The sequence below is a fragment of the Catellatospora bangladeshensis genome, from assembly GCF_016862575.1.
GTDB classification, from domain to species: Bacteria; Actinomycetota; Actinomycetes; order Mycobacteriales; family Micromonosporaceae; genus Catellatospora; species Catellatospora bangladeshensis.
In genome coordinates, this window is the sequence record NZ_BONF01000037.1 from 1 (window position 1) to 54,383 (window position 54,383).

The window sequence follows — 54,383 nt, forward strand, 5'->3', positions numbered from 1 at the left end:
CCTCGATCAGTCAGGCACGCAGGATCTCGCCCGAACGGTTGAATAGTTTGGATACACAACTTAGTCTCATGTGATCAGTGTCAGACACTGCGCAGTGCCTCGGCGACCGGGCAGTCAGTCGCGCCGCGCAGCCCCTCATCAGCGAGGACTCTCATGACAAGTCTGCAGCACAGGCTGCGCTCTGCCCGGTGGAAGGCCGCGCTCGTCCTCGGCAGCGTGGCCACGGTCGTGGCCGGCGGCGCGCTCGTCGCGGCCACCAACGCCTACGCCGCGGCGGGCTGCCGGGTGAACTACTCCGCGCCCAGCCAGTGGCCCGGCGGCTTCACCGCCAACGTGGAGATCACCAACCTGGGCGACCCGGTCAACGGCTGGAACCTGGTCTGGACGTACGCCAACGGCCAGAAGGTCACGAGCATCTGGAACGCGAGCTACACCCAGCCCGCCGCCACGGTGACCGCCACGAACCTGTCCTACAACGCCGCGATCCCCACCAACGGCACCGTGTCGTTCGGCTTCAACGGGTCCTGGTCGGGCACCAACACGGCGCCCACCTCGTTCACGCTCAACGGGGTGGCCTGCACCGGCTCGGTCGGCCCGAGCGCGTCGGCCAGCGCCAGCGCCTCGCCGAGCGCCTCGGCCAGCCCTCGCCCGTCGAGCAGCCCGTCCACCAGCCCCTCGCCGAGCACCCCGCCGCCCGGCAACGCGATGGCCGCGGTCGCCGCGATGCAGCCCGGCTGGAACCTCGGCAACTCGCTGGACGCCACCGGCGCCGACGAGACCTCCTGGGGCAACCCGAGGATCACCCAGTCGCTGATCACGAACATCAAGGCGCAGGGCTTCAAGAGCATCCGCATCCCGGTCACCTGGGGCCAGCACCAGGGCGGCGCGCCGAGCTACACCATCGAGGCGGCGTACCTGGCCCGGGTCAAGGAGGTCGTCGACTGGGCGCTGGCCGCCGACCTGTACGTCATGCTCAACATCCACCACGACTCGTGGCAGTGGATCGCCAACATGCCCGGTGACCGCACCAACGTGCTCAACCGGTACAACGCGATCTGGACGCAGCTGGCGAGCACGTTCCGCAACTCCTCGCCCAAGCTGACCCTGGAGAGCGTCAACGAGCCGCAGTTCACCGGCTCCTCCGGCGACGCGCAGAACGCGCAGCTGCTCAACGAGCTGAACACCTCGTTCCACCGGATCGTGCGCGCGTCGGGCGGCAACAACAGCACCCGCCTGCTGGTGCTGCCGACCCTGCACACCTCGGCCGACCAGGCTCGCATCGACGAGCTGACGGCCACGTTCACCGCGCTCAACGACCCGAACCTGATCGCCACCGTGCACTTCTACGGCTTCTGGCCGTTCAGCGTGAACATCGCCGGGTACACCAGGTTCGACGCCACGACGCAGCAGGACCTGACCGACCAGTTCGACCGGGTCTACAACGCCTTCGTCACGCGCAACATCCCGGTGATCATCGGGGAGTACGGCCTGCTCGGCTTCGACCGGCACGTCGGCACCATCGAGCAGGGCGAGAAGCTGAAGTTCTTCGAGTACCTGGGCTACTACGCCCGGACGAAGCGGCTGACCACCATGCTCTGGGACAACGGGCAGCACTTCGGCCGCACCTCGTTCGCGTGGAGCGACCAGGAGCTGTTCAACCAGATCAAGTCGAGCTGGACGGTGCGCTCCGGCACGGCCTCCTCTGACCAGATCTTCAGCGCCAAGGCGAGCTCGATCACGGCCAAGGCGGTGACGCTCAACCTGAACGGCGCCACGGTCACCGCCGTCCGCCAGGGCAGCACGAACCTCACCCAGGGCAGCGACTACACCATCTCCGGCAGCACGCTGACGTTCACCGCCGCGGCGATCACCAGGCTGTCGGGCAGCCGGGCGTACGGCGTCAACGCGTCGGTCAACGTGGTGTTCTCGCAGGGCGTGCCGTGGCGGATCAACTTCCTCACCTACGACACGCCGCAGGTGTCGAACGCGACCGGCACCACGAGCAGCTTCGCCATCCCGACCCAGTTCCGCGGGGACGTGCTGGCCACCATGGAGGCCAAGTACGCCGACGGCAGCAACGCCGGGCCGCAGAACTGGACCTCGTTCAAGGAGTTCGACTACACGTTCGCGCCGAACTACGCCGCGAACAGCATCACGCTCAAGCCCGAGCTGTTCAACGACATCAACGCCGGGGCCAAGGTGACGCTCACCCTGCACTTCTGGAGCGGCACCACGGTGACGTACTACGTCACCAAGTCCGGCAGCACGGTGATCGGTTCGGTCAGCTGATCCGCCCCCGCGGCGGGCGGGTGCACACCGGGATAAACCGGTTGCGCCCGCCCGCCGCGCCTTGTTGTACTGCGGATGAGTCCTGTCCCCGGAGCAAGGAGAGTCCGATGCGAGCTGTCATGTCCGCCCGCAGGCTCCCATTCGCTCTCGCAGAGGACATGACGCTTCTTGAGGACACTCAACCTCGGCATCCTGGCGCACGTCGACGCCGGTAAGACCAGCCTGACCGAGCGGCTGCTGCACGCCGCCGGGGTCATCGACGAGATCGGCCGCGTCGACGACGGCAACACGCAGACCGACACGCTCGAACTCGAACGCCGCCGCGGCATCACCATCAAGTCGGCCGTGGTGTCGTTCGTGGTGGACGGCACCCGGATCAACCTGATCGACACCCCCGGCCACCCGGACTTCATCGCCGAGGTGGAGCGGGTGCTCGGCGTGCTCGACGGCGCGGTGCTGGTCGTCTCGGCCGTCGAGGGCGTGCAGGCGCAGACCCGGGTGCTGATGCGGGTGCTGCGTCGGCTGCGCATCCCGACGCTGCTGTTCGTCAACAAGATCGACCGCTCCGGGGCCCGCTACGGCGAGCTGCTCGACGGCATCGCCGCACGGCTCACCCCCGCGATCGCCGCGATGGGCGCGGTCGACGGGCTCGGCGGCGCGGCGGCGTCGTTCACGCCGTTCCCGCCGGAGCATCCCGGCTTCGCCGGCCGGCTCGTCGAGCTGCTGGCCGAGCACGACGACGCGCTGCTGGCGGCGTACGTCGACGGCGGCGCGCCCGTACCGTGGCGGCGGCTGCGCCGCTGCCTCACCCAGCAGTCCCGGCGGGCGCTGGTGCATCCGGTGTACTTCGGCTCGGCCGTGACCGGCGCGGGTGTGCCGGAGCTGATGAGCGCGGTCACGCGGCTGCTGCCCACGGCGGCGGGCGATCCGGCCGCACTGCCGTCCGGGTCGGTGTTCAAGGTCGAGCGCGGCCCCGCCGGGGAGAAGGTCGCCTACGTGCGGATGTTCGACGGCACGGTCCGCGTGCGCGACCGGCTGCCGTTCGGCGAGGGCCGCTCGGGCAAGGTGACCGCGATCAGTGTGTTCGACCACGGCGGCGCCGAGCCGCGCACGGCCGTCGGCGCGGGTGAGATCGCCCAGGTCACCGGCCTGGCCGAGGTGCGCATCGGCGACACCGTCGGCGCTCCCCCGCGACGGCCGGCCGCGGCACACCACTTCGCGCCGCCGACGCTGGAGACCGTGGTCGTGCCGGGCCGCGCCGCCGACCGGGGCGCGCTACACGCGGCGCTGACCCAGCTCGCCGAGCAGGATCCGCTGATCGGGCTGCGGCAGACGGGCGATCCCGGAAGCCCCGAGATCTCGGTGTCGCTCTACGGCGAGGTGCAGAAGGAGGTCATCCAGACGACCCTGGCCGAGGAGTACGGCATCGGCGTGTCGTTCCAGGAGACGACCACCATCTACATCGAGCGCCCGGTGGGCACCGGCGTGGCGGCCGAGGACATGGGCGGGGAGAACCCGTTCCGGGCCGGGGTCGGGCTGCGTCTTGCACCGGCGGAGCCGGGCACGGGCGTGCGCTTCCGGCTCGGCATCGAACTGGGCTCGCTGCCGATGGCGTTCATCAAGGCGGTCGAGGAGAGCGTGCACCGCACGCTGCGGCAGGGGCTGCGCGGCTGGCAGGTCACCGACTGCGTGGTGACGCTGACCCGCTCGTCGTACACCCCGCCGCCGCCGTACGGGTGGAGCAAGTGGTCCAGCTCGGCGGGCGACTTCCGCAACCTCACCCCGCTGGTGCTGATGACGGCGCTGCGCGAGGCCGGCACGAGCGTGCACGAGCCGGTCCACCGGGTGACCGTGGAGCTGCCCGCCGACGCGGTGGGCGCGGTCGCGCCGGTGCTGGCACAGCTCGGCGGGGTGCCGCAGGCGACCACGGTGCGCGGCGGCACCGCGGAGCTGGAGGTGCACCTGCCCGCGACGCGGGTGCACGAGCTGCAGCGGCTGCTGCCCTCGCTCACCCGCGGCGAGGGCAGCGTGGACGGCAGGTTCGACCATTACCGGCAGGTGCGCGGGCAGGCGCCGGTGCGGCCACGCGCCGACGCGAACCCGCTGGACCGCAAGGAGTACCTGTTACACGTGGTGCGTCGCGTGTAGTCCGCTGCGGCGGCGCCGGGACCGGGCACGGTGACCGGTCCCGGCATCCCGCCGTTCCACGGTCAGGTGATGATCCGCGACACCGCGGACGTACGCATGGAGCGTGAGGCACGCAGGTTGCGGGTCACGTTGACCCGCTTGAGCCACCGGTCGGTGCCGTCGTAGCGGGGCACGAACGGCCGCCGCCCGTGCACCACCCGGTAGTTGTCGAGGAAGACGATGGAACCGGGGCCGGCGGGCAGGTCCACCAGCGACGCGTCGATCCGGTCGGTCAGGTGCGCCAGGGCCCGGCGGGCCGGTTCGTCATCGGCCAGCACGTACATGTACGCCGGATCCACCTGCAGGTAAGGTCCGTCCGGCCCGCCGTAGAGCACCGGCACCGGGACCGGATCGCTGATCATGCCCGCCACGGACTCGCTCGCCGCCGCCTCGGCAACGTGGGCGTCGTCGGGCAGGAAGCAGAACACCGGCCGGGCCAGCTCCCGCCGAACCCAGTCCGGCAGCGTGTCCGGCGGCACATGGCCGATCGTCGTGGCGGCCTGGCCCGGGTTGCGCAGCGTCAGCAGGCCGAGGTAGTCGCACTTGTAAGGATGGAACGACTCCTCCGTGTGCCACTCCAGCTCGGCCTCGCTGCCCGCGCCGATCTGGTCGTACTCGCGACCCGGCTGGGGACAGATGTCGTGGACCAGTGCCCCGTTCTGCTGGGACGCCCAGCCGAACACGTCGCCGAGCCAGCCCGCGGCCAGCATCAGCTGCGCCGAGCCCAGCGCCGAGCGGTCGGCCGCGGTGCCGTCGCTCCAGCCCAGGGGGGTGGGCCCGAGCCGTGCCGCGTCGATGTCGACTCCCCGCACGACCACGCCCAGCACCCGCTCCTCCAGCAGGGACGACAGCGCCGCGCGCAGCGAGCGGGGCAGATCCCCGCTGAGGATCTTCGCGAACTCCGGATCGAGGGATCCGGGACGGTAGCCAATCAGTTCACGCGCCAGCGACGCGAGCGCGGCCGCCTCTTCGGCGTCGAGCGTCACTGCGCCGAACTGGGATTCAATTGACACCGGGCACTCCATTGCTGAGGGATCGCAGAAGATCGAACATGGGACGGGGGGACAGGCCCATGGCCGGATCGGCCAGGCGCCCGAAGAGGAACTCGGCACAGGCGACGAAGAGCATCAGCGGGAGCAGCCGAGACTCGCCGCCGGCCGGCGGGCGTACGCTGCGATAGCCGGCGAGCAGCGCCCGCACCAGCCGCGCGTCCCACCCGCCCGACCCGGTGCAGCAGCTGATCAGCGCCGTGGCGAGGTCCAGCAGCAGCGGCCCCCGCCGGGCCTCCTCGAAGTCGATCAGGACCGCGCGGTCGGGCTCGGCGAAGACGACGTTGCCCGGGAACACGTCGCCGTGCAGGAAACCCCACTCGACGCCGTCGCACCCGAGACTCGCGCCGAGGTCCAGGACGCCGCGCAGGTAACTCTGCTCCGCCGGGGTGAACGCGGCGTCCAGCGCACCGGCCAGGAGGGGCAGCCGCCGCCACGGCGGGGTCCACTCCGGAACCGGGCTGGCGTCGACGTGCGCCTGCAGCAGATGCAGCTCGCCAAGCGACCGGCCGACCGCGCGCACGCGCCGCTCGCTCGACAGCGTCTGCAGGGAGCCGCCGCCGAGGAAGCGCGACACGACCACGGCCTGTCCCCGGTGGAACGTCACCGGCTCGGCCGCACCCGGCGGGCGCAGGTAGGTTGACACCGGCGCGCCCAGACCCGCCAGCTCGTCGAGGATGCCCGACAGCGCGGCGAAGAAGGTGCGGTCGAAGTGGCGTTCCAGCGCGGTGAGCACGAACGGGCCGCGCTCGGAGGTCACCCGGAAGGTGGAGTTGACCGAGCCCTCGGCGACGGGCGCGACGTCGCGAACGCCGCCGATGCCGTACGCCCGCAGGATTGCCGCCGCTTCGGTGGTGGAGAGGTCGAACCGGGCGCCCACGCTCACGCCTCCTTCGGCAGGACGTACCCGCGTGGCGCGGGCAGCCGGGCGAGCAGGACCCCGGCAGCGGCACAGGCCAGAAACGCGAGCCAGGTGAGGGCCCAGGCGCCGTGCTGGTCGGCGTAGCCGGTGAGCAGGCCCCCCAGCCAGCTGCCGGCGAACGCGCAGCCCCCCATGATCAAGCCGCTCGCGCCGAAGTAGGTGCCGTGCAGTCCGGAGGGGGCGCTGCCGTACACCCGTGCCCGGAACGCCGGTTCGATCAGCACCGACGCGGCGGACAGCAGCACCGACGCGGCCACCACCGTGGCCGTGTCGTGCGCGAGCAGCACCAGCACCGCCCCGCAGCCCAGGGCCAGGTAGCCGGCGAGCACCGCCCGGCCGGTGGCGACGATCCGCCGCGTCGCGAACCGGCCCTCCAGCAGCTGCGACATCCCGAACGTGACCAGGGCGTTGGCGGCGAACAGGTAAGGGATGACGCCGTCGGCGCCGAAGCCGATCAGGTCCAGCGAGATCACCACATAGTTCTGCTGGCTGAGCAGGAAATACGGCAGCAGTGCCAGGCACGCCGACCACAGCGCGGCATCCCGCCACGGCTCCCCGGCCCGGGCCAGCACCCCGGCCGGGGCGGGCGGCTGCTCCGGCGCCAGGCCGCGCAGGCCCCACAGGAACACCGCGCCGATGCCGAGGTAGACCGCGGCGCTGCCCAGGCACAGCCACGCGAACCCCACGCCGAGCAGCACCGCGCCGATCAGAGGCCCGAGTGCGGAGCCGATGGTGTCCCAGGTCGCGCCCCAGCGGTAGGCGGACTCGCGCCTGGCGTGCCCGTTGCGCGCCGATCCGAACACGACGTTGAGGCCGGGCCCGAACAGCGCGCCGCCCAGACCCACCAGGGACAGGCCCACGACGAGCATCGTGAGATCGCCCGCGTACGCCAGCACGAGCAGCCCCGCCGAGCGCACCACGACGGCGGCCAGGGTCGTGCCGCGGAAGCCGAACCGGTCGGCGAGACCCCCGCCGAGCAGGCCGCCGACTCGCTGGGAGACCACCCGCACGCCGAGCACCGCCCCGAGCCCGGCCGCCGTCACCATGCCGCCGGCCTCCAGGTAGCGCGGCAGCTGCGGGATCACCATGCCGAAGGCGAGCTGCGACGACGCGCTGACCGCGTAGGCGGTGTACAGCAGGTTCCGTTCCCGGCTCACCGGCGGTACTCGACCTTCACGAGCGCGGCGAGCCGCGTGACGGCCGCGGTGGCCTCGTCCAGATCGGCGCCGAGGCAGATGAGGTAGCCGTGCCGGGTGCTCGACGAGACGGTGCGCGGCGGCGTGTCGCCGGTCCCGTACGGGAAGTGGCACATCAGCACCGCCGGGTCGGCCCGCACCGTGTCCAGCCCGTGCACGGCCGCGATCTCGGCCTGGGCCAGCGTGAAGTAGCGGGACACGACGGCGCCGCCGGGCCGGCCGGCCGCCACGCCGGCCGACGGCAGGCCGGCGACCGCCGCGAGGCCGGCGACCGCGAGGTCGAGCCCGGTGGCGGCCTTCGTGATCTCGACGATGCGGTCGCCGCCCGGCCTGGTATGCGACTCGACGATGAAGACCCGCCCGTCGCAGACCTTGATCTCGGTATGGGTGACCCCGTTCACCACCCCGACCGCGTCCAGGAAGGCGGCCAGCTCGTCCCGGGCCCGCCCGAGCACGTCCGCCGGAAGCCGCGACGGCTGGCAGTGCCCCATCTCGACGAAGCGGCCGTCGGCGGAGACCGTCTTGTCGGTGACAGCGACCAGGTGGTGAACGCCGTCGCGGGAGACCGCCTCGATGCTGTGCTCGCTGCCCCCGACGTACTTCTCCAGCAGTGCGGTCGGCGCCGCCGTGGCAAGGTCCTCGGCGCGGCGGTGGATGCGGATGTCCCGGCTGCCCGAGCCGTCGCGCGGCTTCGAGATCACCGGATAGCCGACCTCCCCGGCCCAGCGGAGCCGGTCCCCGGGCGTGGACGGCCCCGCCAGGAACGGCACGGTGGAGGCCAGCCCCGCCGCCTGCGTGACCGCTCGCATCCGCGCCTTGTCCCGGGTGTTGGCCACGGCGTCGGCGGCCAGCCCCGGCACCCCGAGCCGGGCGGCGAGGAGGGCCGCCACCTCCAGCGAGTCCTCCTGCATGGAGAGCACCATCTCCACCGGGTCGGCTCTGTGCACGGCCGCGGCCATGGCCAGGACCTCTGCCTCGTCAGACAGGTCCGTGAGCACCGTACGCGCGGCCCGGCCGAGGTGTTCGGGCCGCACCCGGCGGATGTCGTCCAGGTGCGTGACGCGGAAGCCGAGTTCCGCGGCGGCCCGCAGCGCCGCACTGGAGGAGCCGACGAGCAGCAGATGGCGCGCCACGTCAGTCGACCTCCAGCAGGATGCCGCCGAGGGCCTCCTCCGCGCGGACCCTGGCCTGCTCCACCGTCGGGGCGTACGCGACGACGCGGCCGAGCCGGTCCTGGTTGGTCTGCGGCGGCCGCACGGGCGCGCCGAGCCTGTCCTTGAGGTGCACCTCGACGTCGTCGGGCAGGTCGCCCACGGTGACCTCACGCAGTACCCCGGCCGCGCCGGCCGCGATGGAGCGGGTGTAGCCCGCCCGGCCCACGACGAACTCCCCGGGCAGGCCGCGGCCCAGGTACAGCTCGAGCAGCGTCCTCCGGATGTCGATGTCCATGCATCGCGCGATGACGTCGGGGATCGAGTTGCCGATGATGCGCGGGTTGATCTCGATGATGCGCGGGCCGTCCGCCGCCAGCACCATCTCGATGTGGGCCGGGCCGTTGTCGTAGCCGATGGCGCGCAGCGCGGCGAGGCCGGCCGCCGTGAGCGCCGGCGCCGGGCCGCCCGTCACCGGGAACCCCGCACCCAGCTCCACGAAGACCGGAGGCGCGCTGAGCAGCCGGTCGGTGACGCCGAGGACCCGGTACACCCCGCGGTCGGCGAGTACCTCGAGGCTGTAGAGCGGGCCGGCGACGAACTCCTCGACGAGCATCACGCCCAGCTTGCGCACCTCGCGGGAGTACATGCCAGTCCGGAAGTGCTCGGCGTGGGCGCGCCGCACGTCGTCGGCGCAGCTCGCCAGCGTCACCGAGATGCTGTCGCTGGCGTCGACCGCCTTGACCACACACGGGAAGCCGATCTCGGCGGCCGCGGTGACGGCCTCCTCGACCGTCGGGACCACCCGGAACGCCGGTTGCGGCACCCCCGCCGCGGCCAGCGCGCCCCGGGTCAGGTGTTTGAGGTTGGCGGCCTCCACCGCGCCGGGCGCCGTGCCGAACAGGCCCGCGCGGGCGGCGATGTGAGCCGCCTGGACGATCTCCGCGTCGCTGGTCGCGATCACGGCATGCACCCCGGCGTCGGCGCAGTAGCGGGCGAGGTTGTCGTACAGCAGGTGCAGGTTGTTGTGGGTGTCGATGCGGATGATGTTCTTGCAGCGGGCCAGGAAGCTGGTCTCCGGCGTCTCGTCCCGGTCGAGGAAGTACTCCGGCAGGTGCGAGGCGAAGGTGACCTCGCAGCCCGCGTCAACGGCGTACTCGATCAGGCTTCGCCCGAAGCCCGACCGGTTGCTCTCCACGAAGAGCAGATGCGCGTTCTCGAGTGCGGTCGTCATGGTTGCTCCCGGTTCAGGCGTGCAGGCGCTTCAGCGACTGCTTGACGTCGTCGACGATGTCCTGGGCCGACTCCAGCCCGATCGCGAACCTGATCAGGCGCGGGTGATCGGGGAACTCCTCCATGTTGGCCGGGCGGGCCAGCGACTCGGTGCCGCCGAAGGAGCTCGCGATGACGCAGACCTCCAGTCCGTCGAGGAAGTCGACGACCGTCTGGTCGTTGGAGCCCCGCCCGGGCGCGAGGCTGGCGTAGAGGATGCCCGCGCCGCCGCCGAGGTAGCGTCCGGCCAGCTCATGGTCTGGGTGTTCGGGCAGGCCCGGGTGGCAGACCCATTCGATGCCGTCGAGTTCTCGCAGCTCCTGCGCGATGCGCAGGGTGCTCGCGTTCACGTGGGCCATCCGCACGGCGAGGGTCTTGAGCCCTCGTAGCAGCAGGTACGACGCGAAGGGGTCCACCGACGCGCCGGAGTAGCCCTTCTCCTGCGCCAGCCGGTCGACGAGTTCCTGCCTGCCGACGATGACACCGGCGACGATGTCGTTGTGGCCGCCCAGGTACTTGCTCGCGCTGTGCACCACCAGGTCCGCACCGTGCGCCAGCGGGTTCTGGTTGATCGGCGTGGCGAGCGTGCTGTCGATCGACAGCAGCGCGCCGTGGGCGCGGCACTGGTCGGCGATCCGCGCGATGTCGAACACGCGCAGCAGGTAGTTCGACGGGGTCTCGACGTGGACCAGCGTGGTGCGCTCGGTGAGCAGGTCGGTGAGATCCGCGCCGGCCATGAGCACGGACACTGAGACACCGATCCGCTCGAAGGAGCGCTTGAGCACGGAGTAGCTGCGGTAGTACGAGTTCTCGGAGATCACGACATGGTCACCCGGCCGCAGGAAGGTGCTGTAGACGAGGCTCACGGCGGCCATGCCGCTGCCCACCAGCACACCGCCGTCCGCGCCCTCCAGCTCGCAGAGGATGCGCAGCGCTTCGGCCTCGGTGGGGTTGGTGTAGCGGGAGTACTTGAACTTCTTCGTCTCCGGGCCGCCGTTGAGCGTGGCGACGTACGGAGCCGCGTCCTCGTACTTGAAGTTCGAGCTCTGGAAGATCGGGAAGGCCATCGCGCCGTGGTCGGCGTACGGGCGGCCGACGTGGCCGTTGGCGGCGATGGTGTGCTTGGACCGGCTCACGCCTGCGCCTCCTGCTGAGCGAACTCGAAGAACAGCATGTCCCGACGGCCCTGAGCGCAGCCCTCGGCGGGCTCCAGCGGGCTGACCGAGTGCAGTGCGGTGCGGTCGTCGAGCAGGATGTAGTCGCCGGGCCGGGTCAGGCAGTGCGTGGTGACCGGGGCCTGAGCCAGGTCGTGGATGGTGCTCACTCCGCCCGCGACGTCGGCCCGGTCCATGAGGATCATCGCGACGTGGTCGACGCCGTCCCGGTGCGCCCCCTCCGGGGTGGGCCGGCCCGACTCGGTCCAGGTGGCGGTGATCCGGTGCTGGTGCACGTTCACGGTCCACGCGGTCGCGCCGGTCCGGTCGGCGAAATGGGCCAGCGCCCGCTGCACGATCGGGCTCTTGAACAGCCTCTGGTCGACGGGCTCGAAGGTGCGCGGGACTCCCCCGTTCAGCTTGTTGATCTCCATGGACTGCAGGAACGGCCGCTGCTCCAGCACCTCTACGGCGCCGGCACGGTAGCTGACGGTGGCGAACCGCCGGCGCCGGTACGTACCGCGGTCCCCCATGAACGAGTCCAGCGGGAGGTCGTCCCACAGCTCGGCCAGCTCCGTCCACTCATCGGCGGTCCAGTCGAGGTGGTCGCTCAGATTCCCGATCTCGTATCGCGGTTGTGTCATGGCCCGAAAACCTAGAAGCCGTTCAAGATCTTGTCAACTTTAGGCAACAACATTTGCCAAATAACGACCAGCTACGAATGTGTCCTGGACGGTTCGCGTTGATTTAGCCTGTTATTCGATGGAAGAAGTCGGCAATGCTTGCCTCGGCTCTTGCCAACTAGTGCCAGCCCACCTAGATTCCTCCGCTGTCAACCAACGACGGGGGAACAATGCTGAAACTCATCCTCACGGCGGTCACCACGGCGGTGTTCGCTCTCAGCCCGGCGAGCGCGCATGGCACCGCCCATGCCGACACCGGCACGGGTACCGGCGACACCTGCCCGACCACACCATGCGAGCCGGTGGCGACGCCGCTCGACAACGTGGACTGGCCGAACTGATCCGCCGCCGGGGCGGCCACCAGCCGCCCCGGCCGGACCCCTGAAGATCGACTTGCCAGAAGTTGGCAAGGCTCGGCAGCATTACCGCATGGCACTTCGCACCGAGTCGAGCGCATGACCACCAGCGAGCGCGCCCCCGGCGAGGGCGACCTGGCGGACCTGCTCCAGCAGCCCCGCTTCGGCCGGCAATTACGCGCCTTCCGCCTGGAGCGGGGTCTGTCCCAGGCCGAGGTGGCCGATGCCCAGATCTCGACGGCATACCTGTCGCGCTTGGAGTCCGGTGCCCGCCAGCCGACCGTCAAGGTCTTCGAATACCTGCTGGAACGGCTCGGCCTGACCGCCGCCGCGTTCCGGCCCGCCGGCCGGGACCAGCTCTCCACGCTGCTGGCGACCGTCGCCTCCAGCGACACCGGCACCGTCGACGCCGCCGAACTCGCGCGCTCGCTGCAACAGGCCCGCAGCGCCGACCCCGCGACCCGCTGGCAGGCGCTCTGGCTCCTGTCCCGAGCCCAGGACCAAGCCGCCCAGCGCGAAGACGAGCTGGTCACCCTGCGCGAACTCGTCGCGCTCAGCGAGGGCCTCGACGCACCGGAGCTGCGGGTGCGCTCGCTCAACCAGCTCGCCCGCTGCCTGCGCGCCACCGGCGACCTCGTATCGGCTCAGGAGGCCGCGGCGGCGTCCTTCGCCGCGGCGCAGCAGCTGCCCGTCGCCGAGCAGGCGCGCCCGCTCATGACGCTCGTGTCGACCGAGGCGGAGATGGGCCGCACCCCCGACGCCCTTGCCCACGCCGCCGAACTGGAGGAACTCGTCGCCGGCGCGCGGGGCACGCTGGCGGTCGAGGCACTGTGGGCCGCGGCGGCGGTGCGCATCCGGGCGGGCGGGTCCGCCGAGGCGGTGCGGCTGATGGAACAGGCGCTGCGGCAGCTGGACAGCCAGGACCACCTGCTGCTGTGGCTGCGCCTGCGGCTCGCCGCCGCGTCGCTCTACCTCCAGACGAACCCGAGCGACCCCGCGCGGGCCGAACACTGGCTGGCGGAGGCGGAGCCGGCCCTCCGGCTCGTCGGCCAGGTGCTGCAGCGCGCCGAGTTCGGCATGCTGCGGGCCATCGCGGCCTTTCAGCGTGACGACCTCGCCGGCGCCGAGCAGGCCTGCGCCGACCTCGAAGGCATCGAGCACCACCTGACCTTCCGCGATCTGCTGCGGGTGCGGATCCTGCGCAACCGGATCCTGCTGCGCCATGGCAGGACCGCCGAGGCCGTCGACGGGCTGCGCGAGCTGGCCACCGCGGCGCAGCATGCCGCGATCGCCGACCTCACCGCCGAGATCTGGCAGACCATCGCCGAAGCGCTGATGTCCAGGCCGTCACCGCCGTAGGGCGGGGCGGCGAAGGCCGGGTCCGGCGGCGCGACCGCCACCGGACCCGGACCGTCCTCACTCCAGCTGGAAGGTCGCGTCGCCGTACGCCGAGCTGGTCACCGCCTGTACGTAGAGCAGGCCGCCACTGTGGCGCACGTACCGGCCGGCGAAGTTCACCGACTCCAGCGAGATGCCGGACCCGGCCAGCCCGGCGCGCTGGTAGAACGTCGCGTCGTTGCGGAACAGGGTGCTGCCGTCGCTGCGCTCGACCCACAGCTCGAAGTTCTTGTGGCGCAGGTAGTAGCCGGGGAAGTTGGCCGACTCCAGGGACACCGTGCCGCTGCCGGTCAGGCCGGGCACGATGCGGAACTGCGAGTCGGCGAGGTTGGTCACGTTCGGCTCCAGCTTCGCCCGGTACTCCCAGTGCCGGATGTAGCTGGTGGTCTGGTTGTGCGAGCGCAGCCGCACCGGGGTGGCGCCGTCGGCGACCGGGATGCCGAAGTTGGGCGTGCCGTCGGCGTTCCAGTACAGCTTCTGCAGGCGGGTGCGCCGGTTGGGGTCGTTGAGCGGGTCGCCGCTGATGTTCTGATAGTTGCGGTCGTGGTAGACCAGGATGTCGCTCTGCCCGTCCTCCGACGTGGTGAACGAGTTGTGCCCGGGGCCGTACTGGCTGGTGTTGGCGTTGCTGACGAAGACGGGGTTGGCCGTCTTGGTCCACGACGACGCCGACAGCAGGTTGGCCGTGTCGGAGGCGGTCAGCAGGCCGAGGCAGTAGTTCGCGTCGGTGGCGCTGGCCGAGTACGACATGAAGATCCGGCCGTTGCGCTTGATGACCGCCGGGCCCTCGTTGACCTTGTAGCCGCGGGTCTCCCAGGCCAGCGTCGGGACGCTGAGCCGGACCGGGGTGCCGCTGATCGTCCACGGGTTCGACATGGCGGCGAGGTAGAGGTTGGAGTTGGTGGCGATGCCGGGCTCGGACTGCGCCCAGGCCAGGTAGCGCACGCCGCGGTGCTCGAAGGTGGTGGCGTCCAGGGCGAAGGTGTCGTTGGGCGTGACGATGCGGCCCTTCTCGACCCAGGTGCCGGTCAGCGGGTTGGCCGAGGAGTTCTCCAGCACGTACATGCGGATACGCCAGATGTCGCTGGACCAGCCGGCGGCGAAGTAGACGTACCACTTGCCGTTCACGTAGTGGATCTCCGGGGCCCAGATGTGGGCGCCCATCTCACCGCTGGCGTGCTTGGTCCAGATCGTCTGCTCGGCCGCGCTCGCCAGCCCCTGCAGGGTGGTCGCGCGGCGCAGCACGATCCGGTCGTACGCCGGGACGGTCGCGGTGAAGTAGTAGTAGCCGTCGGTGTGCTTGAAGATGTGCGGGTCGGCGCGCTGCGCCGCGACCGGGTTGGTGAACGGGGTGGGCGGCGAGGCCAGGGCGGGGCTCGCCAGTGGCGCGACGGCCAGCTGGAGCAGGGTGAACGCGGCGGCGAGCAGGGCCGCGGCGCGGAGACGCGTCATTGCTTCCTCTTCCGATCCGGTGCCGTCCCGGCCGCGCCGTCCGGGCAGCGGCTCGCGGCAGGAGGCATACGTTCGTCGATGTGTCCCGCAGTCTGCCAGACCATGTGAACGTTCACAATCGGTGACCCGCATGGTAGAGGGACATCCGATGAGGATGCCCGAACAACTTGCGTTAGCGGTCACAGGAAAAGGTGAGTCGCCACCGCCGTTCAGGATGATCCCGGCGGCGTGGGACCATCACCGGATGGACAGTCCCCGCCTGGAGTGGACGAACACCACGCACGACTGGACGTCGACGGTGGATCACGACCACCTCGCCGACATCCGCCGCGACCCCGCCCGCTACTCCCCCGGCGGCGCCCTCCACCTGCTGCTGGAGATCATGGCGTACGCCGACGACGAGGCGGCCTACGCCGGACGGCACGGCGTCTGCACGGTCACCCTGCACAGCGACGGCTCGATCTCGGTCGCCGACGACGGCCGCGGCACCGACACCCGCCTCGACGAGCACGGCCAGCCGATCCGCAAGCCGGTGATGGCCACCCGGGACCTGCGCTTCTTCGACGACCCGCCGGCCCTCGCGCTGCCCGACGGCGCGCCCCGGCGGGGCATGTCCGTGGTCGCCGCGCTCAGCGAATGGCTCGTCCACACCAACCGCCGGCGCGGGGGCGCGTGGTCCCAGCGCTACGAGCACGGTGTCCCGGTCACCGACCTCGTCCCGGTCGACGACGACGGCACGACGGGAACGACGGTACGCTTCTGGCCGTCACCGGCGGCGGGCAGCCGGCCGACCGCCGCGGACGTGCGCCGCTACGCGGCCGACTACCCGCACCTGGACGTGCTGGTCGTCGGCTGAGGCGGCGCCGGCCGGTCAGCGGGACAGGTGCGGGGCGACCTGCTCGGCGATCAGCTCGAAGGAGCGGACGCGGGCGTCGATGTCGTACACCATCGTGGTCAGCATCAGCTCGTCGGCGTGGGTGCGGTCCAGCAGCGCGGTCAGCTGGCGCCGCACCGTCTCCGGCGAGCCGAGCGCCTGCCCGTCGCGACGGGCCAGCACGAACTCGCGCTCCAGCGGCGTGTACGGGTGCTCGGCCGCCTCCTCCGGGGTGGGCATCCGGCCCGGCCGCCCCTGCCGCAGGCGCAGGAACGACAGCCCGGACGGCCCGGCCAGCCACTCGGCCTCGGCGTCGGTCGGCGCGCAGATCGCGCTCGCCGCGACCATCGCGTACGGCTGCTCCAGCCAGCGCGACGGCTGGAACGCGTCCCGGTAGATCGCCAGCGCCAGGTCGGTGTTGGCGGAGCTGAAGTGGTGCGCGAACGAGAACGGCAGCCCGAGCCGTCCCGCGAGCCGGGCGCTGAAGTCGCTGGAGCCGAGCAGCCAGATCGCCGGGGCGTCGCCGCGGCCGGGCACGGCGGTCACCCGGGGCGTGCCCGTGCCGGACCCGAAGTAGTCGATGAGGCGGCCCAGCTCCTGCGGGAAGTCGTCGGCCGACAGCGCGTCCATGCTGCGGCGCAGCGCCAGCGCGGTGACCTGGTCGGTGCCCGGGGCGCGGCCCAGGCCGAGGTCGATGCGGTCCGGGTGCAGCGCGACCAGGGTGCCGAACTGCTCCGCGACGACCAGCGGCGCGTGGTTGGGCAGCATCACGCCGCCGGAGCCGAGCCGGATCGTGGAGGTGTGCGCGGCCAGGTGCGCCAGCAGCACCGCCGGGGCGGAGCTGGCGATGCCGGGCATGTTGTGGTGCTCGGCGACCCAGAACCGCCGGTAGCCGAGGTCCTCGGTCCGCTGCGCGAGCTGCGTCGTATGGGACAGGGCCTCGCCGTTGGTGCCGCCGGAGACGACGGGGGCGAGATCGAGCACGGAGAGCGGCACGGCAGTCACGATCTTGCCAACCACGCCGCTGCCCGAAGCCTTCCCGGATGCCGCGCGGATCACATCCGGTCAGGCTTTGACCAGCTCCAGGCCGGCGTCGCGGTCGCGCAGCCGGCGCGCCACCCGGTCCATCGCGACGCGGAAGAAGCGCGCGTCGGCGGTGACGACGAGGTACACCTTCGCCACCTCGATCATCTGCATGGTGCACCTGGTGCCACGGGCCGTGGCGACGGCCGTGAACCGCATCCGGGAGCCGATCGCGGCCCTCTGCTCCCGGCGCGCCCGCTCCGGCAGCGGGGCCGGGCCGGCGGCCCTGCCCTCGTAGGTGGCGATCGCCTGCTCCGCCACGCCCCCGCCGGACACGGTGACACTCCACTCGCTGCTCAGGAAGGCTCCGTTGCGGCCCGCGAGGCTCTGCGTGAACAAGCGGATGCACTCGTCCGGGGCGACGCCGAGGGTGAACGTCCAGGTCTTCGCGTGGTCCAGGAAGCCCATGGTCAGCCGCCCGCCTCGCGCCGCTGCACCAGCCGCTGCATCTCGTACCCGGTGAGGCTCGCCGTGGGCAGGCCCCGGGAGAGCTTGAAGTCGATGCCGCCGTCGATGAACGGCAGCGCGGCGGGCAGGTGCACGGCGTCCCCGCCGCGTACCTCCCAGATGAGGTGAGCCGCGCCCAGCGTCGCCCAACCGCCCTGCTCGCCCTGGATGAGGGCGCGCAGGTCGGCCAGGAAGGCGGTGGGCTCGGCGCTCAGCTCCTGCATGAACGGCGCGATGCAGCTCGACCACACCTCACCGCTGTCGACACCGGCGCTCTGCGAGTCGAGGCTGAACCGGCCCAGCAGCTCCAGCCGCCGGATCATGTCACTCGGAAAGCGCGACGCGGGCTTTCGCGTGAACCATCGCATGGCCATCTCTGACGGACGGGCCGGTGCGCGCCGCCGCGTAGTGCACGAGGCTCCCGCCGCGCTGCTGGAACAGCATGACGGGAGCCTCGTACGACGGCCGTCAGAAGACCGGGACGCCCTCGCGGACGAGACGCCAGTTCGGCTGGAAGAAGTCGGCCGGGTCGATGACGCCCTTGCCCTGCGCCCAGTCGATGAGCAGCTGGCGGATCTCCTGCTGCGCGTTGTACACCTGCGTCTTGACGATGCCGGGGAAGCCGCCGCCGCCGCTGCGCCGGTAGTTGTTCACCGCGACGACGAAGCGGTCGCCGTCGGCCACCGGGGTGGTCGTGCCAGCGTGGTTCAGCGCGGTGATGCGCTGCCCCACCGGCTTGCTGATGTCGATGTCGTAGTCGATGCCGGAGAACGTGTCGTAGTTGTAGTCCGGCACGGCCGGCTCGCTGATCGTCGCCGGGTCGACCACGGCGCCCACCGCGTGCGTGCGGAAGTACTTCGCCGAGTACTCCAGGTACGCCCGCACCTCGGCGCCGGTGAGCACGACCGCCTCGAGGGTGTTGTCGTAGATGTACAGGCCCGCGACGTCCTTGATCTTCACGTCGCCGGCCGGGAACAGCGCCGTCCGGCTGAACGGCGCCGAGATCGACAGCACCGGCAGGGACGCGTACTCGGTGCCGGCCATGGCGGCGGCGACCGTGTCGGTCTGCACCTTGTTGATGAAGTCGAGGATCGGCGTGTCGACGTAGCGCGACTGCGCCGCGGACAGCTCCACCACCGAGGTCGCGACCACCTGGTTGGTGTAGGCCACGGTCTTGTCGTGCTGGGCCTTCACGGCCGCGACGACTTTAGGGTCCTCCACCACGGTGTTGGTGTTGAGCATGGTCGCGTGCTTGCTCAGCACCTTCCAGCGGCCGCGCTCGCGGGTCAGCGTGAAGTCCATGCGGGTGACCCGCTGGCCCCACTTCGACGGCTCCGAGGTCAGCACCTGCTCGCCGGTCGCCTCGTTGGTGACGAACTTCTCCACGATCTCGGCGTGCGCGTGCCCGAACAGGATCGCGTCGATCCCGGGCACCTGCTGCGCGATCAGCGCGGTCGGGTTCTCGTTCGGCAGCTCGGTGCCGTAGCTGGAGGTGCCGCTGTCGCCGCCGTGCGCCGAGATCAGCACGATGTCCGCGCCCCGCTCCCGCATGATCGGGACGTACTTCGCGGCTGTGGCGATCATGTCCTCGAACCGCAGCACGCCCTCGACGTTGGCCTTGTCCCAGATCGCGACGCCCGGGTTGGTCAGGCCCAGGATGCCGACCCGCAGCGACGGCGCGCCGTGGCCCAGCGACACCTTCTTGATCACGTACGGCTCGAACGCGGGCTTGCCGTTGCGCACCTTGACCGCGTTGGCGGCCAGCGCCGGGAAGCCGAGCTGCCGGATCCACAGGTCCAGCAGCGGCAGGCCGTAGTTGAACTCGTGGTTGCCCAGCGTGATGGCGTCGTAGTCGATGACGTTCATGGCGCGCGCCATCGGGTGCCGCTCGCCGGTCTGCGTGATCGGCTCCTGCTTGGCGTAGAACGTCGCCAGCGGGGTGCCCTGGATGGTGTCGCCCGCGTCGAGCACGATGGTCGCCTTGCCGCGGCGCTCGGCCCGGATCTGGTTGACCAGGGTGGCCACCTTCGCGACGCCGACGTCGTTGTGCGCGCTGTCGTCGTACTCCTTGTCGCGGTAGTAGTCCCAGTTGAAGACGTTGCCGTGGGTGTCGGACGTGCCCAGGACGGTCAGGTCCCAGGTCGTGGGCTGGTCCTTCGCGCTCGCGTGCGCCGGTGCGGCGGCCAGCGGAGCCGCGACCACGGCCGCGGCGGCACCGGTGAGCAGCTGCCGGCGGGACGGCATGCCGGTGGGGGTGGTCATCACTCGTACCTTTCGAGGCGGGGCGCCTGGGGTGCGGCGCCGTCCGGCACCCTAGCCGTACGGCGGAACTCGATGCCACCCGATCAGGCGTAAAGGGAGGTAGTCAACTCCTCCGCGCTGCGGGAAGCGGTCAGGCGGGCGGGCGCACCAGGGGCAGCGCCGTGAGCGCCAGCCCGGTGAGCAGGCCCGCCCCGTGGGCGTCGCCGATCACCGCCATCGCCACGGCGGCGGTGAGCACAAGCGCGGCGAGGCCGGCGGTGAGCGGGCGGCGCAGGCCGGCACGGTGCGCGGCCGCCGCCGCGGCGAGCGCCAGGGTGCCCGCGACCGTCGCGGCAAGCACGCCCCACGCGGCGAGCACGCTCAGGTAGACGGCGAAGTGTGCGGCGTAGAGCAGGGTCGGCAGCGGCGGAAGGCGCCGGGTGCGCCAGGCCAGTACGACCAGGGCGCCGATCAGGCCCGCGACGGCGTCGGAGGAGCCGCCGCCGCTGTCCGCGGGCCGCAGCACGAGCATGAATACGCCACCGGCCAGGCCGGACGCCAGGAAGACCAGCAGCCACCGGAGGCGTCCGTACGCCCGCTCCACCGCCGCCCCGACCAGCAGCAGCCCGAGCGTGTTGTACGCGAACTGCCCCCACCCGGACGGCTGCACCAGCAGCGCGCCGATCAGCCGCCACCACTGCCCGCCGTGCACGATGTCCGGGGAGCGCTGCAGCGCGCCGACCACGGCGGGCTGCGCGACCTGCGCCGCGAACACCAGCGTGCCGAGCAGCGCGACGCCCAGCGTGAGCGGGTACGCCCGCAGCACGCGCGCCAGAGCCGGTCGTGGCGGATCGACGGGGGTGACGGTCACGGCGCCCATGGTGCCGCATCCGCGCATCCCCCGGCTGCCCCGGAGCCCGGCCGGTATCCTGACCAGGTCAGCTGATCTCACCCCCGCACGGCACAGGAGGTGGGGTTGATGAAGGTCCTGATGGTGCTGACCTCCCACGACCAGCTCGGGGACACCGGCCGCAAGACGGGCTTCTGGCTCGAGGAGCTCGCCGCGCCCTACTACCGCTTCCGCGACGCCGGATGGGAGATCACGCTGGCCTCCCCGCGCGGCGGGCGCCCGCCGCTGGACCCCAAGAGCAACGAACCGGAGTCCCAGACCGACCTCACCCGGCGGTTCGAGGCCGACCCCGCCGCGGAGGCCCAGCTCGACGCGACGCTGCGGCTCGACTCGGTGTCCGCCGACGACTTCGACACCGTCTTCTACCCGGGCGGGCACGGCCCGATGTGGGATCTGGCCGAGGACACCACCTCGATCCGCCTGATCGAGCAGACCGTCCGCTCGGGCAAGGCCATCGCGCTGGTGTGCCACGCTCCGGGCGCGCTGCGCCACACCCGGACGCCCGACGGCGCTCCACTGGTCGCGGGCCGGCGGGTCACCGGCTTCACCGACAGCGAGGAGGAGGCCGTCGGCCTGACCAAGGTCGTGCCGTTCCTGGTGGAGGACGAACTCGTCGCCAAGGGAGCCGAGTTCTCCAAGGCCGGCGACTGGGAGCCGTACGTGGTGACCGACGGGCTGCTCGTCACGGGCCAGAATCCCGCCTCCTCGGGCCCGGCGGCCGACCGGCTGATCTCGATGGTGCGCAGTCTGCGCGGATAGCGCGGCTCCTATCCTGGCCGGATGGAGCTGACGTTCAGTGGCGAGCTGTGGTTCTGGCGCGGCCCGGCACCGTGGCACTTCGTCACCGTCCCGGAGGACGAGTGCCGCGCGCTGGCGGCCACGGCCCCCTCGGTGACGTACGGCTGGGGCATGATTCCGGTGTCGGCGCGGATCGGCGCCGCCGAGTGGACGACGTCGCTGTGGCCCAAGGACGGCCGCTACCTAGTGCCGGTCAAGGCATGGGTACGCAAGGCCGAGGGCCTCGGCGTCGGCGACCTGGTGGCGGTCCGGCTCACCGTCGGCGCCTGAGTCCACCTCCGGAGGGAGCAGAACATGACCACTGCCGCTGCCGAGCACCGTACCGTCGCGGGCGGCTTCACCGACCGGGTCCGCGGCGTCGCCCCCGACGGCTGGGACGCCCCGGCGCCGGTCGCGGGCTGGGCGGCCCGGGACGTGGTGCGGCACCTGGTCGAGTGGTTCCCCGGGTTCCTGAAGGCCGGGTCGGGCATCGACCTGCCGCACGGCCCGTCGGCCGACGAGGACCCGGTCGCGGCGTGGACCGTGCACAGCGACGGCGTGCAGGCGCTGCTGGACGACCCGGCCACGGCGGGCCGTACGCTGACCAACCCGCACCTGGGCGAGCTGCCGCTCGACATCGCGATCGACCGGTTCTACACCAGCGACGTGTTCATGCACACCTGGGATCTGGCCCGCGCCACCGGCCAGGACGAGAAGCTGGATCCGGTGAGGTGCGCCGCGCTGCTCGAGGGCATGCTGCCCATGGACGAGGTGCTGCGCGCCAGCGGCCAGTACGGGCCGCGGGTCGAGGTCCCCGACGACGCCGACGTGCAGACGCGGCTGCTCGCCTTCATCGGCCGCACCCCCTGACGGCTCCTCGGGTCAGCCGCCCGGCCGCGTCCGCTCGGTGAGGCGCTCGAAGCGCTGCCGGGCGGCCTGCGGCGTGCCCAGCCCCAGCCCGAACGCGATCGCCTGCCAGGTGAGCCCCCGGCTGCGGGACAGGTCCAGCAGCCCGGCCTCCAGCGCGTCGAGTTCGGCCCGCACCCGCGGGATCAGGGTGAGCGCCGCGGTGAGGTCCACGTCGTCGACGGGCTCCTCGCCGTGCTCCGGCTCGGCGGAGCCCGCGGCCAGCGACATCACCAGCGACACGGCCTCGTAGGGGTCGAGGATCACCGCGTGCCGCCAGCGGGTCCGCCTGCCCTCGGTGGCGCCGTGGCGCTCGGTGATCCGGCTGAGCGCGGCGAAGTCCCGGTGCGCCCGCGCGCGTCCGGGGTCGGGCTGGGTGAACTGGTCGTCGTTCGAAGCACGCTCGGTCATGCTGCACAGTCAACCACTTGAACGATCCGTTGTCAACGAAATGTTGTGAACGTTCTGTTCATAGGCGGGCCGACTTGAGCCGCGTGTCGTTGTGCATGTCGTGGCACGACAGCGGCATGAGGCGGCCCGGTGGGCCCGGTGGTGCGTGACGGCGGGCACGGCTCTGATGGTGTTCAGCGGGGCGATGCTGGTCATGGTGGATCGGGCGGTCGCCCGCTACGAGAACGCGGTGCATCAGGAGGACCTGTTCGGCGACGAGGGCGCCGCCGCGGCGGGGCCCTCGGCCCCGGCCCGGCCGGCCGACATCCGCGGGCCGCTGAACATCCTGCTCGCCGGCATCGACCCGCGCCACGACGATCCGAACTGGATCCCGCGCGCGGACTCCGTGCTGGTCATGCACATCCCCGCCGGGCTGGACCGCGGCTACCTGTTCTCCCTGCCCCGTGACCTGCTGGTGGCGATCCCGCCGTTCCCCAAGTCCGGCTACGGCGGCAACGCCTCCGACAAGCTCGCCCACGCCATGTTCTTCGGCGCGCAGACGCCCGGGGTCCGCCGCGCGAACTACGCCCAGGGCTTCGAGCTGCTCAGCGCCGCGGTCAGCCGGTACACCGGGATCAAGCGGTTCGACGCCGGCGCGATCATCGACTTCAGCGGGTTCGAGGACGTCGTCGACGCGCTCGGCGGCATCGACATGGTCGTCGACCAGCGGGTCGCCTCCATCCACCGCGAACCGGACGGCGACCCCCGCGACCACGGCAAGAGCAGCACGGGCTACGTCGGCCCGCAGATGGTGTACGAGCCCGGCAAGCGCCACTTCAAGGGCTGGCAGGCGCTGGACTACGCGCGCCAGCGCTACATCCCCGGCGGCGACTACGCCCGCCAGCGCCACCAGCAGCAGCTGGTCCGCGCGATCGTCGCGAAGGCGTTCAGCGGCGACCTGCTCACCGACCCGCTGCGCCTGGACAAGGTGCTGCGCACCGTCGGCGGCTCGCTGACCTTCAGCGGGCGCGGGCACAGCATCGTCGACTGGGCGTTCGCGCTGCAGGACCTGCGCCCCTCCGGGATGACCATGGTCCGCCTGTCGGGCGGCGGGGTGGGGCGCTGGGTCGAGGACAAGTCCGACGACGACAAGAAGGACGAGCCCAAGGACGACGGCGGCGACGACGGCAAGACCGACCCGGACGACACCAAGGGCGACGACAAGAAGGACGACAAGAAGAAGGACGATAAGCCCAAGCTGAAGTACGAGTATCTGGGCGAACAGCTGGATGTGCTGTCCAGGCAGTTCCTCGCCTCGGTGGCGGCCGGCTCGGTGGAGAACTTCATGGCCTTCCACCCCGCGATGATCAGCAAGTGACCGGTGCCGCGGGCGGACCGGACGGCCCGCCCGCGGCACCGGCGCTCACCCGAGCGAGTCGTAGCTGTACCAGGCGGCCGGGTCGAGGGTCTGCGCCGGGGTCAGCGGCTCGCCGAGCAGCGTCACCATGGTGTCGTTCAGGCCTTGCCCGCTGGGCACCTGGTCGTCGGCGGCGCCGGGCGAGTAGCTGCGGCCCCGCTTGGTCAGCCACGCCTCCCACAGCCGGTCCACGTTGCAGTGGTTGAGGTAGAACAGCGGGTCGTTGGGCGAGCTGCCCGGACCCATGTCGCCGCCCACCCACACGTGCACCCGGTTGTGCATCTGCGGGCCGCCCGCCTGCCCGGGACGGCGCGGGTCCAGCCAGCCCTCGACCCGGTTGCGGAAGCCGTCGGAGCTGACGTCCCACGGCGCGCTGTCGTAGCCGAGACCGTCCTCGAGCACCCACTTGGCGTCCTCGGCCGTCGGCAGGCCGGGCACGTCGGCGTCGGTGCCGGCCTGGCGCTGCAGCGGCCGCGGCTCGATCGACCACAGCTGGGTGCCGTGGCCGACCAGCCGCACCCGCATCGCGGCCAGCGGCCCGCTGACCACGTCGCCGCGGGCGTCGCCGAGCGCCGCCTCGCCCCACAGGGAGCTGCTGTGCTGCTGGTCGGTGGGCAGGCCGCCGTCGACGGTCCAGTCCCAGTACGGCAGGCCCGCCTCCGGGTCGCCGGTGACCCGCTGGATCTGCTGCTCCAGGCGCAGCAGGTACATCCGGTGCCAGGGCAGGAAGATCGGGCCGCCGTGCGCCAGGTTGCGCATGGGCCGGGACGGGGAGCTGGGCATCTGCATGGCCAGGAAGTGCCACAGCACGAACAGGTCCCAGGTGGTCAGCGGCTGGTCCACGCCGTAGAGGCGGAACCCGGGCACCGACGGGGCCAGCAGCTGGTTGAGCTGCGAGGTGGTGTAGCCGGACTGCTCCGCGTTGAGCGCGACCACGCCCTCGACGAAGCGAGTGCGGGCGGCCTCGGAGGTCTGGATGTTGGCGCGTACGGCGGTCATCAGTGGCCTTCCCCGTGCTGGTGGTCGTGCGCGTGCCCGTGGTCGTGCGACGCGGGGGCCGGGGTGGGCGCCGGGGTGGGGCTCTGCGGCTGCGGCGCGTCCGGCTGGGGCGCCGGGTGCTGGTGCTCGCCGTGCTGGTGGCCGGCGTCGTGCTGGTGCTCGCCGTGCTCCTCGCCGGGGGCGGGGATGCAGCAGGTGGTGCCGTTGCCGCAGTGGTCGCCGTGCTCGCCGACGGCGCAGCCGAGCTGGTCGACTGCGGGCGGCTCGGTGCCGAAGTAGTCCAGCACGCGCTTGCACATGTCGATCGCCGACGGCAGCGCGTACTGCGGCAGGCCGTGGTAGTGCACCGCCCCGTTGTCGAGGACCTCCAGGCCGCCCTCCAGCGGCTTGCCGTCAATCGTGATCTTGTACGTGGTCTCGATGCGGATCTCGTGACCCTTGTGCACCGTGCTGCGCACCGACGTCGACACCCCGTCCGTGCCGTGGGCGTGGCCGTGCCCGGCCGTCGCCGGATCCGGCAGGCCGTAGCCGCCGGCGCGCAGCGCGGCCGTGAAGTCGGCCGGCGCTCCGTCGTCCTTGGTAAAACTCACTGTTCCTCCACCGTCTGCACACGACGCCCCGCGGCCGGTGAGGCGGCGGGGCGTAGGCAATGTGCCACCGCCACCGCGCCGCGACAACGCGGCGGCGGCATTCCGACAGGCGGAGTGGACACTCGGCGGGCGGCGACGCCGTTCGGTCCGCCGGGCTCGTCCGGGGCGGCTAGTCGCCCTGTCGCTGTGCGACGGCCGGACGCCAGAACCGGATCCCGGTCGCGCCGGTGCTGGCGACGTACCCGATCATGCCCGTGGCGACCAGGGCCAGGCCCACCGGCGGGATGCCGCCGATGCCCCAGGCGTCCAGGGTGAACGCCCCGGCCAGCGCGCCGCAGGCGACCCCGGCGTTGTACGCGCTGGCGTTGATGCCCGAGGCCTCCTGGGTGTGGTCGGGCGCCACCCGCAGCGTCGCGGCCTGCATGAAGATCGGCAGCAGGCCCATGCCCAGCCCGAACAGAACCATCGCGGCGACCGCCGCCCAGACGGCGTCGCCCTGCACGGTGAGCAACAGCAGGCCCGTCATCAGCAGGCCGCCGCCCAGCACGATGCCGGCCCGCAGCCGCCGGTCGGCGATCCAGCCCGCGACCGGCAGCATCAGCGTGCCCGCGAGGCCGTTCACGAGCAGCACGGGCGCGATCTGGGTCTCGCCGAGGCCCGCGTGCTTCAGCAGCGGCGCGGTATAGGTGAACATCATGTACGCGCCCAGCATGGTCACCGCGGTCATCGCCACGATCGGCGGGAACTGGGGCAGGCGCAGCACCTCGCGCATCGGGGTGCGCCCGGCCGCGCTGCTGCCGGGCACCTCGGGCAGCAGCCACCAGGCGAGCAGCGTCAGCGCCAAGGCGATACCGGTGAGCATGGCGAACGTGGCCCGCCAGCCGAACGCGGTGCCGATGCCGGTGCCCGCGGGCACCCCGGCCAGCACCGCCGCGCTGCCCCCGGCCGAGAGCACGGTGACCGCCCGCCCGATCCGGTCGGTGGTGACCAGGCGGGCCGCGTACCCGCCGACGACCGCCCAGAACAGCCCGTGCGTGATCCCGCCGACCAGCCGCGCGGCGAACGCGACGCCGTACCCCGGCGCCACGATCATGACGGCGTTGCTGGCGGTGTACGCGCCCAGCGACGCCACCAGCAGCGCCTTGCGCGGCAGCCGGGCGGTGAGCGTGCCCAGCGGCGCGGCGAACAGCGCCACCATCACGGCGTACCCGGTGACCAGCAGGCCCAGCCGCGACGGTGACACGTGCAGGTCGCGGCTCATGCCGAGCAGCAGGCCGGTCGGCACGAGCTCGGTGGTCACCGAGACGAACACGGCGGCGCCGAGCAGCAGGAGGGTGGGCCAGGGGAAGCGGGTCATGGGACGAATTCTGTTAGGCCGCTGAACAAATCCGCAAACCCGTATCCATCAGCTGGTCAGGCCGTGATCGCGGGCATAGACGGCGGCCTGTGTGCGATCGCGCAGGCCGAGCCGTTCGAGCAGCCGTGACAGGTGGTTCTTCACCGTGCCCTCGCTCAGGTGCAGCCGCCGCCCGATCTCCCGGTTGGTCATACCCTGCGCGACCAGCCGCAGGATGTCGGTCTCCCGGGCGCTCAGCGGCACCCCCGGCCGCCGCTGCGGCACCGCCGCGGTCAGCCGGGCCGCCACGGCCGGGTCCAGCGGCAGCACCCCCGCGTGCGCGAGCCGCACCGCCGCCGCCAGCTCCCGCGACGGCAGATCCTTCAGCAGGTATCCGGCCGCGCCCGCCTGCATCGCGCGCACCACGTAGTCCTGGTCGTCGAACGTCGTCAGCATCACCACCCGGCACGCCGGCAGCTCCGCCCGCAGCACCGCCACCGCCTCGACCCCGTCCATGACCGGCATCCGCACGTCCATCAGCACGACGTCCGGGCCGGTGCGCAGCGCCACCTCGACCGCCTCCCGGCCGTCCCCGGCGGTGCCGACGACCTCGACACCGTCCTGGAGGCCCAGCAGCGACGCGATGCCCTCCCGGATCAGCCGCTGGTCGTCGACGACCACCACCCGCGTCGTCACCGCGGCACCACCACCTCGAGCCGGGTGCCCCGCCCACCCGCGCTGCGCACCACGACCTGTCCCCCGGCCGCCCGCACCCGTTCCCGCATGCCGCGCAGCCCGAAGCCCTCCCGCCCGCCGTCGAACCCGGGCCCGTCGTCGGTGACGGTGAGCAGCGCACGGTCCTCGCCCAGCTCGGCGTCCACCTCGACGGCACCGGCCCCGGCATGCCGGCGGGCGTTGGTGATGCCCTCCTGCGCGGCGTGGAACAGCGCCCGCAGCGCCGGCTCGCCGTAGCGGCTCTCGTCCCCGGACAGCCGCAGCACCACCGCGCCGGTGCACAGCTCGCGCAGGGCGCTGCCGAGGTGGAAGTGCCAGGTGCGCACCGACCGGCGTACGTCCTCCAGCGCCCGCCGGGCCGAGCCGGTGGCCTCGGCCAGCGCGCGCTGCGCCGCGGCGGGGTCCCGCTCCCGGAACGCCTCGGCCTGCTCCAGCAGCACGATCACCGCGGTCAGGTGGTGCCCCAGGTCGTCGTGGATGTCACGGGCCAGCCGCTGCCGCTCGGCGGCCGCCGACAGCTCGGCGATCCGCGCGCGGCCCCGCCGCTCCTCCACCGCCGCCGACGCCATCGCGATGGCCAGCGCCAGCCCCAGCGCGAACATCAGCAGGTCCGACACCCGCGCCACATCGGCCGGCCAGCCCGGCGCGGCCACCTGGAACGCCACCGCCACGCCCGCGACGCAGGCCACCGCCAGGACGATCGCCACGGTACGCCCGAACGCGAAGTACGCCGTGAACGGCACCAGCACGAACAGCGCCCGAGACAGCCCCGAGCCGTCGGCCAGCGCCACCACCACGAACAGCGCCGTCCGGGCGAGCAGGGCGAGCAGCTCGCGGCGCACGAACTCCAGCGCGAACAGCGCCGCCAGCCCGGCGATGAAGACGGGCAGGTGGGTGTCGCCGAGCCCGGCCAGGCCCGCGTAGAGCCCGGCGGCCAGCACGGCCGCGTACAGCACCGGCGACACCCACGGCACGGGTCGGTCTGCGTTCACGGCCTCGAGGGTACGGGCCAGACCGAAAGCGACAGCCACACCACCGACACGCACGCGAGCACGTGCACGAGGCTGGTCAGCACCGAGTCCGGCTGCGCGGCGAGCAGCGCCAGCGCGGTCAGCGTGCTCGCGTACCCCCAGGCCGGGATCCTCGGCAGCACCCTGGACCGGGCCATGGAGACGCCGAACAGGACCGTGCCGACCACGAACACCACCGCGCTGCCCAGCACCGCCAGGCGCGTCGGCCCGGCCAGCACGCTCTCGGCGACCGCCGGGTCGAGGAAGAACACCACCAGGTTCAGCGCGAACGCCACCCCGGTGAACAGCCCCAGGCCGATCAGGTTCACCGCGAACGCGACCGCCCCGAACCGGCCCGCCGCCTCGGCCTGCCGCAACTGGAACGCGAGCAGCGCGGGCGCCCCGAACGCCGCCCCGAGCCCGACCACGAAACTGGTCACGGCGGTCTCCCCCGTGAACGTCTCCACCGCCCCCGGCACCCCCAGCGAGAGCCCCAGGACCACCCCACACACCGCACCGAAGCGCGACAACCACTGCATCGACATGGCCGCGACGCTAGGCAGCCGACCGGCACTCCCCCAGTGCCATCCGGCCAAACCCGGCCCGGCCCCGCCACCGCGCCGGGCACCGCCGCGCACCGCCCGCACCGCCGCGCACCGCCGCGCACCGCCGCGCACCGCCGGGCATGATCGCGATCTCGTGTCAGAAAGTGGGGTCAGACCTCAGGTTCTGACACGAGACAGCGATCAACCGCCCGGACGGCGCGACCGAGCCGGGTTTTTCGCCGATTCGCGCGTGGGGAGCGCCCGGCGCGCGTCACAGTCGAAGTTATGCAGAACCAGGATTGGGCGCAGATGCAGGAAGCGCTGCGCGACATCGACTTTCCGGCAGATAAGGACACGATCCTCGCACATGTGGAGGAATACACCAGCGACGGCGGCGTGCTGAGGCTCGCCCGGACCCTGCCGCCCGAGCTGTACCGCAACATGTCCGAGGTCCGCAGCTCGGTGCGCCTCGACCCGTCGGTCGAGGAGGGCCGGACCGCCGGGCAGAAGGCCGCGCAGGCCCGTTCTCACAACAAACACGTCGCCGAGTACCTGCGCCAGGTGCCCGACACGCGCCTCAGCTGAGCCCGCTCCCCGAACCGGCCGTCAACCCGCGCGGTCCGGCAGTCTCTCCGCGTGCCACAACATCGCGCCCCACGAACCGTCGTGGTAGCCGGTCAGCCGGCAGGAGTAGCTGTACTCGGCGGCTACACCGCCGTCCGCGCCCAAGACCGTCACCGTGCCACTGACCATCGCGGCGGGCGTGCTCGTGTCACCCGCCCCGACGACGTAGCCGTCGTCGAACTGCGAGGCCGTCGGTCCCGTGCTCTCCTCGGCGACCCGCTGCCCCACCGCGTCCCGGCACCGCTCGCGCGCCTGCTCGCCGGACCCGCCCGCCGACCCGAGGCCGCCTGACAGCAGCCAGGCCGTGCCGGCTCCGGCGGCGAACGCCAGCACTGTCACCACCGCGGCGAGCATCCGTGCCCGCCCGGCCGGGCGTACGGCTTCCGGCTGCGGGACCGACCCTTGATCAAGCATGGGCGCGAGGGTACAGATCAACTGCTGCCCCGTGGGGGCGACGGCGGATGGCTATCGTGTGCCCCATGCCCCGCCGCCTGGTCCGCAAGCAGGTCCTCACGGCAGCCGCCAGCTGGCTGCTGGGCGCCGCGCTGTTCGCGGCCACCGAGCCGCTGTGGCAGGCCGCCGGATTCTTCGTGTTCCTGCTGACCCCGTTGGCGGCCCTGGCCGCCTATTCGCTGGCAGCCGAGCGCCGACGGGCGCGGCGCCCCGCTGGGTTCACGGTCACCGCAGGTTCGTTCACGTGCCGGCCGTGGCGGCCGATCGCCGCGATGTTCCTCACCGCCGGGCACCTGGCCGGGCCGAAGCTCGTTGCCTCGGCCTCCGCGTCCGGCGCGCTCGACGTCGTCCTGTCGCTCTTTCTGGCCGCGACGTTCAGCATGCTTTTTGTCATCGGCGCCGTCGTCACGCCCCGGCTCGTGCTCTCCCCTACCGGGCTGGAATGCCGGGGGGGGCGGGTATCCCGCAGTGAGCTGGGACGGCATCGTCGGCGCCTCACTCGTCGTGGACTGGCCGCGGGCCGGCCGGGGCGTGCAGCTGACCTTGATCGGCCCGAACGGCCGGCAGCGGATCGAGATGATCCCCCGCGGGTTCGATCTCGACTACCCGTTCCTGACCGAGGCGATCCGGCACTACATCGCGCATCCTGAACACCGTGCCGCCATCGGCACTGACGCCGAGCTGGTCCGCCTCATCTCGGCGGTCACAGCCGACCGGAACGATCGCCAGGTGGAGGTGACCGGTGCGGGAACGTGACGATCTTGACGCCGCACGGCTGGCGCTGCCCGAGGGCACGCAGACGGTCGGCAGGATCCGGCCGAACCGTCATGCCGGCCGGATCGGCGTCTTCGTCGACCTCACGTCGCCCTACCTCGGCTTCGTCGATGTTCTGCACCTGCCCGAGGATGCAGACCGGTGGCCGCGGGCCGGTGTCGTGACCGGCTTCGAGGTCATCCAGCATCGGCGCGGCCAGGTGCGGCTGTGGCCGCTGGACGCCGGGTTCCGCTCGGCACGTCACCGTCACCCGATGACCGGCGAGCAATGGTCCGCCTCCAAGCGTGCACACCCGGTCGGGGCCACGGTCACCGCCGAGGTGACGCACGTGTTCCGGAGCAACCGCGAGTACGTGGTGCGGCTCGGTGAAATTTGGGTGGGCCTGTCATGGACCGCTGACGCCGAACCGCCCACGGTGGGCGAGGTCGGCGAGTACACGGTGGCCCGGCACGCGGAGGCGACGCGGCGGATCCTGCTGACCCGTTAGACGCGCATCCCGGACGCGGAGTCCCACAGCTGGACGGCGTCGCCGAGGAACTCGTGCACGTAGCCGCAGTTCGTGCAGATCACGCCCAGCGACGACTTGTTGGCCCAGGCGAGGTCCAGGAACTCCATGCCCGCGGTGTTCAGCTTGATCGTGCGGCTGGTGAACAGGCCGCCCGCGCAGACGAGGCAGCGGAACACCTCGCCGTTGATGGTCGCCACGTACGGGGCACGCTCGAAGACGGTCATGAATGGACGGTAGCCAGCTGCGGCAACGTGCGGCAGCCCCAGCTTTCTGCAGACTTCAGCGGGAGCCACCCCGCGCCTTCCGTGCGAAGTCGCCGAAGCTCATGCCCGCCCGAACACGACCGCGCCAGGCAGCGTCCGGTCGAGGTTGATCGACATCTCGGCCTCGATGGTGAATTCGGCCTCGCGCAGCCACCCGGACACCCGGTCGGGCCGGCGGTGATGCACGTGGACCCGCATCGGGTGACCGCCGTACCCCTCCGTCTTCAGCCGCGTCCCATCGCCGAGATGAAAGCCGATGAGCAGCGGCGCGCCTGGTCGCATGACCCGCCGGAAGTGCGCGAACACCGTCGGCACCACCTCGTCCGGTATGTGGATCAGCGACCAGAAGGCGAGCAGCCCGGCGACCGAGGCGTCGGGCAGGTCGAGGTCTGTCATCGAGCCCACCTCGAACCGCAGCGCGGGATGTGCCCGCCGGGCCGCCTCGATCATCGCCGGCGACAGGTCCACACCGAAGGCGTCAGCACCGAGTCCCTGCAGGTGAGCGGTGACATGTCCCGGCCCGCAGCCGATGTCTGCCACCGGGCCGCCGCCCGCGGTGCGGACCTGCTCGGCGAACAGCGCCAGCGCCGCGCGCAGGTAGGGCTGGGCTGCCAGCCCGTCGCGGAGCAGTTCCGTGTAACTCGCCGCGACGGTGTCGTACGAGGTTCGAGTGTCCGCGAGCCAGCTGTCAGTGATCATGGTCGCACACGCTAGCCCGCCGGCCGGGTCGCCGCTGGCCTGTTCGCAGCTGTGCATGGCAACTCCTGGGTTGCGAGTGCATCCCAGGAGTTGCCATACGCCGCCAGACCGGACTGCCGAGAGGCCTCAGGCGCCGCCGGAGCGGGTGCCGCGGCGGCGGCGGATCGCCGAGAGCACGCCGAGCACCGCCGCGACGGCCCCGCCGAGGGCGAGCAGCGGCACGGCACCGGCCCCGTCCGAGTCGGCGCCGGCGGCCGCACCGGCTGCGGCGGCGGCCGCGGCCGACGGACTGGCGCCCGCTGCCGTCTCGCCGGGTGTGATCAGGCGGCCGACGGCGGCGTCGCGGGGCTGGGCGAAGCCCCAGTCGAGCAGCGCCGCGCCCTGCTGCCAGCCGCTGAGCGGCGACGACTCGGCGCCGAGCAGGCTGACGACCAGGCGGCGGCCGTCGCGTTCGGCGGCGCCGACGTAGGTGTGCCGGGCCAGGTCGGTGTAGCCCGTCTTGCCGCCGAGCGCACCGGCGTAGTTGAAGATGAGCAGGTTCTGGTTGCCGATCTGGAAGCCCTTGACCTTCTTGCGCGGCTGGTCGGGCACGCGCGCCTCGCGGGTGAGCGCGTAGCGGCGGAACGCCTCGTCGGCGAAGCAGGCGCGGGCGATCAGGGCCAGGTCGTAGGCGCTGGTGAACTGGCCGGGGGCGTCGAGTCCCGACGGGGTGACGGCATGCGTCTGGTACGCGCCGAGCCGAGCCGCCTCGGCGTTCATGGCCCGTACGCCGCCCGCCGCGTCACCGCCGCCGAGCCGGGCGAGCACGTTCGCGGCGTCGTTGCCGGACACCAGGATCAGCCCCAGCCACAGGTCCTCGACCGTGTAGCGGCCGCCCTCGACCAGGCCCGCGGCGGAGCTGCCGGGCTCGTAGTCGAGGTCCTCGGGTGTGACGGTGACGACCTGCTTCGGGTCGAGGCGGCCGATCAGCGCGGCGGCGAGCAGGAGTTTCTGAACGCTGGCGGGGGTGCCGTACTCGTGTGCGCCGCACGCGCCGAGCACCGCGCCGGTGTCGAGATCGGCCACGACCCACGAGGTGGCGCTGACCTTGGGCGGCTTGGCTGCGCCGGGTACGACGGCCAGGCCGGAGGTGGCCAGCTCGTCGCCGCCGACGGCGCGGTGCACGGGGTCGGCCGGCGGCGCGGATGCGCGGACCGCTTCGGACATGCGCGGGCCGGCCTCGCGGGGGCAGGGCAGCGTGGGCGCGTGCGCGGCCGCGGGCAGGGGCGTGGCGAGGACGGCGCTGAGCGCGGCGAGGGCGATCCGGGCCCCCGTTGGTACAAACCGGAGCATATCCGGCACACTAACGAATAGTTCTCGCGAGCGCCGGGCGTTCGTGAAACCGTCTCGGCTGGCCCGCCCGGCACCGTCCCGATAGGCTGCTGCCCGTCTCACTGTCCCGGGCGCTCCGGCCCGGCCTGCGTACGGGGAATGCCTTGATCGGACGCAATCTCGACGACGCCGAGGAGTGGCTGCGCACCTGGACCTCACAGGTGTCCGCACAGGCCGAGGCGGCACAGCGTATGTCGGAGCGGGTCGCCGCGCTGACCGCGACCGCGGGCGGCGCCGACGGCGCGATCCGGGTGACCGTGACCAGCTCCGGCCAGCTCACCGCGCTGGAGCTGGACGACCGGGTGCAGCGGATGCGCGGCGCCGACCTGGCCAAGGAGATCATGCGGGTGACCCGCCTGGCCCAGAGCCGCATCACCGCGCAGGTGGCCGAGGTCGTCTCGGAGACCGTCGGCACCGACACCGAGACCGGCCGCGCCGTGCTCGGCAGCTACGAGCAGCGCTTCCCCACCCCGCCGGAGGAGCCGGAGCACGACCGTGGCCGGTGACGACACGGTACGCATGCCGATCGACTCCGTGCGGCGGCACGCGAGCAGCATCGACACCATCGCCGACGCCGTCGAGCAGGGCGCCGACGCCGCGAACCACGTGCACCTGGGCGCGAGCGCGTACGGGCAGCTCTGCCAGTTCATCCCGTCGCTGCTGGAGCCGGTGTCCGGGGCGGCCGTGTCGGCGCTGCGCGACACGGTCAACGCGCTGCGCGACACCGCCGACAAGCTGCGCGCCGCCGCGGCCACCAGCGAATCCACCGACGTGCGCACGTCGGCCACGGTCACCGCGACGCAGAGGACGGTGAACCTCCCGCTATGACGTCGACCACCGCGAACCCCCTCATCGCGCCGCGCCAGGACAGCACCCAGTGGTACACCGGCCTGGGCCTGGTCGAGGACGTCATCGACTGCAAGAACGCCATCGAGTCCGAGGGCTGGGTCGACGACGCCATCGCGGGCTTGACCACCTCGCTGGACACGCTGGGCCTGGTCGTCGACCCGCTCGGCTCGCTGGTGGCCTGGGGCGTGTCCTGGCTGATGGAGCACGTCCAGCCGCTGTCGGACGCGCTGGACTGGCTGGCCGGCGACCCGGACCAGATCGCCGCGTACGCCCAGACCTGGAAGAACGTGTCGGTCAACGCCTCGCAGGCGGCCGACGCGCTGCGCGAGGCGGTGTGGCGCGACATCGCCGACTGGACCGGCCCGGCCAGCGAGTCGTTCCGCTCGCATGTAGCCGAGCAGATGCAGGCGCTGGGCGGCATCGCCGACGGCGCGGGCACGCTGGGCAACGCCACCGAGATCTGCGGCATGCTCGTCGGCCTGGTCCGCGAGCTGGTCCGGGAGCTGATCGCCGAGTTCGTGGCGACCCTGGCCGCGCGGCTGCCGCAGTGGCTGGCCGAGGTCGGCTTCACCCTGGGCCTGGGTACGCCGGTGGTGATCGGCCAGGTCGCGGCGCTGGTGTCGAAGTGGGTGGCCCGCATCGGCAAGCTGATCACCGCGCTGCTGAACAGCTTCCGCAAGCTCACTCCCCTGCTGCGCCGCCTCGACGAGGTGATCGCGCTGCTCGGCGACCTGCTGCGCAAGGCGGGGCGGCGTGACCCGCTGGACCCGAACGGCCCGCGCGGCCCCGACGTCGACGGCGACGGGCGCACCGACGCGCTCGACACGGACGCCGACGGCGATGGGGTGCTCGACGACCTGGACGGCGACGGGGTGCCGGACATCCCGCCGCCCATGGTGCGGGACAACCCCTGGAACGGCGGGGACATGGACCCGCACTACCGGGGCGAGGAGCGGCCGGACGGCATCTGGGGCCCGCCGGGCGTGGACTACCTCGACGCGGCCGAGCGTGAGGCGTACCGGCTGACGATCCGCGACGGCCTCGTGTACGACTCGCAGGGCCGCCTGTTCGACACCACCAGCGCGTCGTCGGTGCACGCGGGCGGCGGCGGCCGGGCGATCTTCGTGATGGACCAGAACGGCAACCTCTACGCCTCGACGACGCAGGAGGTGGGCCGGTTCCACCACTCCAGCTTCCTCAGCGGGCAGCCGACCGCGGGCGCGGGCGAGCTGGAGGTCGTCAACGGCCAGGTGCAGATGGTGACCGACCACAGCGGCCACTACCGGCCGGGCCGGTCACAGACCCAGCAGGTGCTGGACCAGCTCGGCGAGCAGGGTGTCACCCTGGACCCGAACACGCAGGTGGACTACTGGGCGCCGGAGGGCAGCTGACCATGACCGACAACGACTGGCACGGGCCGGTGAACCAGCTGCTGTACTGCCTGACCCTCGACCGGCAGCTGACCGACGAGGTCGTGGACCGGGTCGCGCGCCTGGCCGTGGAGCGCGGCGCGCTGCGGCTCGGGCCGCAGGCGTACCACGACGCGGCGACCCGGGCACTGGCCGCGGGCGCGGACCTGACCGAGCTGCCGATGGAGCACGACCAGCAGGCGCGGGCGGACTTCCTCCGCCGGTTCACCGCCCGGCTGGACGAGCTGCGGCCGTGGCCGGAGACGGGGTTCGTGAAGCAGGACGCGGCGCAGTGGGCGTCCTTCGCGCGGGCCGTGCCGGTCGCGCGGCTGGACGCGCCGGTCATCGACGTGCGCAACGTGCTGCGGGAGCGCTTCGACCGGATCGGCGCCGAGGGCGAGGACCTGTACGCGCTCATCCTGCGCCTGGGCACCGGCGAGACGGTCGCGCTGCTGGGTTCGTACGCCGCCGGGCAGCGGGTGACGCTGCTGCAGCGCGATCCGGGCGACCCGGAGACGCTACGCCGGCACTTCCAGCAGGCGACCGGGTTCCCCGCGGAGAAGATCCAGCCGCTCTGACCGGTCAGCGCCGCAGCAGCACCGGCGCCGCGAAGTCGGTGTTGTCGACGACCAGGTCGGCCCGCTCGGCGGGCCGCACCTCGGTCACGTAACGCTGCTCGCCGGGGATGTACTTGGTGCGGTAGCGGTGTTCGGCCTGCGCCGCCGAGCCCATCCAGGCCTGGTCGCGGACGATGCCGCGGCGCAGCACCTCGTCGAAGCCGACGTGCAGGTAGATCCGCAGGTCCCAGTGGTCCCTGAGCTCCGGCCGCTGGAGGAAGGCGCCGTCGGCGAGCAGGATCGCGTCGTCGGGCGCGGTCTCGTCCGGGCGCTCGATCGGCTCGGTGGCCGGCAGGTTCATGACCGCGGTCCGGTAGCGGCGGTCGCCGCCCGGTCCCAGCGGCCGCAGCAGCCGGTCGCGGATGGCCTCGTCGTCCCACGAGTCCAGGTAGTAGCTGTCGGGCGAGTCCTGCGGGTACGCCGTACGCAGCGCGACGGCGCGTTTGAACCAGTCGATCCCGACCCGGATCACCGGCCGGGCCGTGGCGGCGCGGACCGCTTCGGCCAGCTCGTCGGTCAGCGTGGTCTTGCCCGCGGCCGAGCAGCCGTCGACCGCCACCCGCACCGGGTGCGGCCGGGTCACCGCGATGACCCGTGCGGCCAGCTCGGCGAGCACCTCGTGCCGGTCCATCGGCCCGCTCCTCCCGTCGGCGGTCTCCGACGCTGCCACAATCTGCGGTGCCGTGGTCAGCGATACGCGAACCAGCTTCTGCTGGTCACGGGTGGCCCTCTGCCGGTGACCCCGGTCCGCAGTGGCGGCAGCGGTGCCGCACGATTTGGGGTGAGGCCGGTTTCTGGGCATCCGTCATTCCGAGGATCGTGACAGATGTCTACGACTCCAGGCCGCGCTCGGCGTAGATGCAACGCTGCTGAGATTTGGCGCGGAGGGCGAGGCGCAGCCGATTGACAAGGCGAGTTGGCAGGTAGTCGGCAAGATTGCTTTCATCGACAAATCGCGCGTCGACAATTTCGCCATCAGCGAAGATCATCGCAGATAAGTCAGACTCTCCCAGTTCACCACCATCGAAGATGATGAGCATCTTGTCGCCCTCGTCCGGTGCAGGTGCCCAGTCGATAACGAGCGGCTGCCGCGCGACCGTCAGATCCTTACCCAGTTCCTCGATGATCTCGCGGCGGCAGGCCGCGAGCGGCGCTTCGCCTTCGTGGACATAGCCGCCGGGGATCTCCCAGCCCGGCTTGTAGCTCGGTTTGACCAGGAGCGGGCGGCCTGTCGCATCAACAAAGAGCGCCCCTGCGGCCAGCCGCGGGGTAGCGAACGAATTGGACTCAGGCGCGGCCACGGAGCCAGTCTAGTAACTGCTCATTGCAGCATGTTCATGCGCTTGGCGAGCGCGAGGAGGGTCGGGGTGGGCTTAGCTCGGCCACGGCGCAGCCAGCCGGTGACAAGCTGGCGGCCGAGGAAGTGGTAGCGCACCTGCTCAGGTGCCATCTGCTCGGCGTCAAGCAGGGTCGCCTGGGCTTCTTCGTTCCGGTTCCAGCGGCTATACGCGCGAGCGACTTCGAGCGCATGGCGTACGCGGCGTTCCATGGGCATGGCAGACGTGTCGATGCGCGGCCCCAGGCCGACGGCGAACTGGATGTCGCCGAGTTCCGCCGCTGTGGCCACCCGGTGGACGGCCACGTTGGTCGGGCCGAAGGCCGTCCAGAGGTGGTTGCCGTCCCTGCCGAGACGACGGCCGGCGCTGTACGCCTCAGCGATGAAGGACCGCGTTGCGGTGCGGTCGTCAGCTCGTGCCGCCGCCATCGACCCGGCGAGGAGGAGCGTGCCGTAGATGGACAAGATCTCGCCATCGGCGGTACGGAGGCTTGAGGCGAACATGCCTGCTGCGTCCTCGGTCAGCCGGACAGCCTCTCGGTACTTTCCCGCTGATTGAAGCGCGTGCACCACGCTGCGCGTGAGCGAGCCGATGACCGCGATGTCTTCGGTCTGCCGTGCGGTGGCGAGTCCTCGCTCGGCTGCGATCCAGGCGAGGTCTGCCTCACCGATCTTGGTCAGCTGGGTCGCGGCGAGCTGGTAGGTCAGCCCCAGGAGCCGATGCGGTTCCATGGTGCTGGGACCGACCTCCACGGCCGCCTGCGCCTGTGTCAGCAGCTCAGGCAAGCGGGCGGTGACGTAGCCGAATCGCGATGCCTGGTATGCATCCCAGAGTTCACATACTTGTCGCGTGAGCTGGTCGATAGTCGGGGGTTCGACCGCGCCCACGGAGCGACCGAACATCGTGATCTGGCGGTAGTCCAGCAGCGCGTCACGCAACGCCGACACGGTGCGGTGCCCGGTCTCGGACGTCCATTCAAGGAGTGACGGTTCGGCCAGCAGGTCACCAAGAGCGATATCCAGCGCATCGGCCATAGCCTTGATCACCGACAGCCGGTCGAGCTCGATCCTGTTGTTCTCGACCTTGCTGAGCCAGTCGACCGTACGCCCGACGAGACCGGCCAGGACCTCCTGCGACAGGCCGCGCCTGCGCCGATACCAGGCGACACGCTCCCCGATCGTCATGGCGCTCGTCATCCCACGCATGGCTCATCCTTCGCCGAACGCGGCCGGATACCCCGGAAGAATTTTCCGGGATCGATCCCTCGGGTGGCCTCACCCTGTATGCATCGTCGGGCCCGAACGTCCCACTGGCAAGCCAGCGGGCACCGCGCTCGACTCGAAGCGCCTTGCGCCGTTTCCAGTCAACGGGACGGGGGTGGTGCGAGGCCAAGGCGCGCGGCGACCTCAGTTCACCGCACCGAACCTGGTCGCCGCGCGCATCCAGACCCTGGAGGATCGATGTTGCATCACCCAGAACCGCCGCCCCGCTACCTCGTGTCGCTCACCTGCGTGCGCACTCTGCGTTCCCACCACCAACACCGCGACGAGCGAGCCGACCCCGAACTGATTCTGGAATCGTTCGCCGCCGCCGACCTGGCGGCCGCAACGCAGGTCTTCAACGCCCTGTGCGGTCTCCCCATGGTCAAGGCCGGCCGCCAACGCGCCAAGATCGTCCAACTCGCCAGCAGTGACACGCTTCGGACCACTCAATGGGATGCACCACTCCTCACCTCAGCAGCACGACCCGCCTGAATGCCTGATCCGGAGGTCGGCGTGAGCACAGCCGCTGCACCGCGAATGATCGCAGATGTTTTCCACACTCTGGTCGTCCAGCCCACAACCCTGTGCAACCTCGACTGCGGCTACTGCTACCTGCCCGACCGCAGACGGCAGCGCCTGATGAGCGCCGACGTGGCCGCGGCGCTGGCCGCATCCGTCGCCGAGCAGGACAGCACCTACCCGGTGGAGGTCGTCTGGCATGGCGGCGAGCCGATCGCCACCCCAATCGGGCACCTGCGCTCCTTGCTGGCCGAGTTCGAGCCCCTCCGGCGGTCCGGTCGGATCAGGCACGGCGTTCAGACCAACGCCACTCTGCTCAGCTCCGCGTGGTGTGACCTGCTGGTTGAGTACGGGTTTCACATCGGGGTGTCGGTCGACGGTCCGGCCGCGTGCAACGCCGCGAGGGTAGACCGGGCCGGGCGTCCCGCGTTCGATCGGATCATGCGCGGCATTCGACTCCTGCAGGAACACAGCGTGCCGTTCGAGGTGATCTGCGTGGTCACGGCGGACACGATCGACCGCGCCGACGAACTGGTCGAGTTCTTCACCGAAGTGGGCTGCGCCTCGGTCGGGTTCAACATCGAGGAACAGGAGGGCCTCAACGCGCACCGGCCGCAGGTCACCGCAGCGCGAGCGGAAGCGTTCTGGCTGCGGCTGTGGCAACTACGCGAAGCCGGTCACGCGCTGCGCATCCGCGAACTCGACCGCCTCCGCGACCACGTGTCCGCCATGCGCGGCGGCGTGGCTCCGACCTCGCTGCCGTACGACCCGATTCCGACCGTCGCGCACGACGGCGACACCGTGATCCTGTCCCCCGAACTGCTCGGCATCCGCTCCGCCGCCTACGGCGACTTCCTCATCGGCAACTTGCTGCGCGAGTCGCTACCGACCATGATCGGCAAGGCGCGCACCCTGCGACAGGTCGCCGAGTTCGAGTCCGCGCTGCGCTCCTGCGCCGCGACCTGCGAGTTCTGGCAGTTCTGCGGCGGCGCGCAGGCCGGAAACCGGTTCTTCGAACTCGGCACCTTCGACGCGACAGAGACCGCCTACTGCCGCAACAGCAAGCAAGCCCTCGTCCGCTCCGCCCTCACCCACCTCACCACAACGAAGGGAACGCCCGCGTGACCACGCTGCAACTGCTCGCCGCCGCCGACCACGACGACCTGGCAAAGCTGGGCATCACCGCCGAGACCGGCCTCACCGGCCTGCCGAGCGCCGCGAAGTTTGACAACCGCCCCACCTGGGACAACGGCAGCAAGGGCTTCGACAACCGGCCCACCTGGGACAACTGGTCGAAGTCGAAGAAGTGAACCACGATGGTGGCCCACGCGCGCGGCAGTGTGGGCCACCATCCCGGCGAACATAAGGTGATGCCTGATGGATACTCGAACGCTGCGCCAACTGGATGTGCTACTCCCCGGCGAGGAACCCGACGAACTCGACCTCGCCGAAGAGCTGCCCCGCGACGGCTCCACCGTCACCGAACAGCTGATCACCGGCGACGTCTGGTCACGCGCACAGCTTGCCCGCGTCACGCTCACCAGATCGTGGTTCATCGACGCCGACCTGTCGTCATCGAGGTTCGACAGCGTCATACTGGACCGCTGCGCCCTCAAGTGCTGCACCTTGGTCGGCACGCAGTGGACCGGCGCCGTATTCAAGAACGTCGTCCTGGAGAACTGCCGCCTGGACTACGCGACCTTCACCGAGCTGCGAGCCGCGGTGGGCGTCGCGCTGATCGGTTGCTCTCTCGTCGAAACCGTGTTCGACCGGTGCAGGCTGAACGCTCTGGCACTTGACGGATGCCGACTGACGTCGACTCGCTTCGAGGCGTGCGACCTGCGCGGAGCAGACCTACGCGGCAACGACCTCTCCACGGTCGGCGAGATCATGTCCCTGCGGGGCGCGGTCGTCGCCGACGCCCAACTGCCCGCGCTGACCGCCGCGCTGGTCAATGACCTCGAATTGACCGTGAGATAGCGGCAGGCGACCGTCCGAGACTTCCGCGACACTCAGCCCACCTTGGGCGCATTTACCGGTCTCGGCCGTCTGCTGAGTGATCTTCAGAGCTCGCCCTGCGGTTACATCGGCTCAGTCAATGGAACCCGTGGTGCGCCGCGCGTACCCGAACCCGGACCGGGCTGCGTGGATCGGCCCGGCGAACGCCCGGAATGTGCGATGGTGACCTAATGGCTGATCTCGACGAGGTGCGACGGATCGCGATGGCGCTGCCGGACGTCACCGAGCAGACCGACTCCGACACGCCCGCATTCTACGTCGGCGGGCGCGGGTTCGTCTCGGTCAGCGGGGACGGTGCCCGCCTGCTGCTGCACGCGACGGCCGGCCGGGTGGCGAACGCACTGGCCGAGGACCCCGGGGTGTACCGCGAGCTGCGTCGCGGCGAGACGCTCGTCGGCATCGACGCCGACCTGGCCGCGATCCCGTCCGACCGCCTGGCCGATCTGGTCGACCACGCCTGGCATCTGCGTACGCCGAACAAGGCACGAAAATGAGGCAGGCGTCGCTAAACAGGCCGTGACCTGCGCAAACACAACGTCGTTCCATACGTGATCAAGGAGGTTCGCGGTCGCGGCCGTGAACCTCCCGCGTGTCCACGAGCGACGGGAACACCATGCCGACCGCCACCGCCGTCCCCTCCGCCCTCGTCGAGCGACGGCTCGCCGACCCGTACCCGTACTTCGCGTGGCTGCGCCGGCACGCGCCCGCGCTGCGCGAGGACAAGCCCGGCGGCGCCGTCGTCTGGCACGTCTCGCGGTATGCCGACGTGCGTGCCCTGCTCAGTGACCGCCGCCTGAGCAAGTGCCCGCAGCGGGTGCCCGGTTACGTCGCCGGGCCGCCCGGTCTCAACCGGCACCTGGTCCACGCCGACCCGCCCGAGCACACCCGCCTGCGGCACCTGGTCAGCGCCGCCTTCATCCCCCGGCACATCGCCGCGCTGGAACCGCTCATCGACACCACCGTCCGCGACCTGATCGACGGGCTCGACGGCCGGGCCGAGATCGACGTCGTCGGCGACTTCGCCGCCCCGCTCACGTTCACGCTGATCTGCGCCATCCTGGGCCTTCCCGAGCGGCTGAACACCGACCGCACGCGGCGGCTGCTGCTGGCCACCGTGACGCCCGAGGCGGCGTGGCCCGGCCCGGACGCCGACGGCACGCCGGCCGGCCTGATCGGCGAGCTGATCGCCGACAAGCGCCGCGGTGGGCACAGCGAGTCCGACCTGCTCGGCGCACTGGTGTCGGCGTGCGGCGCCGCGGGCGGCCTGACCGAGGAGGAGCTGGCCTCGACCGCGTACCTGCTGCTGCTGGTCGGGCACGACACCACCATGAACCTCATCGGCAACGGGATGCTGGCGCTGCTGCGCCATCCGGAGCAGCTGGCGCTGCTGGAGCGGGAGCGGGTGCCGATCCGCACCGCAGTGGAGGAGCTGCTGCGCTACGACTCCCCGGTGCGCGACGCCACCTTCCGTGTGGCCGCCGAGCCGCTGACGGTGGCGGGCGAGCGCATCGAGCCGGGGCACATCGTCAGCCTGCTCATCGGCTCGGCCAACCGCGATCCGGACGTGTTCGAGCAGCCCGACCGCCTCGACCTGGCCCGTACGCCGAACAACCATCTGGCGCTGGGGCACGGCACGCACTTCTGCATCGGGGCAGCGCTCGCGCGGCTGCAGGCCTCGATCGCCTTCCCGTCGCTGCTGCGCCGCCTCGGCCCGGTGCGCCTGGCCGTTCCCGAGGACGAGCTGCGGTGGCGCCCGACCAGGGTCATGCGCGGGCTGTACACGCTGCCGGTCGTCCGCGCCTGAACGGGCAGGCCGGGACCTACTGCCCGTCACGCCGAGGCGCAACGACCCGGCACGCCGGTCTCATCGGCTCTGCCGCACACGGCTCCGCCGTGCGACGGTGAGTAGTGGAGGCAGCCGGACCGAGGAGGTCGTGATGATGCCCTGGTATGGAGGAATGCCCGCGTGGGGCATGGGCCTGATGATGGCGTCCGTGCTGGCGGTGCTCGCGCTGCTGGTGGTCGGCGCCGTGCTGCTCGCCCAGCGGCTGGACGGCGGCGGGCGCGCCGCGGCGGTGCCGCCGACCCCGCAGCAGGTGCTCGCCATCCGCCTGGCGCGGGGCGAGATCACCGAGGCGGAGTACCGCGCACGGCTCGCGCTGCTGGCGGGACGCCACGGCGCCGGCTGAGGCGAGCCGTCAGGCCTGGACCGCCTCCGACGGCTCATGCAGGGAGGCTGTCCACGGCTGCTCGGCCCAGGGCTGCAAGCCGGTGTCCAGCACGGCGTCGAGCGAGGCGCGCAGCTCGGCGGCCTCGGCGGCCCCGAACTTCGCCTCGAACCGTTCCTGCGCCTGCTGCCACAGCGGCAGACCCGCCTTCACCTTGGCGAGGCCGGCCGGGGTGAGGGCGACCAGGCGGGCCCGGCGGTCGGTGGCCGACGGCTCGATGGTGACCAGGCCCTCACGCGCGAGCGGCTTGAGGTTGGTGGCCATCGTGGTGCGGTCCATCGCGATCAGCTCGGCGAGGCCGCTGATCGTCAGCTCCCCCTGCACGCTGAGCAGCTGCAGAATGCTGAACTGCGTGGATCGCAGCCCGATCGGGGCCAGCGCCCGGTCATAGGTCGCGCCGAGGTATCGGGCCGCCTTGCGCAGCGCGAGGTTGTTGCACGGCCCGACGGGCGTCCGTGTGGTCACCGTCTCCTCCCTCCGAGGACACCGCCAAGGATACGCGCAGGTGCTCGCAATTGCGACGGTGCACCTCCGGGCGGGCTTCGGCGGCCCGGCGCCCTTGACCGCGAGCGGCGGCAACGTCGCCAATACGCGCATATGCTCGTATCACCCGCAGGCACCCGCCCTGAAGGCGTCAATAGGCCGGTCCGCGATACGGGCGGCCCGGCGAGGAAGGACAATCTCCGTGGACCTGAAACTTGAAGTCATCGTGCTGCCCGTCACCGACGTGGACCGGGCCAGGGCCTTCTACGAGGCGGCCGGCTTCCGGCTGGACCTGGACAAGGCGCCCACCGAGGACTGGCGCGCGGTGCACCTCACGCCGCCCGGTTCCGAGTGCTCGATCATGTTCGGCAAGGGGCTCACCTCGGCCGAGCCGGGCTCGATCCAGGGCCTGTACCTCGTCGTCGCCGACATCGAGCAGGCCCGCGGGGAACTGGTCGGCAGGGGCATCCAGGTGAGCGAGGTGTTCCATGACGGCGGCGGACTGGTCTTCCACGGCCACGAAGGCGGGGACGTCACCCACCGCGCGCCCCAAGCCCGGCTCACCGGCCCGCACCCCGAACGCGCCGACTACGGCTCCTTCGCCACGTTCCGGGACCCGGACGGCAACGGCTGGGTGCTGCAGGAGGTCAGGAAACGGGCACCCGGGCGCTGACCCCCGCCTCGTGCCGGACCACGGGCGCCAGGCCCGTGGTCCGGCCGGAATAGGAGCACATGCTCGTAATGTTGACGACCGTGGCTTCGCATAACGCGAGCCGCCCGTCTCCCGACCAGAAAGCCGTGCCATGACCTCTTCTCCCGTCTCCGCCACCCCGGTAGCGGCGAGTGCAGCCGCCCCGGATCAGCCTGCGGCCACCCCGCCGGTGCGCACGTGGCTGCAGCCCGTGGTGATCGCGCTGGTCGTGGTGGCCGCGTTCCTCAGCTGCTACCTGGGACTGCAGCGCGATCCGCAGCCGCGCGGGATCCCGGTCGCCGTGGCCGGAGCGGACCTGCCCGGCCAGGTCGGCCAGGCCCTCGGCGACCGGGTCGACATCCGGCCGGTGGCCGACGCCGCGGCCGCGCGCGAGGCGGTGCTGCGCCACGACGCCGTCGCCGCGCTCAGCGCCGATGGCCAGGGCGGCCTCGAACTGCGGATCGCCGGGGCGGAGGGCGCCTCCAACACGTCGGCCGTCAAGGCGCTCGTCGGCGCGTACGCCGGCGGGGCGGGCCTGCACCTGACCACCGAGGACGTGGTCCCGCTGGCGCCCGCCGACGCGCGCGGCCTGGCCGGGTTCTACCTGGCGTTCGGCGTGTCGCTGGCCGGGTTCGTGCTCGCCTCGAACGCGCTCGGCCTGGCCGGGGCACTGCTCCTGCGCCACCGTCTCTGGCTGCTGGCCGGCACGTCCCTGGCCATCGGCACCGTCGCCGCGATCATCGCGGGTCCGGTGCTGGGCGCGGTGCCGGGCGCGCTCGTGCCGCTGGCGCTCACGCTCGCCCTGCTGGCGGCCGCGGCCGGGTTCACCACCAAGCTGCTCGGCACGTACCTGGGCCCGATCGGCCTGCCGGTCGCCACGCTGGTGCTACTCACCCTGGGCAACGCCGTCAGCGGGGCCGTCGTCGGCGCCGACCTGCTGCCCACGGCGGCGAGGGCGCTGTCGCCGCTGCTGCCGCCCGGCGCGGCCGTACGCGCCATCAGCGACCTGAGCTACTTCCACGGCGCGCATGCCATGGGACCGGTGCTCACCCTGGCCCTGTGGGCGGCGGGCGCCGCGCTCCTGATCTGGCTGCGGCCGCGCCTGACCCGGCACCGGACCACGACCGTGCCCGCCTGACCGGCGGGTCTCACCGAAGGAGAACGCCCATGGCCAGCCAGGATCTCGTCCTCATCACCGGCGTGGGTGGCGTCGGGCGCACCATCGTCGACAAGCTGCGCGCGGACGGCGTGCCGGTGCGCGCGATGGTCCGCCGCGACGACGAGCGCGCCGGCGAGCTGCGCGAGAGCGGCGTCGAGGTCGTGCTCGGCGATCTGACCCGGCCCGAGACCGTCGCGGCCGCACTGGACGGGGCCGGTGCCATGTACTTCGCGATGCCGGTGTCGCCGGATCACCTGCTGGCGGCGACCGTCGTGGCGAGCGTGGCGCGGGAGTACGGCGGCCTGACCGGCCTGCTGGACATGTCGCAGATGACGGTGTCGCAGATGACCGCGACCAGCACCGGCGAGTCCCACCAGCAGCGGCTGCACTGGCTGGCCGAGCAGGTGTTCGACTGGTCCGGCCTGCCGGTGATCCATCTTCGGCCGACCTCGTTCCTGGACAACCCGCTGTTCACGACGCTCGCGGCGCAGTCGATCCGGCGCGACGGCACCATCGCGCTGCCGTTCGGCACCGGCCGGACCTCGCCGGTGGCCGTGGACGACGTCGCCCGCGTCGCCGCCACGGTGCTGCGCGATCCGGCCGTTCATGCCGGGCACGTATACGAGCTGACCGGCCCGCGCAGCGTCGGCATGCCCGAGCTGGCCGAGGAGTTCTCGCGGGCGCTGGGCCGGACGGTGTCGTACGTGGACGTGCCCGCCGACCGGTGGCAGGCCGAGGTGCTGGCGCACGCCGGTCTCCCGCCGCACACCGAGCAGCACATCGCCACCATGGCGCGCCTGCACCGGGAGAACCGCTACGACCGCACCTCCGGCGACGTCGCGCGCGTCACCGGCGTACCCCCGCAGAGCATCGAGTCGTTCGTGGCCGCACGCCGGGACTTCTACCTCGGCTGACCGGGCCCGACCACCCACCAGGAGGAGATCATGCGACTTCCGCGCCCCTTGCTCGCGGTGTCCGCGGCCGTGATGACGCTCGCGGTGTCCGTCGGCTGCTTCGCGCAGCTCTGGTGAGCAGCCGTGCGGCGTTGCGCCGATGTGGTGTCATCGGCGGGTGAACTCCGCAGCCGCAGGCACGACGATCGATCCGCGCTGGGCACGTCTGCTGGACGCGCTGCACCCCGACGAGTTCCCGCTGCGCGAGCGCGTCAAGGAGCAGTTCGACGCGGCGATGATCGACCACATCTCCCGGGCCGACTACGGCCACGACGCCGAGCGGCACCGCCGCGCCGTCAGCGACCTGCTGGCCGCCCGGACGTGGCCCGGCGAACTCGACTGGGTTCCCCTGGAGGTGCTCCAACTGACCCGGTGGAGCCGGCCGGAGCTGCCGGACGGCCCGTTGCCGCCGACGGGGCGGCGCGGTCACCTCATGCGACTGTTCGCGTGCATGGCGCTGATCCGCATGCGGACACCCAACGGGTTGCCCGTGGACACGCTCGCCCCCTTCGTGGCCAGCGCCGTGGAGCTGGGCTCGCCCTTCCTGGACGACGCGGTGCCGTATCTGGCGTGGTGCCGCCGGCACGAGCCGGGTGACTGGCGCGACGACCCGGCCGACCTGCCGTTCCTGACCTTCGCGCTGTTGCTGCTCGCCACCGCGACGCGCGCCGAGCCGGACGTGCTGGGCGGCCTCGGGGGCATGCTGTTGCGCGAGGTGGCGGCCGTGGCCGAGGAGCTGGGCGAGGGATGGCGGATCGAGACCGAGCCGCCGCTGCTCGGGCCGCGCCCGCGGGCACAGCGCCACCGGGTCTGGTACGGCCTGGCCGGCCGTTTCCTGGTGGACGGCGCGGACGGCACCGACCTCGGCGGGCGGCTGGCCGAACTGGGCCGGGCCGTGCGCGGGGAGTCGGGTGCGACCACCGCAGATCTGCGGGACCTGTTCGCGGCCTGGGATCGCGCGGCGTAACCGGCCAGTTCAGACACTCCCATCAATAGATGTTTCCCAATAAGTGGAATTCCTATTTCGCATGTAGGAGATGTGGGATAGCGTATCGGTTATGAACAGCCGGCAGATCCTCCTGGACGGCACCGCGGTCGCGGTGTCGCGCGGATGCTGCCGTGGCTGGACCTCCGCTCGCGGCTGCTGCTGAACGCCGCTCCCCTCCTCATTCCAGCGCGACGCTGCCGGCCATGACGCCCGGCAGCCGCCTCCTGCCCGCGGCACCGGCCGCCCGACACCGCAGCGCGACCACGCGACCCCAGGCGTGGCGCGTACCCGTCGTCTCCGCCTGGAGGATCCCCATGACCGTCATCGCCAGACCCCCGGCGCCGCTCGACCCCCTCACGTTCCGCGCCCTGCTGCGCCGCCAGGCCGCGTCGGTCGCCGTGGTCACCGCCGCGGGCGACCCGCCGGTGGGTTTCACCGCGACCTCGTTCACCTCTGTGTCGCTGCACCCGCCGCTGGTGTCGTTCTGCCTGGCCCGCTCGTCGTCGAGCTGGCCGACCGTGGCCCTTGCCGAGCACGTCGCCGTGCACCTGCTCGGCGAGCAGCAGCACGAGGTGGCCCGCACGTTCGCCACCAGCGGCATCGACCGCTTCGCCGCCCACTCCGGCTGGCAGCCCGGCCCCTACGGCGTGCCGCTGCTGGACGAGCCGGTGGCCTGGCTGGTGTGCCGGGTCGCCCAGCGGATCACCGCCGGCGACCACACCATCGTGCTGGCCGAGCCCCTGACCGGGCAGCACGGCGACGGCGCTCCCCTGCTCTACCACGACGGCCGCTACGCCGCCCTGCGTCCATCCCCGAAGGAGTGACCGATGAACCAACCATCCGTCCTGGCCCGCCGCAGTTTCCTGTCCGCCGGCCTCGGCGCTCTCGCCCTGGGCCTGACCGCGTGCGCCGCCGATGAGACCCCCGCCGCGGCAGCCCTCGACACGCCGCTGACCGAGTCCGTCCCCCAGGGCACCAAGCTCGTCGTGGGCGACAAGGAACACCAGTGGGCGATCGAGTTCTCCGGCGAGGCGAAGAACCTCACCTTCGAGGTGGAGTTCGCCAATCTCAGCGGCGGCCCGGAGACGCTGGAGGCGTTCCGCGCCCGCGCTCTCGACCTGGGCTCGGTCGCCGACATCCCGCCGATCCACTCGCACTGGACCAACATCCCCACGAAGATCGTCGCGTCCAAGTACCGGCAGGACCCGCTCAACCACGCCATCTACCGGCTCGGCATCGCGCCCGGCGCGGGCGTCAGCACGCTGGCCGACATCCGCGGCAAGAAGGTCGCGTACAGCCCCGGGCAGGCGCAGGGCGCACTCGTGCTGCGCGTGCTGCACAAGGCCGGGCTGCGCAAGGAGGACGTCGAGCTGATCGAGCTGCCCAGCACCGGCGACGTGTACGCCAACGCGCTGGCCAGCCGCCAGGTCGAGGTCGCCCCGATCGGCGGCGTGCAGATCAAGCGCTACGAGAGCAAGTACGGCAAGGACGGCGCCACCACCATCGCGCACGGGCTGCGCGACGACCCGGGGCACCTGTACGCGCCGATCACCGTGCTCGCCGACCCGGCCAAGGCCGCCGCCATCCGCGAGTACGTGAAGGTGTGGGCGCGGGCCTGGCGCTGGCGCGAGGCCAACCCCGACGAGTGGATCGAGCGGTACTACGTCAAGAAGCAGGGTCTGTCCGTCGAGGACGGCAAGTGGATCGTCGCCAACGCCGGCATCGCCGACATCCCGGCGAGCTGGACCGACGCCATCGCCCGCCACCAGGAGACGATCGACCTGCTGGCCAAGGAGACCGGCAACAAGCCACTGAAGGCCGAGGACCTGTACGACCGGCGGTTCGAGACCGTCGCCGCCGACGCGCTCGCCGGAGGTGCGAAGTGACCGCGTCCGTGCTCACCCGGCCGCAGACGGCGGCGGCGCCCCTGCCCACCCGCCGGGCCCGGCGCCGCCTCGGGCCCGGCCCGGCCATCCCGTTCGGGGCCGTCCTCGGGCCGCTGCTGCTGCTCGCCCTGTGGTCGATCGGGTCGGCCGCGGGCTGGCTCGACTCGCGCACCCTGTCGGCGCCCTGGACCGTGGTCACCACCGCCGGTGACCTCATCGCCAGCGGCCGCCTGCAGGACAACCTCGCCGTGTCGGCGCAGCGGGCCGCGCTCGGCCTGGGCATCGGCACGGTCCTCGGCACGGTGCTGGCGCTCGTCTCCGGGCTCAGCCGGTGGGGCGAGGCGCTGCTCGACGGCCCGGTCCAGATCAAGCGGGCCATCCCCGGCGTCGCGCTGATCCCGCTGCTGGTGCTGTGGCTGGGCATCGGCGAGCAGATGAAGGTGACCACGATCGTGCTCGGCGTGTTCGTGCCGGTCTACATCCACACCCACAACGGCCTGCGCAGCATCGACAGCCGGTACGTCGAGCTGGGCGAGTCGCTGCGGCTGCGCCCGGCGGTGTTCCTGCGCCGCATCGTGCTGCCGGGCGCGCTGCCCGGGTTCCTGCTCGGCATGCGGTTCGCCGTGGTGGGCGCCTGGCTGTCGCTGGTGGTCGTCGAGCAGATCAACTCGACCAGCGGCATCGGTTACATGATGGACCTGGCCCGGGAGTACGGCCAGACGGACATCATCATCGTCGGACTCGTGCTGTACGGGCTGCTCGGGCTGGTGTCCGACGGCGCCGTCCGGCTCGTGCAGAGGAAGGCGCTGTCATGGCGACGCACGCTGGCGGACTGACCGCCACCCGTACGGTCCTGGTCCGGGGGCTGCGGCGCGGCTTCGGGGCCCGGACGGTGCTGGACGGCCTGGACCTGGAGATCGGCGCGGGCGAGTTCACGGCCCTGCTGGGCCGCAGCGGCTCGGGCAAGAGCACCCTGCTGCGCGCGCTGGCCGGTCTCGATCGGGACGTGGCCGGCTCCGGCCTGGTCGACGTGCCGGAACGGTCGTCGGTCGTGTTCCAGGACGCCCGGCTGCTGCCCTGGCAGCGCGTGCTGGACAACGTCGTGCTCGGCCTGACCGGGCCGGACGCGCAGGAGCGCGGCCGCGCGGCGCTGGCCGAGGTCGGCCTGGCCGGGCGGGAGCGGGCCTGGCCCAACGAGCTGTCCGGCGGCGAGCAGCAGCGGGTCGCGCTGGCCCGCGCCCTGGTGTCCGAGCCGGACCTGCTGCTGGCCGACGAGCCGTTCGGCGCGCTGGACGCGCTGACCCGGCTGCGGATGCACGAGCTGCTGCGGGAGCTGTGCACGCGGCACCGGCCCGCCGTGCTGCTCGTCACGCACGACGTCGACGAGGCCGTCACCCTCGCCGACCGGGTGCTGCTGATCGACGACGGGCGGCTCACCGTCGACATCGCCATCGACCTGCCCGCGCCGCGCTCGCACCGGCAGCCGCGGTTCCTGGCCTACCGGGAGCAGCTGCTGCGCGCGCTGGGCGTGGACCAGAAGGAGGACTGAACGATGCTGCACCTCAACGCGTTCCTGATGGGCGTCGGCCACCACGAGGCCGCCTGGCGCCTGCCCGAGAGCGACCCGTTCGCGCAGACCGACGTGGCGCACTTCCAGCGGCTGGCCCGCATCGCCGAGCGCGGCAAGCTGGACTCGCTGTTCCTGGCCGACAGCCCGGTGCTGTGGAACAGCATCGGCCGGCGGCCGTCCGGCACGCTGGAGCCGACCGTGCTGCTCACCGCGCTGGCCGCGGTGACCGAGCACATCGGGCTGATCGCGACCGCGTCGACGACGTACAACGAGCCGTTCAACCTGGCCCGGCGGTTCGCCTCGCTGGACCACATCAGCGGCGGCCGGGCCGGGTGGAACATCGTCACCACGGCCGGGGTCGACGCGGCCCGCAACTTCAACCTCGACGAGCTGCCCGCCCACCGCGACCGCTACGAGCGGGCCGCCGAGTTCGTCGAGCTGTCGCTGAAGCTGTGGGACAGCTGGGACGACGACGCGCCGCTGGGCGACAAAGAGGCCGGCCGCTGGGGCGACGACGACCTGCTCTACCCCACCGAGCACACCGGGCGGCACTTCCGGGTCGCCGGGCCGCTCAACGTGCCGCGCTCGCCGCAGGGATACCCTCTGCTGGTTCAGGCCGGGTCGTCGGAGGACGGCAAGGAGCTGGCCGCCCGATATGCCGAGGCGGTGTTCACGGCCCAGCAGACGCTGGCCGAGGCGCAGGCGTTCTACCGCGACCTCAAGCAGCGCGCCGCGCAGGCGGGCCGCGACCCGGACACCGTCAAGATCCTGCCGGGCATCGTGCCCGCGATCGGGTCCACCGAGGCCGAAGCGCTGGCGCTGGAGGCCGAGCTGGACCGGCTCATCCGGCCGGAGTACGCGCGCAAGCAGCTCGCCACCACCCTGCGGGTCGACCCCGAGGTCCTCGACCTGGACCGCGAGCTGCCCGCGGACCTGCCCAGCGAGGACGAGATCGAGGGCGCCAAGAGCCGCTACACGCTCATCGTCACGCTGGCCCGGCGGGAGCGGCTCACCGTACGGCAGCTCATCGGCCGGCTCGGCGGCGGGCGCGGGCACCGCACCTTCGCGGGCACCCCGGAGCAGGTCGCCGACGCGATCGAGGAGTGGTACCGCAGCGGCGCGGCGGACGGGTTCAACATCATGCCGCCGGTGCTGCCCTCGGGGCTGGAGACGTTCGTCGACCACGTGGTGCCGATCCTGCAGCGCCGCGGGCTGTTCCGCACCGAGTACACCGGCACCACGCTGCGCGAGCACTACGGCCTGCCCCGCCCGGCCAACCAGTTCACCCGGCAGCCCGCGGCTGTCTGACCACTTCGGAGAGGACGACACACATGGTCGAGCAGAGGCCCTTCGGCCGCACCGGCGAGCAGATCAGCTCGCTGACCCTGGGCGCGATGAACTTCGGCGCCCGTGCCAACCCCGACCACGAGGACGGCATCCGCATCATCCACCGCGCCCTCGACGAGGGCATCACCGCCATCGACACCGCCGACGTGTACTCCCACGGCGAGTCCGAGACGATCGTCGGCAAGGCGCTGGCCGGCGGGCGGCGCGACGACGTCTTCCTGGCCAGCAAGTTCCACGGCCAGGTGGGCGACAACCCGCGGCACCGCGGCAACTCCCGGCGGTGGATCTTCCAGGCGGTGGAGCACAGCCTGCGCCGGCTGAACACCGACTGGATCGACCTCTACCAGGTGCACCGGCCCGAGCCGGACACCGACTTCGACGAGACCCTCGGCGCGCTCACCGACCTGGTCCGCCAGGGCAAGATCCGCTACATCGGCACGTCCACGTTCGAGCCGTCGGCGATCGTGGAGGGCCAGTGGATCGCGCAGCGGCGCGGGCGCGAGCGGGTGGTCGCCGAGCAGCCGCCGTACTCGATCCTGGCCCGCGGTGTCGAGCGGGAGGTGCTCCCGGTCGCGCAGCGCTACGGCCTGGCCGTGATCCCGTGGAGCCCGCTGGCCGGCGGCTGGCTGTCCGGCCGCTACCACGGCGGCCTCGACACCCCGATCTCGCTGCGCGCCGAGCGTATGCCGGCCCGCTACGACCCCCGGGTGCCCGCCAACGCGGCCAAGCTCGCCGTAATCGACGAGCTGACCGCGCTGGCCGAGGAGGCCGGGCTGTCGCTGATCCACCTGGCCATCGCGTTCGTGCTCCAGCACCCGGCGGTCACCTCGGCGATCATCGGGCCGCGCACCCTGGCCCACCTGGAGTCGCAGCTCGGCGCGGCGAAGGTGACGCTGTCGGCCGACGTCCTCGACCGCATCGACGCCATCGTCCCGCCCGGCACCACCCTGAACGCGGCCGACGCGGGCTACCAGCCGCCGTCGCTGACCGACCCGGCGCAGCGCC

At 71.9% G+C, this 54,383-nt stretch carries 61 protein-coding genes (1 of these 61 running past the window's edge); 33 read left to right on the forward strand and 28 right to left on the reverse strand.

Annotated elements, in window-relative coordinates:
• The first annotated feature begins 153 nt into the window (after window positions 1-153).
• Window positions 154-2,289 carry a cellulase family glycosylhydrolase gene (locus Cba03nite_RS28385; protein ID WP_203752546.1) on the forward strand — a complete coding sequence of 712 codons (2,136 nt, stop codon included), beginning with the start codon at window positions 154-156 and terminating at the stop codon, window positions 2,287-2,289.
• A 168-nt stretch (window positions 2,290-2,457) separates the two neighbouring features.
• Window positions 2,458-4,437, forward strand: coding sequence for an elongation factor G (locus tag Cba03nite_RS28390; protein WP_203752548.1), 1,980 nt, complete (start codon window positions 2,458-2,460; stop codon window positions 4,435-4,437).
• Window positions 4,438-4,499: 62 nt separating this feature from the next.
• On the opposite strand, the gene Cba03nite_RS28395 is transcribed toward Cba03nite_RS28390, so the two are convergent.
• Genes Cba03nite_RS28395 through Cba03nite_RS28425 form a run of 7 tightly spaced genes read right to left on the reverse strand, consistent with a single transcriptional unit; the run spans window position 4,500 to window position 11,864 of the window.
• Window positions 4,500-5,489, reverse strand: a complete 990-nt coding sequence (locus Cba03nite_RS28395; protein ID WP_203752555.1) for a TauD/TfdA family dioxygenase — start codon at window positions 5,487-5,489, stop codon at window positions 4,500-4,502.
• The gene (locus Cba03nite_RS28400) at window positions 5,479-6,405 is read right to left on the reverse strand and encodes a phosphotransferase (protein ID WP_203752558.1); all 927 of its coding nucleotides are present in this window, start codon (window positions 6,403-6,405) and stop codon (window positions 5,479-5,481) included. The genes Cba03nite_RS28395 and Cba03nite_RS28400 overlap by 11 nt, the downstream gene beginning before the upstream one ends.
• Window positions 6,406-6,407: 2 nt before the next feature.
• Window positions 6,408-7,604: an MFS transporter gene (locus Cba03nite_RS28405; RefSeq protein ID WP_203752561.1), complete on the reverse strand. Its 1,197-nt coding sequence runs from the start codon at window positions 7,602-7,604 to the stop codon at window positions 6,408-6,410.
• Window positions 7,601-8,776, reverse strand: coding sequence for an ATP-grasp domain-containing protein (locus Cba03nite_RS28410; protein WP_203752565.1), 1,176 nt, complete (start codon window positions 8,774-8,776; stop codon window positions 7,601-7,603). Before Cba03nite_RS28410 ends, Cba03nite_RS28405 begins: the two co-directional genes overlap by 4 nt.
• A 1-nt stretch (window position 8,777) precedes the next feature.
• Complete coding sequence (locus Cba03nite_RS28415) at window positions 8,778-10,028, reverse strand: ATP-grasp domain-containing protein (protein WP_203752567.1); 1,251 nt, start codon at window positions 10,026-10,028, stop codon at window positions 8,778-8,780.
• A gap of 13 nt (window positions 10,029-10,041) precedes the next feature.
• A complete protein-coding gene (locus Cba03nite_RS28420) occupies window positions 10,042-11,202 on the reverse strand; it encodes a trans-sulfuration enzyme family protein (RefSeq protein WP_203752570.1) in 1,161 nt (386 codons plus the stop codon).
• Window positions 11,199-11,864 carry a 2OG-Fe dioxygenase family protein gene (locus tag Cba03nite_RS28425; RefSeq protein WP_203752572.1) on the reverse strand — a complete coding sequence of 222 codons (666 nt, stop codon included), beginning with the start codon at window positions 11,862-11,864 and terminating at the stop codon, window positions 11,199-11,201. The genes Cba03nite_RS28420 and Cba03nite_RS28425 overlap by 4 nt, the downstream gene beginning before the upstream one ends.
• 209 nt (window positions 11,865-12,073) lie before the next feature.
• On the opposite strand from Cba03nite_RS28425, the gene Cba03nite_RS28430 reads away from it, so the two are divergent.
• Entirely contained in the window at window positions 12,074-12,244 is a 171-nt protein-coding gene (locus tag Cba03nite_RS28430; RefSeq protein ID WP_203752576.1) for a hypothetical protein, read from the forward strand.
• 114 nt (window positions 12,245-12,358) lie between these two features.
• Complete coding sequence (locus tag Cba03nite_RS28435; RefSeq protein WP_203752579.1) at window positions 12,359-13,618, forward strand: helix-turn-helix domain-containing protein; 1,260 nt, start codon at window positions 12,359-12,361, stop codon at window positions 13,616-13,618.
• Window positions 13,619-13,675: 57 nt separating this feature from the next.
• Here Cba03nite_RS28435 and Cba03nite_RS28440 read toward each other — a convergent pair whose 3' ends face one another.
• Window positions 13,676-15,109 carry a family 43 glycosylhydrolase gene (locus tag Cba03nite_RS28440; RefSeq protein ID WP_203752582.1) on the reverse strand — a complete coding sequence of 478 codons (1,434 nt, stop codon included), beginning with the start codon at window positions 15,107-15,109 and terminating at the stop codon, window positions 13,676-13,678.
• 244 nt (window positions 15,110-15,353) lie between these two features.
• On the opposite strand from Cba03nite_RS28440, the gene Cba03nite_RS28445 reads away from it, so the two are divergent.
• Complete coding sequence (locus tag Cba03nite_RS28445) at window positions 15,354-15,965, forward strand: hypothetical protein (protein WP_203752584.1); 612 nt, start codon at window positions 15,354-15,356, stop codon at window positions 15,963-15,965.
• A 15-nt stretch (window positions 15,966-15,980) separates the two neighbouring features.
• Here Cba03nite_RS28445 and Cba03nite_RS28450 read toward each other — a convergent pair whose 3' ends face one another.
• The 5 genes from Cba03nite_RS28450 to Cba03nite_RS28470 form a co-directional block, all read right to left on the reverse strand.
• Window positions 15,981-16,979: an LLM class flavin-dependent oxidoreductase gene (locus Cba03nite_RS28450; RefSeq protein WP_308442766.1), complete on the reverse strand. Its 999-nt coding sequence runs from the start codon at window positions 16,977-16,979 to the stop codon at window positions 15,981-15,983.
• 69 nt (window positions 16,980-17,048) lie between these two features.
• Window positions 17,049-17,474, reverse strand: coding sequence for a hypothetical protein (locus Cba03nite_RS28455; RefSeq protein WP_203752592.1), 426 nt, complete (start codon window positions 17,472-17,474; stop codon window positions 17,049-17,051).
• Window positions 17,475-17,476: 2 nt separating this feature from the next.
• Entirely contained in the window at window positions 17,477-17,836 is a 360-nt protein-coding gene (locus tag Cba03nite_RS28460; RefSeq protein WP_203752594.1) for a hypothetical protein, read from the reverse strand.
• Window positions 17,837-17,981: 145 nt separating this feature from the next.
• The gene (locus tag Cba03nite_RS28465) at window positions 17,982-19,775 is read right to left on the reverse strand and encodes a bifunctional metallophosphatase/5'-nucleotidase (RefSeq protein ID WP_203752596.1); all 1,794 of its coding nucleotides are present in this window, start codon (window positions 19,773-19,775) and stop codon (window positions 17,982-17,984) included.
• Window positions 19,776-19,905: 130 nt separating this feature from the next.
• Window positions 19,906-20,625, reverse strand: a complete 720-nt coding sequence (locus Cba03nite_RS28470) for a rhomboid family intramembrane serine protease (protein ID WP_203752605.1) — start codon at window positions 20,623-20,625, stop codon at window positions 19,906-19,908.
• Between the two features lie 108 nt (window positions 20,626-20,733).
• Between Cba03nite_RS28470 and Cba03nite_RS28475 the strand changes: the two genes are divergently transcribed.
• The 3 genes from Cba03nite_RS28475 to Cba03nite_RS28485 are packed head-to-tail and all read left to right on the forward strand — an operon-like array spanning window position 20,734 to window position 22,311.
• Complete coding sequence (locus Cba03nite_RS28475) at window positions 20,734-21,423, forward strand: type 1 glutamine amidotransferase domain-containing protein (protein WP_203752608.1); 690 nt, start codon at window positions 20,734-20,736, stop codon at window positions 21,421-21,423.
• A 21-nt stretch (window positions 21,424-21,444) separates the two neighbouring features.
• Window positions 21,445-21,732 carry a DUF1905 domain-containing protein gene (locus Cba03nite_RS28480; RefSeq protein WP_203752611.1) on the forward strand — a complete coding sequence of 96 codons (288 nt, stop codon included), beginning with the start codon at window positions 21,445-21,447 and terminating at the stop codon, window positions 21,730-21,732.
• A 24-nt stretch (window positions 21,733-21,756) separates the two neighbouring features.
• A complete protein-coding gene (locus tag Cba03nite_RS28485) occupies window positions 21,757-22,311 on the forward strand; it encodes a TIGR03086 family metal-binding protein (RefSeq protein WP_203752614.1) in 555 nt (184 codons plus the stop codon).
• 12 nt (window positions 22,312-22,323) lie between these two features.
• Here the strand turns inward: Cba03nite_RS28485 and Cba03nite_RS28490 are convergent, their stop codons facing one another.
• Window positions 22,324-22,758: a DNA-binding protein gene (locus tag Cba03nite_RS28490; RefSeq protein ID WP_203752616.1), complete on the reverse strand. Its 435-nt coding sequence runs from the start codon at window positions 22,756-22,758 to the stop codon at window positions 22,324-22,326.
• Window positions 22,759-22,858: 100 nt separating this feature from the next.
• Between Cba03nite_RS28490 and Cba03nite_RS28495 the strand changes: the two genes are divergently transcribed.
• Window positions 22,859-24,115, forward strand: coding sequence for an LCP family protein (locus Cba03nite_RS28495; RefSeq protein WP_203752619.1), 1,257 nt, complete (start codon window positions 22,859-22,861; stop codon window positions 24,113-24,115).
• Window positions 24,116-24,160: 45 nt separating this feature from the next.
• Here the strand turns inward: Cba03nite_RS28495 and Cba03nite_RS28500 are convergent, their stop codons facing one another.
• From Cba03nite_RS28500 to Cba03nite_RS28525, 6 genes are all read right to left on the reverse strand, one after another.
• Window positions 24,161-25,153, reverse strand: a complete 993-nt coding sequence (locus Cba03nite_RS28500) for a tyrosinase family protein (protein WP_203752621.1) — start codon at window positions 25,151-25,153, stop codon at window positions 24,161-24,163.
• Window positions 25,153-25,743 (reverse strand): hypothetical protein, encoded by a 591-nt coding sequence (locus tag Cba03nite_RS28505; RefSeq protein ID WP_203752624.1) that lies wholly within the window; start codon window positions 25,741-25,743, stop codon window positions 25,153-25,155. Before Cba03nite_RS28505 ends, Cba03nite_RS28500 begins: the two co-directional genes overlap by 1 nt.
• Before the next feature lie 169 nt (window positions 25,744-25,912).
• Window positions 25,913-27,100 carry an MFS transporter gene (locus Cba03nite_RS28510; protein ID WP_203752627.1) on the reverse strand — a complete coding sequence of 396 codons (1,188 nt, stop codon included), beginning with the start codon at window positions 27,098-27,100 and terminating at the stop codon, window positions 25,913-25,915.
• A gap of 48 nt (window positions 27,101-27,148) precedes the next feature.
• A complete protein-coding gene (locus tag Cba03nite_RS28515; protein WP_203752630.1) occupies window positions 27,149-27,775 on the reverse strand; it encodes a response regulator in 627 nt (208 codons plus the stop codon).
• A complete protein-coding gene (locus Cba03nite_RS28520) occupies window positions 27,772-28,806 on the reverse strand; it encodes a sensor histidine kinase (RefSeq protein WP_203752633.1) in 1,035 nt (344 codons plus the stop codon). Before Cba03nite_RS28520 ends, Cba03nite_RS28515 begins: the two co-directional genes overlap by 4 nt.
• Window positions 28,803-29,369 (reverse strand): hypothetical protein, encoded by a 567-nt coding sequence (locus Cba03nite_RS28525; protein ID WP_203752636.1) that lies wholly within the window; start codon window positions 29,367-29,369, stop codon window positions 28,803-28,805. Before Cba03nite_RS28525 ends, Cba03nite_RS28520 begins: the two co-directional genes overlap by 4 nt.
• A 285-nt stretch (window positions 29,370-29,654) precedes the next feature.
• Between Cba03nite_RS28525 and Cba03nite_RS28530 the strand changes: the two genes are divergently transcribed.
• Complete coding sequence (locus tag Cba03nite_RS28530; protein WP_203752639.1) at window positions 29,655-29,954, forward strand: DUF2795 domain-containing protein; 300 nt, start codon at window positions 29,655-29,657, stop codon at window positions 29,952-29,954.
• 21 nt (window positions 29,955-29,975) lie between these two features.
• On the opposite strand, the gene Cba03nite_RS28535 is transcribed toward Cba03nite_RS28530, so the two are convergent.
• Window positions 29,976-30,407 carry a hypothetical protein gene (locus tag Cba03nite_RS28535; protein WP_203752642.1) on the reverse strand — a complete coding sequence of 144 codons (432 nt, stop codon included), beginning with the start codon at window positions 30,405-30,407 and terminating at the stop codon, window positions 29,976-29,978.
• Between the two features lie 65 nt (window positions 30,408-30,472).
• Between Cba03nite_RS28535 and Cba03nite_RS28540 the strand changes: the two genes are divergently transcribed.
• Both Cba03nite_RS28540 and Cba03nite_RS28545 read left to right on the forward strand, forming a co-directional pair.
• On the forward strand, window positions 30,473-31,096 hold the full coding sequence (locus Cba03nite_RS28540; RefSeq protein ID WP_203752645.1) for a hypothetical protein: 624 nt from the start codon (window positions 30,473-30,475) through the stop codon (window positions 31,094-31,096).
• Window positions 31,097-31,188: 92 nt separating this feature from the next.
• Window positions 31,189-31,707 (forward strand): hypothetical protein, encoded by a 519-nt coding sequence (locus Cba03nite_RS28545; protein ID WP_203752647.1) that lies wholly within the window; start codon window positions 31,189-31,191, stop codon window positions 31,705-31,707.
• On the opposite strand, the gene Cba03nite_RS28550 is transcribed toward Cba03nite_RS28545, so the two are convergent.
• The 3 genes from Cba03nite_RS28550 to Cba03nite_RS28560 form a co-directional block, all read right to left on the reverse strand.
• Window positions 31,704-31,952 carry a hypothetical protein gene (locus Cba03nite_RS28550; RefSeq protein WP_203752650.1) on the reverse strand — a complete coding sequence of 83 codons (249 nt, stop codon included), beginning with the start codon at window positions 31,950-31,952 and terminating at the stop codon, window positions 31,704-31,706. The genes Cba03nite_RS28545 and Cba03nite_RS28550 overlap by 4 nt on opposite strands.
• 99 nt (window positions 31,953-32,051) lie before the next feature.
• Entirely contained in the window at window positions 32,052-32,690 is a 639-nt protein-coding gene (locus Cba03nite_RS28555; RefSeq protein ID WP_203752653.1) for a class I SAM-dependent DNA methyltransferase, read from the reverse strand.
• A gap of 126 nt (window positions 32,691-32,816) precedes the next feature.
• Window positions 32,817-34,022: a D-alanyl-D-alanine carboxypeptidase family protein gene (locus Cba03nite_RS28560; protein ID WP_203752656.1), complete on the reverse strand. Its 1,206-nt coding sequence runs from the start codon at window positions 34,020-34,022 to the stop codon at window positions 32,817-32,819.
• Window positions 34,023-34,165: 143 nt separating this feature from the next.
• Here Cba03nite_RS28560 and Cba03nite_RS28565 point away from each other — a divergent pair, with 143 nt between their 5' ends.
• The 4 genes from Cba03nite_RS28565 to Cba03nite_RS28580 are packed head-to-tail and all read left to right on the forward strand — an operon-like array spanning window position 34,166 to window position 36,897.
• Complete coding sequence (locus Cba03nite_RS28565) at window positions 34,166-34,567, forward strand: YbaB/EbfC family nucleoid-associated protein (RefSeq protein WP_203752659.1); 402 nt, start codon at window positions 34,166-34,168, stop codon at window positions 34,565-34,567.
• Window positions 34,557-34,889: a type VII secretion target gene (locus Cba03nite_RS28570; RefSeq protein WP_203752662.1), complete on the forward strand. Its 333-nt coding sequence runs from the start codon at window positions 34,557-34,559 to the stop codon at window positions 34,887-34,889. The genes Cba03nite_RS28565 and Cba03nite_RS28570 overlap by 11 nt, the downstream gene beginning before the upstream one ends.
• A complete protein-coding gene (locus Cba03nite_RS28575) occupies window positions 34,886-36,301 on the forward strand; it encodes a WXG100 family type VII secretion target (RefSeq protein WP_203752664.1) in 1,416 nt (471 codons plus the stop codon). The genes Cba03nite_RS28570 and Cba03nite_RS28575 overlap by 4 nt, the downstream gene beginning before the upstream one ends.
• 2 nt (window positions 36,302-36,303) lie before the next feature.
• Window positions 36,304-36,897, forward strand: a complete 594-nt coding sequence (locus tag Cba03nite_RS28580; protein ID WP_203752666.1) for a hypothetical protein — start codon at window positions 36,304-36,306, stop codon at window positions 36,895-36,897.
• Between the two features lie 4 nt (window positions 36,898-36,901).
• Here the strand turns inward: Cba03nite_RS28580 and Cba03nite_RS28585 are convergent, their stop codons facing one another.
• From Cba03nite_RS28585 to Cba03nite_RS28595, 3 genes are all read right to left on the reverse strand, one after another.
• Complete coding sequence (locus Cba03nite_RS28585; protein ID WP_203752668.1) at window positions 36,902-37,567, reverse strand: nucleoside/nucleotide kinase family protein; 666 nt, start codon at window positions 37,565-37,567, stop codon at window positions 36,902-36,904.
• Window positions 37,568-37,766: 199 nt separating this feature from the next.
• Complete coding sequence (locus Cba03nite_RS28590; protein ID WP_203752670.1) at window positions 37,767-38,237, reverse strand: NUDIX domain-containing protein; 471 nt, start codon at window positions 38,235-38,237, stop codon at window positions 37,767-37,769.
• A 20-nt stretch (window positions 38,238-38,257) separates the two neighbouring features.
• Window positions 38,258-39,478 carry a helix-turn-helix domain-containing protein gene (locus Cba03nite_RS28595; protein ID WP_203752671.1) on the reverse strand — a complete coding sequence of 407 codons (1,221 nt, stop codon included), beginning with the start codon at window positions 39,476-39,478 and terminating at the stop codon, window positions 38,258-38,260.
• A gap of 255 nt (window positions 39,479-39,733) precedes the next feature.
• Between Cba03nite_RS28595 and Cba03nite_RS28600 the strand changes: the two genes are divergently transcribed.
• The 7 genes from Cba03nite_RS28600 (at window position 39,734) to Cba03nite_RS28630 (ending at window position 44,262) form a co-directional block, all read left to right on the forward strand.
• Window positions 39,734-40,027: a hypothetical protein gene (locus tag Cba03nite_RS28600; protein ID WP_203752673.1), complete on the forward strand. Its 294-nt coding sequence runs from the start codon at window positions 39,734-39,736 to the stop codon at window positions 40,025-40,027.
• Complete coding sequence (gene amcB, locus Cba03nite_RS28605) at window positions 40,028-41,179, forward strand: cyclophane-forming radical SAM peptide maturase AmcB (protein ID WP_239126069.1); 1,152 nt, start codon at window positions 40,028-40,030, stop codon at window positions 41,177-41,179.
• Window positions 41,176-41,364 (forward strand): multiple cyclophane-containing RiPP AmcA, encoded by a 189-nt coding sequence (gene amcA, locus Cba03nite_RS28610; RefSeq protein WP_203752676.1) that lies wholly within the window; start codon window positions 41,176-41,178, stop codon window positions 41,362-41,364. The genes amcB and amcA overlap by 4 nt, the downstream gene beginning before the upstream one ends.
• Window positions 41,365-41,431: 67 nt before the next feature.
• The gene (locus Cba03nite_RS28615; RefSeq protein WP_203752679.1) at window positions 41,432-42,034 is read left to right on the forward strand and encodes a pentapeptide repeat-containing protein; all 603 of its coding nucleotides are present in this window, start codon (window positions 41,432-41,434) and stop codon (window positions 42,032-42,034) included.
• 209 nt (window positions 42,035-42,243) lie between these two features.
• Complete coding sequence (locus Cba03nite_RS28620) at window positions 42,244-42,567, forward strand: MmcQ/YjbR family DNA-binding protein (protein WP_203752681.1); 324 nt, start codon at window positions 42,244-42,246, stop codon at window positions 42,565-42,567.
• A 95-nt stretch (window positions 42,568-42,662) separates the two neighbouring features.
• Complete coding sequence (locus tag Cba03nite_RS28625) at window positions 42,663-43,877, forward strand: cytochrome P450 family protein (protein ID WP_203752683.1); 1,215 nt, start codon at window positions 42,663-42,665, stop codon at window positions 43,875-43,877.
• A 133-nt stretch (window positions 43,878-44,010) separates the two neighbouring features.
• Window positions 44,011-44,262 (forward strand): SHOCT domain-containing protein, encoded by a 252-nt coding sequence (locus tag Cba03nite_RS28630; protein WP_203752685.1) that lies wholly within the window; start codon window positions 44,011-44,013, stop codon window positions 44,260-44,262.
• 9 nt (window positions 44,263-44,271) lie between these two features.
• Here the strand turns inward: Cba03nite_RS28630 and Cba03nite_RS28635 are convergent, their stop codons facing one another.
• Window positions 44,272-44,766, reverse strand: coding sequence for a MarR family winged helix-turn-helix transcriptional regulator (locus Cba03nite_RS28635; RefSeq protein WP_203752687.1), 495 nt, complete (start codon window positions 44,764-44,766; stop codon window positions 44,272-44,274).
• 220 nt (window positions 44,767-44,986) lie between these two features.
• Between Cba03nite_RS28635 and Cba03nite_RS28640 the strand changes: the two genes are divergently transcribed.
• The 10 genes from Cba03nite_RS28640 to Cba03nite_RS28685 form a co-directional block, all read left to right on the forward strand.
• Window positions 44,987-45,457: a VOC family protein gene (locus Cba03nite_RS28640; protein WP_203752689.1), complete on the forward strand. Its 471-nt coding sequence runs from the start codon at window positions 44,987-44,989 to the stop codon at window positions 45,455-45,457.
• Between the two features lie 130 nt (window positions 45,458-45,587).
• On the forward strand, window positions 45,588-46,613 hold the full coding sequence (locus Cba03nite_RS28645; protein ID WP_203752690.1) for a hypothetical protein: 1,026 nt from the start codon (window positions 45,588-45,590) through the stop codon (window positions 46,611-46,613).
• 29 nt (window positions 46,614-46,642) lie between these two features.
• Complete coding sequence (locus Cba03nite_RS28650; protein ID WP_203752692.1) at window positions 46,643-47,548, forward strand: NmrA family NAD(P)-binding protein; 906 nt, start codon at window positions 46,643-46,645, stop codon at window positions 47,546-47,548.
• A 157-nt stretch (window positions 47,549-47,705) separates the two neighbouring features.
• Window positions 47,706-48,554 (forward strand): hypothetical protein, encoded by an 849-nt coding sequence (locus tag Cba03nite_RS28655; protein ID WP_203752695.1) that lies wholly within the window; start codon window positions 47,706-47,708, stop codon window positions 48,552-48,554.
• A 335-nt stretch (window positions 48,555-48,889) separates the two neighbouring features.
• Window positions 48,890-49,399, forward strand: a complete 510-nt coding sequence (locus Cba03nite_RS28660) for a flavin reductase family protein (RefSeq protein WP_203752698.1) — start codon at window positions 48,890-48,892, stop codon at window positions 49,397-49,399.
• Window positions 49,400-49,402: 3 nt separating this feature from the next.
• Window positions 49,403-50,461 carry an ABC transporter substrate-binding protein gene (locus Cba03nite_RS28665; protein ID WP_203752701.1) on the forward strand — a complete coding sequence of 353 codons (1,059 nt, stop codon included), beginning with the start codon at window positions 49,403-49,405 and terminating at the stop codon, window positions 50,459-50,461.
• Window positions 50,458-51,297, forward strand: coding sequence for an ABC transporter permease (locus tag Cba03nite_RS28670; protein WP_203752704.1), 840 nt, complete (start codon window positions 50,458-50,460; stop codon window positions 51,295-51,297). Before Cba03nite_RS28665 ends, Cba03nite_RS28670 begins: the two co-directional genes overlap by 4 nt.
• Window positions 51,273-52,010, forward strand: a complete 738-nt coding sequence (locus tag Cba03nite_RS28675) for an ABC transporter ATP-binding protein (protein ID WP_203752707.1) — start codon at window positions 51,273-51,275, stop codon at window positions 52,008-52,010. The genes Cba03nite_RS28670 and Cba03nite_RS28675 overlap by 25 nt, the downstream gene beginning before the upstream one ends.
• Before the next feature lie 3 nt (window positions 52,011-52,013).
• Entirely contained in the window at window positions 52,014-53,339 is a 1,326-nt protein-coding gene (locus Cba03nite_RS28680; RefSeq protein ID WP_203752709.1) for an LLM class flavin-dependent oxidoreductase, read from the forward strand.
• Window positions 53,340-53,362: 23 nt separating this feature from the next.
• A protein-coding gene (locus tag Cba03nite_RS28685; protein WP_203752711.1) for an aldo/keto reductase crosses the window boundary here: on the forward strand, window positions 53,363-54,383 show its 5' portion. The gene runs 38 nt beyond the window's last position; 1,021 of the gene's 1,059 nt are visible here — the first part of the coding sequence; it begins with the start codon at window positions 53,363-53,365; its stop codon lies off the right edge, out of view.

Coding starts and splice junctions, on each gene's coding strand:
- Cba03nite_RS28385 (WP_203752546.1), top strand. CDS start 154: ATGACAAGTCTGCAGCACAGGCTGCGCTCTGCCCGGTGGAAGGCCGCG.
- Cba03nite_RS28415 (WP_203752567.1), bottom strand. CDS start 10,028: ATGACGACCGCACTCGAGAACGCGCATCTGCTCTTCGTGGAGAGCAAC.
- Cba03nite_RS28425 (WP_203752572.1), bottom strand. CDS start 11,864: ATGACACAACCGCGATACGAGATCGGGAATCTGAGCGACCACCTCGAC.
- Cba03nite_RS28430 (WP_203752576.1), top strand. CDS start 12,074: ATGCTGAAACTCATCCTCACGGCGGTCACCACGGCGGTGTTCGCTCTC.
- Cba03nite_RS28435 (WP_203752579.1), top strand. CDS start 12,359: ATGACCACCAGCGAGCGCGCCCCCGGCGAGGGCGACCTGGCGGACCTG.
- Cba03nite_RS28440 (WP_203752582.1), bottom strand. CDS start 15,109: ATGACGCGTCTCCGCGCCGCGGCCCTGCTCGCCGCCGCGTTCACCCTG.
- Cba03nite_RS28445 (WP_203752584.1), top strand. CDS start 15,354: ATGGACAGTCCCCGCCTGGAGTGGACGAACACCACGCACGACTGGACG.
- Cba03nite_RS28455 (WP_203752592.1), bottom strand. CDS start 17,474: ATGGGCTTCCTGGACCACGCGAAGACCTGGACGTTCACCCTCGGCGTC.
- Cba03nite_RS28460 (WP_203752594.1), bottom strand. CDS start 17,836: ATGATCCGGCGGCTGGAGCTGCTGGGCCGGTTCAGCCTCGACTCGCAG.
- Cba03nite_RS28465 (WP_203752596.1), bottom strand. CDS start 19,775: ATGACCACCCCCACCGGCATGCCGTCCCGCCGGCAGCTGCTCACCGGT.
- Cba03nite_RS28475 (WP_203752608.1), top strand. CDS start 20,734: ATGAAGGTCCTGATGGTGCTGACCTCCCACGACCAGCTCGGGGACACC.
- Cba03nite_RS28480 (WP_203752611.1), top strand. CDS start 21,445: ATGGAGCTGACGTTCAGTGGCGAGCTGTGGTTCTGGCGCGGCCCGGCA.
- Cba03nite_RS28485 (WP_203752614.1), top strand. CDS start 21,757: ATGACCACTGCCGCTGCCGAGCACCGTACCGTCGCGGGCGGCTTCACC.
- Cba03nite_RS28490 (WP_203752616.1), bottom strand. CDS start 22,758: ATGACCGAGCGTGCTTCGAACGACGACCAGTTCACCCAGCCCGACCCC.
- Cba03nite_RS28500 (WP_203752621.1), bottom strand. CDS start 25,153: ATGACCGCCGTACGCGCCAACATCCAGACCTCCGAGGCCGCCCGCACT.
- Cba03nite_RS28510 (WP_203752627.1), bottom strand. CDS start 27,100: ATGACCCGCTTCCCCTGGCCCACCCTCCTGCTGCTCGGCGCCGCCGTG.
- Cba03nite_RS28525 (WP_203752636.1), bottom strand. CDS start 29,369: ATGTCGATGCAGTGGTTGTCGCGCTTCGGTGCGGTGTGTGGGGTGGTC.
- Cba03nite_RS28530 (WP_203752639.1), top strand. CDS start 29,655: ATGCAGAACCAGGATTGGGCGCAGATGCAGGAAGCGCTGCGCGACATC.
- Cba03nite_RS28535 (WP_203752642.1), bottom strand. CDS start 30,407: ATGCTTGATCAAGGGTCGGTCCCGCAGCCGGAAGCCGTACGCCCGGCC.
- Cba03nite_RS28540 (WP_203752645.1), top strand. CDS start 30,473: ATGCCCCGCCGCCTGGTCCGCAAGCAGGTCCTCACGGCAGCCGCCAGC.
- Cba03nite_RS28550 (WP_203752650.1), bottom strand. CDS start 31,952: ATGACCGTCTTCGAGCGTGCCCCGTACGTGGCGACCATCAACGGCGAG.
- Cba03nite_RS28555 (WP_203752653.1), bottom strand. CDS start 32,690: ATGATCACTGACAGCTGGCTCGCGGACACTCGAACCTCGTACGACACC.
- Cba03nite_RS28560 (WP_203752656.1), bottom strand. CDS start 34,022: ATGCTCCGGTTTGTACCAACGGGGGCCCGGATCGCCCTCGCCGCGCTC.
- Cba03nite_RS28575 (WP_203752664.1), top strand. CDS start 34,886: ATGACGTCGACCACCGCGAACCCCCTCATCGCGCCGCGCCAGGACAGC.
- Cba03nite_RS28580 (WP_203752666.1), top strand. CDS start 36,304: ATGACCGACAACGACTGGCACGGGCCGGTGAACCAGCTGCTGTACTGC.
- Cba03nite_RS28585 (WP_203752668.1), bottom strand. CDS start 37,567: ATGGACCGGCACGAGGTGCTCGCCGAGCTGGCCGCACGGGTCATCGCG.
- Cba03nite_RS28595 (WP_203752671.1), bottom strand. CDS start 39,478: ATGCGTGGGATGACGAGCGCCATGACGATCGGGGAGCGTGTCGCCTGG.
- Cba03nite_RS28600 (WP_203752673.1), top strand. CDS start 39,734: ATGTTGCATCACCCAGAACCGCCGCCCCGCTACCTCGTGTCGCTCACC.
- amcB (WP_239126069.1), top strand. CDS start 40,028: ATGCCTGATCCGGAGGTCGGCGTGAGCACAGCCGCTGCACCGCGAATG.
- Cba03nite_RS28615 (WP_203752679.1), top strand. CDS start 41,432: ATGGATACTCGAACGCTGCGCCAACTGGATGTGCTACTCCCCGGCGAG.
- Cba03nite_RS28620 (WP_203752681.1), top strand. CDS start 42,244: ATGGCTGATCTCGACGAGGTGCGACGGATCGCGATGGCGCTGCCGGAC.
- Cba03nite_RS28630 (WP_203752685.1), top strand. CDS start 44,011: ATGATGCCCTGGTATGGAGGAATGCCCGCGTGGGGCATGGGCCTGATG.
- Cba03nite_RS28645 (WP_203752690.1), top strand. CDS start 45,588: ATGACCTCTTCTCCCGTCTCCGCCACCCCGGTAGCGGCGAGTGCAGCC.
- Cba03nite_RS28650 (WP_203752692.1), top strand. CDS start 46,643: ATGGCCAGCCAGGATCTCGTCCTCATCACCGGCGTGGGTGGCGTCGGG.
- Cba03nite_RS28660 (WP_203752698.1), top strand. CDS start 48,890: ATGACCGTCATCGCCAGACCCCCGGCGCCGCTCGACCCCCTCACGTTC.
- Cba03nite_RS28665 (WP_203752701.1), top strand. CDS start 49,403: ATGAACCAACCATCCGTCCTGGCCCGCCGCAGTTTCCTGTCCGCCGGC.
- Cba03nite_RS28675 (WP_203752707.1), top strand. CDS start 51,273: ATGGCGACGCACGCTGGCGGACTGACCGCCACCCGTACGGTCCTGGTC.
- Cba03nite_RS28680 (WP_203752709.1), top strand. CDS start 52,014: ATGCTGCACCTCAACGCGTTCCTGATGGGCGTCGGCCACCACGAGGCC.